The following is a 57671-nucleotide window of genomic DNA, read 5'->3' on the forward strand; positions in this document are numbered from 1 at the left end:
TTTAAACAGAATTTCTTGTTCTTCCATTTGCTTGCGCCATTACTTTCTAAAGAGCCAAGCTCGACGCGTCAGCGGCTCTCTAAAGATACGGAAAAACAAGAACCTCTACACTGATTGCGCAGGGTCAGACCCCTTAAAAAGTAGCACCGCGTTCAAACAACCACATCTCTTGATGTTTAAGGGTTCTGACCAGTTGCAACCGTGTCGCTCACCAACACTAAGGCAGTGCAGTAGGGGGGTAGGTGATTGAGATAGCAGCACGTAGCTCTATTTTATATTAGCAGCCAATTTCTTCTGTATTTAGCAAGGCGAGTATTGCGTTATACGCTAAGCTTTAGGTTCATTGAAGGCTAATTCATTCGCTCGAAAGCGTTGCTATAGGCACTGAAAGAGGTGGTGGGTTTGTGTTGTGAATATTTGTATCTTTCGAAAAATATTGCTTCCCTAGCATCAGCTTATTAACTATTCTCGCGCACGTGTTATAAGCCTATTTTTATAAGAAGACTTTCGTTCAAAGCTTCTTTTTTTGTTCAAGGAACACCCATGAAAATTGCTATTCTATCTCGTAATCCCAACCTTTATTCTACTCGACGTCTTGTTGAGGCGGGTGAAAAACTCGGTCACGAGGTGGATGTGATCGATACCATGCACTGTTATATGGATATCTCCAGTAACAATCCATCGGTTCGCTATGACGGTAAGCCTTTGCCTAAGTACGATGCCGTTATTCCTCGTATCGGCGCGTCGGTTACATTTTACGGTACCGCGGTCGTGCGCCAATTTGAGATGATGGGGACTTATAGTATCAATGAGTCTGTTGCCATTAGCCGTTCCCGCGACAAACTGCGCTCTTTGCAGCTAATGTCTCGTAAGGGCTTGGGTTTGCCGAAGACAGGCTTTGCTCATCACCCAGATAAAATAGGTGACTTGCTTAAGAACGTTGGGGGTGCGCCAGTTGTGATTAAGCTTCTAGAAGGGACGCAGGGTATTGGTGTGGTATTGGCAGAGTCGAATAAAACTGCGGAGTCGATTATTGAAGCTTTCATGGGGCTAAAGGCTAATATTTTGGTGCAAGAATACATCAAGGAAGCCGGTGGTGCCGATATTCGCTGTTTGGTTGTTGGTGGTAAGGTTATTGCCGCTATGAAGCGTCAGGGCGCTGAAGGCGAATTTCGATCAAACCTTCATCGTGGTGGCACTGCGTCTTTGGTAAAACTTTCCCCAGAAGAGCGTAGGACCGCTGTTGAGGCCGCTAAAGTGATGGGGTTGAATATGTGTGGCGTTGATATTCTTCGCTCTAATGACGGCCCATTGATTATGGAGGTGAACTCGTCTCCAGGTCTTGAGGGCATAGAGTCAGCGACCAACAAAGATGTGGCGGCTATGATCATCAATCACATTGAGAAGTCTGCAATTAGCGGCAATACTAAAACCAAAGGTAGAGGTTAATGAACGACGCTATTTTAACCATCGACGGCATTTCTATTGCACCGGGTGAAACCGCTAAAATTAAATTGCCGATCGTTAAACTATATACTGATACGAACATGTCGATGCCAGTGTTTGTAAAAAGAGGAAAGCGTTCTGGTCCAACGATCTTTATTAGCGCTGCGATTCATGGCGATGAATTAAATGGAATTGAAATCATTAGCCGATTAATTCAAAGTAAATATATGGATCGGATTAGAGGGACTTTTATTGCTGTTCCTGTGGTAAATGGTTATGGCGTATTAAATCAAAGTCGTTATTTGCCGGATAGACGAGATTTAAATCGCTCTTTTCCAGGATCAAAGCGAGGTTCTTTAGCCGGTAGAGTAGCCGATCGCTTTTTGAGTGAAATAGTATCAAAGGCGGATTACGGAATAGATTTACACACTGGAAGTTTGCATCGTAGTAATCTACCTCAAATACGCGCGAATTTAGATGACCAAGAGACGTTGGATATCGCTACTGCGTTTGGTGTTCCTGTGATTTTAAACTCAAACCTTAGGGATGGCTCATTAAGAGAATGCGCTAATGATGTTGGTGCTAAAGTCATTTTATATGAGGCAGGTGAAGCACTTAGGTTTGATGAGCTGTCGATACGAGCTGGCGTTAAAGGCACAGTTGGGGTCATGCGCCACCTGGGTATGTTGCCTAAAGCACGTAGTAAAAAATCTCTTTCTGAACCCAGAATTGCTCGTAGCAGCAGCTGGGTTAGAGCCACTGACAGTGGTTTTACGACTCATATCAAAGAGCTTGGTGATTTGGTTGAAAGCGGGGATCTTTTGGCTCAAATTAAAGACCCTTATGGGGAAGTATTGGATGATGTTGTTTGCAAAAATGGCGGTATTATTATTGGTAAGCAAAACATCCCATTAGTACAGGAAGGCGATGCCATGTACCACATCGCACACTTCTCTTCACCGGATGAGGTCGCAGAGCATGTGGAAACAATGCAAGATGAGCTAATGGAAAATTATCGAGATCCGAATTGAAATAATTCTTTTTATTATCTCAATTCAAGGGGTAGTGTTATTAAACTCTAATGAATAAGGGAATATTTTAGTAATTCATCTGGATGCATCGTCTTTATCGTTGTTTTTGGTTATTATCCTGCGAAATTAATGCAGCAGGCTTTTTTTATGTTTTTAGTGCGCGCTTTTATATATCTAATTTCCTTGGCTGGAGTGGGCTACCTCATTGGTCTAGAGGGATATAAGTTTAAAACATTGGCCGCTTATAGCGAGCATACCTTGACTGAGCATATGCAAGATGTGATGACGTTTTTAAGCTGTATGCTCTTTCTATACGCTTCTCGTATTGATCCTAAGCTAAAAATAGCAGGGACTTTATTGGCGGCCTTATTGGCGATGATGTTTGTTCGAGAGTCAGATGCTCTGTTAGATCGATATGTCTATGACGGTGCTTGGCAAACGATTGTTTGTTTTATTTTAGTGTCCGTGTTCATCTTTCTGTGGGGCAAATTCTCTACAATTTACGCTTCTTTAAAGGCCTACTCGGAGACGGCGTGTTACGGAACTTGTTTGTCCGGTGTTGTTATTGTATTGGCTTTTTCGAGAATGATGGGGCGCAATTCATTCTGGACATCCGTAATGGGTGATCACTACATGCGAGTCGTGAAAGACATCGTTGAAGAAGGCACAGAAACGCTTGGTTATACTTTGATTCTGATTTCTGCGATTGAACTTGTTTTAATTTGTAGAAGAAATCGAGCACGAGCCCTTGCTGCTAAATAAATGTCTGTGGGCTTGTGTTATAGACTGACAATTTAAACGTTATTAATAACGCCTGATGATATTCATCAGGCGTTTTTTTGTTTAAGCGACGGCTAATATACGATTCTGCATTCGAACTTCTTTTTGTGGGAGTGTCTCACACGGATTAATATGAGTAGTGCTTGGTTAGAGTATATAAAGAGGGGCAGTGTTGTCGTCTTATTAGGCCACGAAGGTTCTGTTATTTTATATAGGCAACAAAGTAACGGCCTAAGGTTCGCTTTTAGGTTAAAAAAAAGCCCTGCAAAGCAGGGCTATAAAACTAGAGAGTGACGTTACAATAACGTTACTTGCCGTGACTAAACGGCATTCTGACTCAATGCAGTATTCTCTAATACTTCATTAAGATGCAGCCAGGTTTCAATGACGGTATCAGGATTAAGGGAAACGCTCTCAATCCCTTGCTCAACAAGCCAGTCAGCAAAATCCGCATGGTCTGATGGGCCTTGGCCACAAATCCCTACGTATTTGCCTTTTTCTCGACAAGCGGATATCGCCATTTTTAGCAGTTTTTTCACTGCTGGATTTCGTTCATCAAATTTATCCGCGATGAGACCAGAATCTCGGTCTAGACCCAATGTCAGCTGGGTTAAATCGTTGGAGCCAATTGAGAAACCATCGAAGAATTCCAAGAACTCATCGGCCAATAAGGCATTAGAAGGTAGTTCACACATCATAATGACTTTAAGGCCATTCTTACCGCGCTCTAGGCCTTGTTCTGCGAGTAACTCTGTTACCTGCTGAGCTTCTTCTAGGGTACGAACAAAAGGAATCATAATTTGTACGTTGGTTAATCCCATATCGTTACGTACTCGACGGATTGCTTCACATTCCAAAGCAAAACAGTCGCGGAATGAGTCGTCAATGTAGCGCGCTGCGCCACGGAACCCAAGCATTGGATTTTCTTCATCTGGTTCGAATAAAGGGCCACCAACTAAATTGTGGTATTCGTTAGATTTAAAGTCCGACAGACGAACAATGACTGGTTTTTGAGAGAAAGAGCAGGCAAGAGTCGCCACCCCTTCAACCAGTTTATCAACGTAAAATTCAACTGGACCTTGGTAGCCTGCAATGCGGTGATCAATCTCTTCTTTTATCGATGCCGTCATGTCTGCGTAATTCAACAAGGCTTTCGGGTGAATACCAATCATGCGGTTAATGATGAACTCTAAGCGAGCTAAGCCAATGCCTGCATTAGGCAGCATCGCGAAGTCGAAGGCGCGGTTAGGGTTACCAACATTCATCATTACTTTTACAGGAAGGTCTGGCATGTTGCCGACTTCAGATGTGATAACTTCAAAGTTCAGTTCGTCTTGGTAGACAAATCCCATGTCACCTTGTGCACACGATACGGTGACTTTCTGGCCATCTTTAAGTACGTCTGTCGCATCACCACAGCCAACCACAGCAGGAATGCCTAATTCACGCGCAATGATAGCGGCGTGGCAAGTACGACCACCACGATTGGTGACAATCGCAGAGGCTCGTTTCATGATAGGCTCCCAATCTGGGTCAGTAATGTCCGTGACTAATATATCGCCAGGTTGGATACGATCCATTTCAGTAATAGAAGAGAGTACTTTGACTTCGCCACTGCCAATTTTATGGCCGATAGCACGTCCAGTGATCAGCACAGGAGAGGTTTCTTTCAGTGAGAAACGTTCCATACTTTGAGCATTTGCTTGACTGCGTACGGTTTCTGGTCGTGCTTGTACAATGTAGATTTTTCCATCGATGCCGTCTTTTGCCCACTCGATGTCCATTGGGCGCTCGTAATGTTGCTCAATGATGCATGCTTGACGAGCCAGGTCTTCGATTTCTTCGTTGCTTAATGCGAAGCGGTTTTGATCGTCTAGGGCAACAGGCACGATATTGACGAATTCATCACTGCCGGCTTCGGCGTATTCCATTTTTTGGGCTTTAGAGCCTAATGACTTACGTACCACGGCTGGTCGCTTAGCCGCCAGTGTGGATTTGTGAACATAGTATTCATCAGGGTTTACTGTGCCTTGGACCACCATTTCGCCCAGACCGTATGCCGCGGTAATAAAGACAACTTCATCGAAGCCAGATTCTGTGTCTAACGTGAATAACACCCCAGAGGCGCCTATATCACTGCGTACCATTTTTTGAATGCCGGCAGACAAGGCCACGCCTTTATGTTCAAACCCTTGGTGTACTCGGTAGGAGATGGCTCGGTCGTTATATAAAGAAGCAAACACGCGTTTAATAGAGGCTTTAATATCTGCTAAGCCTTTCACGTTCAGGTAAGTTTCTTGTTGTCCTGCAAAAGAGGCGTCAGGTAGGTCTTCAGCCGTTGCAGAAGAGCGCACTGCGAAAGAGGTATCGTCAGCATTGTCGTCACACAATACTTTAAATGCCTGTTCGATTTCAGCGTCAAACTCTGCTGAGAAAGGTGTTTCCTCTACCCATTGGCGGATTTTCACACCCGCTTCTGCTAGAGCATGAACGTCATCAATGTCTAGGCTGTCTAGTATTTGGTGAATCTTAGCGTCTAATCCACTTTCTTCTAGAAAGCTTTGGTAAGCATAAGATGTGGTGGCAAAGCCGTTTGGCACTTGAATGCCAAGGTCTGTCAAATTAGAGATCATTTCTCCTAATGAGGCGTTTTTACCGCCGACATCAGCGACGTCTTCCAAGCGAAGATCTTTGAACCACTTAATAAAATTGCTCACACGGGACTCCCAAATAGTTACCTGATGTTCTTCTTTGTTATAACGACTTCTGGACTTAAGTAAGTCTGCGAAGACTTGTCAAAGCAGTGTGTCTGGGGTCATTGTATGTAGCGCAGGGACATGGAATAAAATCGATTATTCGATGTAGTTTTATTTCAATTGAAAAATTAAATGTTGTTACATAACAACAAAATGAGAAAAAAATGATGAAAGTGTATTTTGTTTCAGATGGTACAGCGATCACGGCTGAGGTATTTGGTTCCGCTATGTTGTCATTTTTTGATGTGGCGGTTGAAACCCAAAGCGTGCCGTTTTTAACGACAATGGATCAGGCAAATGGGTTAAAACAACAGATTAATTTAGATGTGAAATCAGGTGAGCCTCCGTTGGTTTTCTACACCATCTCGGACATTGCGATTCGCGATGTGATTCAGTCATGCGATTGCCATTGCTATAACCTATTTGGAGATCTCTTGTTACCCATTGAAAAGGCTTTAGGTGTGCCAGCGCAACCAACGGCTCAAAAGGCACATGGTATGAAAGAGGGGGTCTATGATGGACGAATAGACGCCATTAACTATGCATTGGCGAATGATGATGGCGTATCTATCAAAAATTTCGATCAGGCAGATATCATTCTATTGGGGGTTTCACGGTCCGGTAAAACGCCGACCAGTTTGTATTTAGCCATGCAATACGGCATTAAGGCAGCAAATTACCCGATTACAGAAGATGACTTTGCTTCCCCAGGCTTACCTAAAGCGCTAAAAGCACATAAGAAAAAACTCTTCGGTTTGACCATTGATCCTGATAGGTTACACGAGATTCGCACGGGGAGAATGGCGGCCAGCAAGTACGCCTCGCCTCGACAATGCCGCTACGAGTTAGAGGAAGTGGAGTCATTATATCGCCAAGAGCGGATTCCTTTTTTGAATTCCACAAAACTCTCTGTGGAAGAAATTTCCACCAAAGTGATGGCTGAGATGCATTTGGTTCGTCATAGACAGTAGATTTTCAAAGAAAACCTATCGAATTATTTGATGTGTTTGCTGTTTCTGCTGGAAATATGATCAAAAAGTTATAAAAAAAACGAAAATCAGTCAAAAAAGTTTCATGTTCATTTGCTATAAGCGGTCTGTGGGAGCTTCTATCCTCTGTTTTGTTGTGGAATTACAAAAGACAGCAGCGTGGTGAAGGCTTGTTTGTATGACGGGTCGCTTTCAGCTAAAGAGTATTGAGTGATAATGCTCTATAATGACAACAAATTAGACCCGTCAGCGTTTTGCTTCATACAAATAGGGCGAGACGTCGAAAATGTTCTGAACAATAAGCTGTTAAAGCTCGACCATTTCTACAGAGTGCAGCTTATTGCATCATCCAAGGATAAATATACATTGAGTAATAAAAATATAAACGATCCCCATAAACAACGAGAAGCTTCTAAGTACGATAATCCCGTACCAAGCCGTGAATTCATATTGGAGTTCCTTGCGTCTAAGAATGTTAGCTTAGGCCATTTAGCGCTATGCAAAGAGTTCGCTTTGACTGGCGAAGATGAAATAGAAGCGTTACGACGCCGTTTGATCGCCATGTGCCGTGATCATCAACTAACGAGCAACCAAGAAGAACAATACACCCCTATTTTAGAAAGTGACCTGATTGAAGGTTTTGTCCAAGGCAATAAAGAAGGCCATGGCTTTTTGTTGCGCCAAAGTGACGACGATATCTTCCTCTCTGCGCGTCAAATGCAAAATGTTATGGATGGCGATAAAGTGAAAGCTCGCCTATCTGGACGCAGTGTGAAAGGCCGTTTAGACGGAGTAGTGGTAGAGGTTATTGAGCGTAAGCACAGCCAGTTAGTTGGTCGTTATTACGAAGAAAGCCGCACTTCTTTTGTGACACCTGAAAATCCACGTATTTCTCAAGACATCTTGATTAGCAAAGATTCCGCATTAACACCGACTCATGGTCAATACGTATTAACAGAAATTGTTTCGTATGCCGAGCGCGGCAAGCCAGCAAGAGGGGTTATTAAGAAAATTCTTGGTGACTTCATGGCGCCAGGTCTTGAGATTGATGTGGCTATTCATCGCTATGAAATCCCCAACGAATGGCCGAAAGCGGTTGAAAAACAAGTTCAAAACTTCACCTCCGAAGTCGCTGAAGAAGACAAGCAATATCGTGTGGATTTACGTGATACGCCGTTTGTAACTATTGATGGTGAAGACGCGCGCGACTTTGACGACGCTGTCTATTGTGAAAAAACCGCGGGCGGCTGGAAGTTATTTGTCGCCATTGCAGATGTGTCCCATTATGTGAAAAAAGACACGGCGCTTGATGAAGAAGCCATTGTTCGTGGTAACTCAGTGTATTTCCCAGGGCGCGTTGTGCCTATGCTGCCAGAAGTATTATCGAACGGATTGTGTTCATTAAACCCAGACGTTGACCGTTTGGCGATGGTGGCAGAAGTGTCTCTTACCAGCAAAGGTAAAATGAGAGGCTTTAAGTTTTATGAAGGCTTGATTCGATCTCACGCTCGCCTTACTTATACCAAGGTCGCGAAGATGATTGCGCCAGAGCCGGAAGAAGATGGCTTGGCATTGCGTGACCGTTATGCGCCGATCGTGTCGCATATTGATGCGCTAAATGGTCTTTACCATGTATTAAAAGACGCTCGTGATGAACGTGGTGCGATGGAATTTGATACCGTCGAAACGCGTATGGTATTTGATCAACATTCTAAGATCGATCAAATTGTTCCAGTAGAGCGCAACGATGCGCACAAATTGATTGAAGAATGCATGTTGTGCGCCAACGTGGCGGCAGCAGAATTATTGATTAAGGCGGATTTACCTGCCTTATTCCGTGTCCACGAAGGGCCAAAAGAAGATCGCTTATTAACGCTGCGTTCTTACCTTGGTTTGCTAGGTCTTGAACTGACCGGCGGATTGAAACCAACACCAAGTGATTACGCGGTGTTAGCAGAACAGATTAAAGACCGTGCCGACGCGCGTAGCATACAAGTGATGTTGTTGCGTTCTATGTCTCAAGCTGTGTACCAAGCGGATAATCTTGGTCACTTTGGCTTGAACTACGAAGCTTATACACACTTTACTTCGCCGATTCGTCGTTACCCAGATTTGTTAGTGCATCGTGCGATTCGTTATTTGATTCGAGGTGAAGGTCGTCCCGTGGTGCGTCAGGCGCACCGAGTGACCGGTAGCCCAACCTTGAAAGAGCGTAAAATTTACGGCTACGATCAAGCCGACATGGATGCTTTAGGGGATTCTTGTTCGATTACAGAACGTCGAGCAGATGAAGCGACTCGCGACGTAGAAGCTTGGTTGAAATGTCAGTACGTAGAGCAACATTTAGGCGAACCGTTCGATGGTGTTGTGACCGCAGTAACCTCGTTCGGCTTGTTTGTTGAGCTACAAGGGTTGTTCGTGGATGGTTTGATCCATATTTCTGGATTGGGACAAGATTATTTTGTTCATGATCTAGAGCATCAAGCGATTATTGGTGAAAGAAGTGGTCGAGTCTTCCGCTTGGGCGATCGCCTAAAAGTGAAAGTGGCCAATGTGAACTTGGAACAGCGCAAAATTGACTTGAGCTTGGATGAGACACAATCGCGTCCGCGTAAAAAAGTAGTGCGTAGTGAAACCAGTGAGCTTGAAATGCAATTGGCGCAACTGCCTCCTATTGAGTTGGGCGGCCGTGTGAAACCTAAAAAAGCAGCACCAAGTGCCACTCAAGGTGACAAAGTAGAAAAAGCCGGTAAAGACGCGAAAGAGGGAGAAAAACCTAAGGCAAAAAAACGCCGTGGGCCTTCTAAAGGCAAGATCATTCGTCAAAAGAAAAGCGCTCAAAGTGCGGCGAAAGCCAAACCGGCTTCTGCAGCTAAAAAAGCGAAGAAGCCCAAAAAAGCGAAAAAAAATAACGCTAAGCCTCGCGCTCGCGATTAATTGATTTATCCGATTAGAGTAAAAACGTCATAATGTCAGATTTAGAATGGATTTACGGTATTCACGCCGTAGAAAATGCCTTATCACAGCAACCTGAACGCGTTAAAGAAGTGCGCTTTCAGGAAGGTCGTGATGACAAAAAAACACAGCGTCTAGTGCAGCTTTGCAAAACGAATAAAGTGCGTTATAGCCTAGTCGCGCGTCGTGAATTGGACCAGCTCTTTACTAAGAATAAAGAGCGTGCTGTTCACCAAGGTGTGGTGGCTTATACCACCATGACCAAAGCCGGTAACGAAGGTGATTTACATACCTTAGTGGAAGGGTTGGATGAAACACCGCTGATTATTATTTTGGATGGGGTGACTGACCCACATAATTTAGGTGCGTGTTTGCGCAGCGCAGACGCCGCTGGTGCCCATGCGGTCGTGATGCCAAAAGATAACTCAGCGCCATTGAATGCGACAGTGAGTAAAGTGGCGTGTGGTGCGGCTGAAAGCATCCCTGTTTACGCGGTAACGAACTTAGCGCGTACTATGAAGAAGCTACAAGACCAAGGCGTTTGGATATTTGGTACGGCTGGTGAAGCGACGCAAACGGTTTATGAGCAAGATTTTACCATTCCGACGGCCATTGTAATGGGCGCTGAAGGTGAAGGTATGCGCCGTTTAACTCGTGAACAGTGCGACTATTTAGTGAAATTACCCATGTCAGGTGTGGTTTCAAGCTTAAATGTCTCGGTTGCGACCGGTGTTTGTTTGTATGAAGTAGTGCGTCAGCGCGCTCAAAAAGCACAGGGTTAAGGAGTATCGTGGTGTTTGAATGCTTTTCAATTCAAGCCCCGTCGGCGGCATTAGACGACGCACTGCAGCATAAAATTGACAATAAAACCAAACCGTTAGGTGCTTTAGGTACGCTAGAAACATTGGCGTACCAGCTTGGTCGTATTCAGGGAACACTTCATATAGATGTTTCTAAACCCAAGATGATTGTGTTTGCTGCAGACCATGGTGTTGTGGCTCAGGGTGTCAGTTTGTTTCCTCAGGAAGTTACACCACAAATGGTGATGAACTTTTTGCATGGAGGGGCTGCTGTGAGCGTCTTTTGCGCACAGCACAATGTGCCGCTGCAAGTGGTGGATGTGGGTGTTAATGCGACATTAGAAGATCATCCGCTATTGAGCAAACGCAAAGTAGCCTTGGGTTCAAATGACTTTAGCCAAGAACCCGCGATGACAACACAAGCCCTGTCACAAGCGATTCAAGCCGGTGTTAGTGAAGTAGATACAGCGATTAATGACGGCGTTAATCTACTGATGTTCGGCGAAATGGGCATTGGGAACACTTGTGTTTCCTCTTGCATGATGAGTGCGCTAATGGGCATTGACCCGCTAGAGAGTGCAGGTCGTGGTACAGGACTGGACGCCTCTGGAGTGTCCAGAAAAGCACGGGTGATCGCTGCCTCATTACAACGTGCAGAGGCGCACACGGGGCAACCTGTGGCACAGTGGAATGCGCAGACATTGGCAGAGCAGGTCGGTGGTTTTGAAATCCTTGCTTTGGCTGGCGCTATGTTGCAATCAGCACAGCGTAAAACGGCGTTTGTGGTCGATGGCTTTATTTGCTCGGTCGCCTTGTTGTTTGCCCAAAAAGTGGCTCCTAATGTGAGTGAATACGCGATTTTTGCTCATCAATCGAATGAAAAAGCGCACAAACTTTTATTAGCACACTTAAACGCGGACCCTATCTTGTCGTTGGATTTACGTTTAGGGGAAGGCTCAGGTGCGATTCTGTCTTATCCTTTAATTCAAAGCGCGGCGGTATTTTTAAATACTATGGCGAGTTTTGAAAGCGCAGGTGTGAGTGACGGTGACAATATTTAACCCTCATTGGCAAGGCTTCAAACGCAGCCTTGTTACTTATACTCGGATTCCGCTAACGGTGGATTGGGACGACACGATAAAGCACACCCCAGCGGTGTGCTTTTTACCTTGGGTCGGCATTGTTGTTGCGCTATTGAGTGCTTGGCCATTATGGTTTGAAGGCTTGCCTGCGACTATTCAAGCTATTTTTATGTTGCTAACCGCGGTATTGCTGACTGGCGGCTTCCATGAAGATGGTCTGATGGACGCTTGTGATGGTCTGGTCGGCGGTTGGGATAAAGAACAACGCTTGAAGATCATGAAAGACTCTAGGATTGGCAGTTATGCCGCCTTGTCGATTTGGTTTGCCCTGATGCTGAAATGGTTGTTGCTGACTCAGATACTACTAAGCTTTGCCTCTAATAGCGCTCATTATGGTTCTGCATTGATCGCGTGGATTGCGGTGCATAGCGTATCTCGTATTACGCCTTTGGTGGTTATGAATACGATGGAGTATGTGTCCGCTGGTGGCAGTAAAGCCTCTAGCATGATCGCAAGGTTAGACGCGCCACAATGGGGCGTGGCCTTACTGCCTTGTGTATTGCTCCTGTTATTAGACTTTTCCTACCTCATTAAAGCAGTGCTTGTATTGGCGTTGTTTACGTTTGGCGCACGACGCTACCTAAGAAAACGCATCGATGGCTATAATGGTGACGCATTGGGGGCGGTAGAGCAGATAAGCGAAGTGTTATTGCTGTTGTGCTTTATGGATGCCTTAGCATGAAGCTGTATTTGGTTCGACATCCTCAGCCGGATGTCGAAAAAGGGCTTTGTTATGGGCAAACGGATGTACCGCTTTGTAAAGGCTGGCCGGTTCATGCCGAAAAGCTAAAACAACACCTTGATCAGCGCATACAGCAAGATGACGCGACTTTTTTTCATAGCCCATTAGAGCGAGCTGCCAAACTTGGTGTGTTTATCAGTCAGGGTCAATCTCAAGCCAAAGACGCTCTTCAAGAGTTGGATTTTGGTTGTTGGGAAAATACCTTATGGCAAAGTATCCCCAGAGAGTCGATAGAATCGTGGTTTGAGGACATCCTTCATGCTACGCCTTATCAAGGAGAGTCACTTCAAGCATTAGCGGATCGAGTGTGGACGTGGTGGTTGTCGGTGAGAGAAGGCGCTGCCGAACACTTAATCCTTGTTACGCATGCCGGGGTGATTAAAGTGCTGGTTAGTTTGCTGTGTCAGTGGCCATTAGCGCAAGCGCATCGCATTGATGTGGGCTTTATGAGTGTGACAGAACTGTATATTCAAGATGATTATATTTCCTTGAAGCGTCTCGGCGCTGGTGATTGGGTCGTCTAATTTCATCCAATAGAACGTGATTTGAACAGAGAAAAATTACACTATGCTGTTATATATTTTAGGCATGATAGGCATTGCTGCGTTTGCGATTACTGGCGTGATCTCGTCTGGAAAGCGAGACATGGATCTTTTTAGCATTGTCCTTTTAGGCATGGTTACCTCATTGGGAGGAGGCACGATTCGAGACACCATATTAGGGGTAGAAAGCGTGTATTGGGTGAAAGACACCTCTTATCTTTGGGTGGCATTTTTATCTTCTTTGTTTGCTTTTTTTGCGGTGCGCATTATCGATGACAGACAAAGGGTGTTTCATTACGCTGATGCGTTTGGCTTAGCCTTGTTTACTGTTGTTGCCACAGAGCGAGTGCTGACATTAGGGTTTTCACCAACCATAGCGATTACCATGGGGGTCACTACTGGTGTGGCTGGCGGTATTATTCGTGATGTGCTGAGCAATCGACCGCCAATGGTATTGGGGCGTGAGTTTTATGCGACTCCAGCCTTTATCGGAGCCGTGCTGTTAGTGCTTCTTCAAAAAAACATACCTTCTCATGAATATAACTCGATTTACGCCGTCGCTCTGATCTTTATACTCAGGTTGTTTGCTATTCATAAAGGCCTGTATTACCCCAGTTGGCTACTATATAAGAAGAGATAATTCATGACAGAACTTGATGCAAAACAAGAAGCGCGCTTATTAAAGAAAAAGGCTGTGGTTGATCAGCGTATCGCCGCCGCGACAGAAGAGCGTGGCGTCACCATTTTGTTAACCGGTACAGGCAAAGGCAAAAGTTCTAGTGCCTTTGGCACCATGGCAAGAGCGTTAGGACATGGCCATAAATGTGCTGTCATCCAGTTTATAAAAGGCCGTAAGGCGACCGGGGAGCAACTTTTCTTTGGCGAGCATCCTGGTGTGGATTTTCACGTTATGGGGCATGGCTTTAGCTGGGAAACCCGTAACCCAGAATTAGAAAAGCACGCGGCTGAGCAAGCTTGGGAATTGGCAAAACAAGTATTGTCTAATCCAGATATTCATTTTGTACTGCTGGATGAAATTACCTATATGTATAAATACGGCCATCTCGATGAAGCAGACTTGCTGGCAGCATTGGCGGCGCGTCCAGCTCACCAAAATGTCATGATGACAGGTAGAACGGCCCCTAGAGCATTATTGGACAGTGTGGATACCCACAGCAAGGTGGCGAATGAGCGCCATGCGTTTGCGAATGGTGTAAAAGCACAAGCAGGCATTGAGTGGTAGTTCGCATTGCGAGCTACAATACCGCATTAAGTCGACCTAATAGAGGCGATTTATTGGCTGCTCTAGAGTCTGGTCGTGATAAACAAGTGTTAGCCACGGTGGCGCTGTTGCAGCATATCCGAGCAGATATCATTTTACTGAACGAGGTAGACTTTGACCCAAGTGGTCGAGTCGTTGCCTTATTACAGCAAGCTCTTCGTCAACCAGCAAATAATGCGGCTTTGGATTACCCTTACGCATATTGCCAACCTGTTAATAGCGGGGAGCCTTCAGGACGTGATTTTGACAAAGACGGAATGGCCTCTGATCAGGGGAGTGACGCCTTAGGTTTTGGCCTGTTTCCAGGCCAGTATGGCATGGTGTTATTGTCGCGTTTCCCGATTGATAGCGCTTCGTCACGGACCTTTCAATCCTTCCTTTGGAAGGACATGCCTAATCCTTGTTTGCCCAAAAATGCTCAAGGTGATGCTTGGTTTGATTCAGCGGACCTTGCGGTATTGCCTTTGTCTTCAAAGTCTCATTGGGATGTGGCCATTAATATTGGGGGCAGGCGTCTTAGATGCTTGTGTTCACATCCAACGCCACCAGTGTTTGACGGTCCAGAAAGGCGCAATGCCTGCCGTAATCACGATGAAATTCGTTTTTGGAGCGATTATTTATCCGCTGAGCCTTACTTTTACGATGATCAAGGAAGGCGAGGAGGGTTAGACCAAGAGGACTTTGTTTTACTGGGGGATTTGAACGCTTCACCAGTGGAAGGGGACGCTTACCAACAAGCGATCAAGAGCTTATTACAACACCCCAGAATGGCACAATGTGCTTTTCCTGACAGCATCGGAGCCATTGCTCATAGTGCTAAGCTCGATAAAAACATCGCTAAACACCATACCGCTGTTTGGCGAATGCAAGCGGATTACGTACGAGTCAGCCACACACTCTCTCCCTCCTACCAGGCTGTATTTTGGCCTGCAAAAAAGCATAAAGCAGCGTCCTTGCTCACGGATACTTCAGATCATCGTCTTGTGTTTATTGACCTTCCTTTTGTAAAAAACTAAATCAAATGAGATTTATTCTCAATATCGCTGGATTTATTATAGTTTTTTAATGATAATGATTCTCGTTACTTTGTTTTTCGACATTCATGACTATGAAAATCAACCGAAGTGGAGATGACTATGCAGTACTGGGAAAAGTTAACAAGAGAAGCCAATCAAGCCTATTTCAAACATGCTTTTTCTGATGCGGTAGATCTGAACCGAGAGGCGCTGACACAAGTTGAAAGTGACTTCGATCGTGGTTTTTATCAGGACCCAGAATCGTATGTATCCGCTGCTGTGGTTAGCCATTTAAATATCGCCGAAGCATTTGTTGCGTTGGGAGATTTTATTTCGGCTAATTTACAGTATGAAAACGCCGCTAATTTCTTACAAGCTATTTTGATTCGCCCTGATTTAGAGTGTGAACAGCGTGATTTGATTATGCGTACCGCGACTCACATACGTTTCGAATGGGATCTTTTTAGTCAAAGCCATAGTGCGAACTTGAAGGAACAAAGCAAGGTATTGATGCAGGCTATTACGCATGCGGTATCGTATTCAACAGCGGTTGTACATCACTAGGGTTGATAGAGGATGAAAAAAAAGACAGTCATAGCATGCTGGGTTCTGTTCGCAAGTGTTGTCAGTGGACGTTCTTTTGCTCAAGCAAACGAATGCGCTTCTTGGTTTACTGTTCATAATCTAGCGTTTGTCTTTGTGGGTCTTTTGCTCTTTGCCGGTGTGTATTACAAGCAATTTTTTATGCGACGAAAAAACAGACAGAAAGGACGTGTTCACCATGATGCATCAGATGATTAACCTGTTAGATAAAATGGTTCATTTTAAACAAGCTCAGGCGCATTGCGATATTCCTTGTAAAATTTACGACCCATCTGGTGCTTTGTTGGCGGCATTGAGTTGTGTTCGTATGATTGACCTGATTCATGAAGTCGGTGATGGCACCAGTTTGTCCGTCTCTGATGTGGCGAAAATTTCACGCTTAGTGCAGGAAAAAGAAAAAACCTGTAGCGATGTAAAAGAAGAAATTCGAACCATTTGGGGAGATTATTTTAAGGCAGCGCAGTTTGAACAAGTACCGGATGTGCACACCATGGTTCACGATATCATGATGCAAGCCTCTAAGTGCAAGCAAGGAATCGACCGCTCTGACAGTGAAGCCTTGGTAGAAAAAATAAATCGATTTGCTGAAGCTTTCTGGCTAACAAAAGGAGTGAGTACTTACCGAGCGCCTTGCCCTTATCCGCCAGCATTAGAAACGGTTTACCCTAATTTAAAACCTTAAATAGCTCGCAGGCACATGCCTTTGATAGTGATTGCGCAGGCCTGCGTTTATTTGATCAATGTTTACACGGGGACGCTTTATGTTTCGTTTAATTAAAGTGCTGGGCAACAGCATGGTGCCACGGCTTTATGATGGCGACTTTGTTTTTACAAGCCGCTTTTACACGACGTTAAAAGTAGGGCATCTTGTTGTTGTGGATCATGCCTTATACGGACTTATTCTTAAAAAAGTACTCCACATAGCCCCAGATGGACAACTTTGGCTAGGCGGAGAAAACAACCAAAGTATGCAGTCTGAACGCATTGGTTGGGTGTCATCAAGGCGAGTGGTCGGCAAAGTAGTCGCGTCTATTTGTGCTCATCGTCCTTCGGCTGCGGTTATTGAAGGGCAGAGTAGCGTCAAATAAGTGTACAGAAAAAAAGACACTTTTTAGAAAAGAGTAAAAACAGAGTATGGCTCAACAGTTGGTCTTCGGGCTGTGTTTCTCTAAAATTTGCTTATCCGTTATGCGAATTTTAATGTCTAATTTGAAGAGAAACTTATGTCTACTAGTGCAACAATACCTAAACGCCATACTCGAATAGAAGATATTCAGGCGCTTGTTATTGGTACCCTTATTATTGCCTTAGGGGTGAATTTTTTCACTCAAGCGGGGTTGTTGACCGGTGGTACCGCTGGCATGGCATTTCTACTGCAATACACAACCTCACTGACTTTTGGTGAAGCCTTCTTTTTAGTCAATATACCGTTTTATCTATTAGCGATGAAATACATGGGGTGGGAATTTACGCTTAAAACGTTTTCCGCTGTGTTTTGTGTTTCGCTTTTTTCCGATCTGACTCCCAGGTTTATTTCGTTAAACAGCATTGAGCCCATTTATGCGGCATTGGCTGGTGGTTTTCTGATGGGCGTGGGCTTTTTGATGTTATTCAGACACAACGCCAGTTTAGGTGGTATCAATATTTTGGCACGCTACATCGCGGAAAAGTATGGTATCTCGTTTGGTAAATTTCAGATGGCCGTGGATTGCACCATAGTGACCTTGTCTATTTTTGTGGTGGACATCTACTTGATTGCGATCTCAATTATCGGCGCCATTGCATTGAATATCATTCTGGCAGTCAACCATAAGCCTGGACGTTACATGGGCAATATCTAATCAAATTACAGTGTTAAAAAATACGGCGGCCTATGGTCGCCGTATTTTTTGGAAAGCAGTGCATTCGCTTGATGTAACGCCATTTCTAATGCCGACAGGCTCAGGTATCATAGCGACTTATAGATTAAAGAAGGATACACGGTTTGGAGCTACTCAAAGTAGATGACCTCAACCCTTACCTGAATGACCTAGTTGAATTGCTTTGTGATGCGGTTGACTCAGGTGCTCCTATTGGCTTCTTACCACCACTGAGTGAGCCGGAAGCGAAAGCTTATTGGCTGTCAATCAATGAAGAATTACAGGTCAATTCTCGGCAGGTGTTATTGGTTCGAGAAGAAGACAAAATTGTTGGCAGTGTACAGATAGCCATGTCTCCGAAGGCCAATGCATTGCACCGCTGTGATGTGGAAAAATTAATGGTACACACAGAGGCTCGAGAAAATGGCCTTGGTAGCATTTTAATGCAGGGCGTTGAGCGTGTTGCTGCCTCGATGCAAAGACAGCTGTTAATATTAGAAGTAAGAAGCGATGATATCGCCCATGACATGTATGTTAAATTAGGTTTTACACCGTTTGGTGAAGTGCCAAATTACACACGAAGTGCCAATGGTGCGTTACACAATTCCACTTTTTTCTTTAAAGAAATAGAGTTAACTCACGAAGTTTTCTCTTAAATTGATCGATTAGGCACAGGCGAATCCCCCTTTGAGACTAGATTTTTATTTATCCCATGTGACAGACCTTGCTCGCAAGGCATCAAAAATAGCGGCATCAAAAGGCCGTGTCACAGTGAATGGCGAGATCATTAAGAAAGCAAATTATACGGTACAAGAAACAGACGTTATCTGTTTAGATGATGAACGCCTAGCATGGCCATCTGAAGGCTACTATTTGCTTCATAAACCTGCAGGTTATGTTTGTGCAACCGAAGATGCCGAGCACCCAATCGTGGTGGACTTATTGCCTTCTCACCTTGGCCAAAGCTTAAAAGTGGTTGGACGCTTGGATAAAGACACCACAGGATTATTGCTATTAACCACCGATGGACAATGGCTACACCGAATTACTTCTCCTAAAAAAGCGTGCAGTAAACGTTATCAAATGACGCTAGTCGATAGCATTGATGATGCCGCTCTGGAGCAGCTTGAAAAAGGGGTATTGCTCAATGGCGAGTCCCAACTTACTTTGCCTGCGGTAGCGGAGCGTATTTCGGATAAAGAAATATACTTAACCATTCAAGAAGGTAAATATCATCAAGTGAAGCGCATGCTGGCGGCGGTTGGCAATAAAGTAGTCACGCTGCATCGAGACCAAATTGGTGATCTAGTATTAGATAGCGCGCTGGCTCCAGGTGAGTTTAGAGCGTTAACCGAAGACGAAGTTGGCTATTTCTAGATAACATGATCGTACTTTAGCGACGACAAACGAGAGAACATATATGACTACTGAATTGTCTATGGATGAGCGCGTCCAATTATTGATTGCACCAGATAGTGAGCGTTTAGCCTACTTTGTTGAAAAAGTAAAAGAAACTCAAACCGTATGGAGTTTGAGCAACGAAGAAGGCTTTGTGATGGTTGAAACCGACGAAGGCGATTGTGTCATGGTTTGGCCTGATGCAGAGTTTGCAAGCCAGTGGGCGGTTGATGACTGGGATGATTGCGAGCCTGTTGCGGTTGAAATGGCTTCTTTTATGACGGAATGGTTGCCAAGCTTAGCCATGGATAAAATTACTATTGCTGTCTTTCCAAATATTGAAGACGAAGGGAAATTGTCTTCAGCAGATGACTTGAAAGCGCTTTTGTCTGAAGCTTAAGTGTCTTTTTTCTAGGGATGGTATCGCTGAGCAACAAACCCAAATAGGGTTTGTGGCTTGTTATATCAGAGTTGGACGCGAGCAAGCTTTTTGGTGTCGTATTTTTTTATGCCGCTGAAAGACAAAACGCTTGTTCGGGCTCCCTAATAATCCGGCATAGATCTGGCTTGTTCAGGGTGTTTATTAAACAACTTAGCCTTGTTGTATTACTAAGCTGTATTACTGGATTTCTTTGATATAACCTCAGTGAATTTATTGCTTGAATATAAATTCGCTTCTCGCCTCAGCGTCTCCCATTGTGCATAATATTCGTTTCCCCTTTTAAGTAAGCGATAGTTTACAGATATTGATTGTATGATAAGGATGTAATCAAATAATGAGCAAGCGCCAAAGTAATCGAGAAGAAATCTTTACTCGGATTTTAGAGGCTGCCGAGGTTGAGTTTGGCCTTAAAGGATACAGTGGCGCCAGTTTGCAGCATATCGCCGACCGTGCAAATCTCCCAAAACCTAATATTGTTTACTATTTTCAATCGAAAGCGAATCTATACAAACAAGTGCTGAATCAAATCCTAATGGATTGGAATGATTTGTTTGATCAGGCAACCATTGATGATGATCCTGCCGTTGTATTAGATGCTTTCATTCGAGAAAAATTAGCATTGAGTTTCACCAATCCTCGCTCTTCGCGTATTTTTGCGATGGAAGTAATTGGTGGCGCCTTGCACATTGGCGACTATTTGAAAGAAGATTTGGTGCCCTGGCTGACGTCTCGTGTTGAGGTGATTCAAGGCTGGATTGATGCCGGCAAAATGCGCTCTATAGACCCAACCAGCCTCATTTTTATGATTTGGGCGACAACACAGCATTATGCCGATTTTGAGGCGCAAATATTGGCTTTGACCAACAAAGAAGCGTTAGTCGAAGAGGATTTAAAGCGCATAGGAGACACTGTCAGTAGTATTGTGTTGACTGGCGTTGGCTTAACCTTACCTAATTAACTACCTTATCTAATTAGAAACGGTGCACGAAGACAAACTACTGAGGAATAACACGGCGCCTTTGTTTCCTGATGCATTATGTTAAAGGGATGCTAAGGCGTAGATTTTAAGAGAGGGAGCATAATTTATTATGCTCCCTCTCTTTGTTTATGGATGTGTTGAATAAGGGCTCTTAATTTAGCGGGCTTGGCAGGTTTTGCCATATAAAGCACATTACTTTGTTTGCAGCGTTCGATAAGGTCTGCTTCTTGCAATGCTGTGATTAAAACTGCTGGAATGTCTTTGTTGGCTTTTTGGCGCAAGGCTGCGATCAGTGAAAGGCCGTCTTGGTCTTGATTTAATTGATAATCGACAAGCAATAACTCTGCTTCGCCTTCCGCTTGTTTTGCATCTTCGATACTTTCAAACGTACGGCATTCACATTGCCAATGGGTTAATAAGGTTCGCATGGCAGCGAGGTTATTTTTATCGTCATCAATACACCAGACAGAACAGGTGGCGGTATGGCTCTGTACTTTGGGAGCGCCTAATGGTTTTTTATTTTCATTGTCTTGCTGCTGTTTTGCCAATGGAATAAGAATGCCAAAGCAACTTCCTTTGCCTGGTACCGAGCGTGTCTGTGTTTCCAGCCCCAGCTGGTTTTGCAATCGTCTTACCAGGCCTAATCCAAGTCCCATACCTTGCTCTGCGGTGTTTTCCCAGCGATAAAAATCATCGAATATTTTTTGTTGTTCGGATTCTGGAATGCCGATTCCCGTGTCCCAAACTTGCAACAGCGCGTGGTCTTTTCGTCGACGAGTACTCAGTAATATATGTCCTTTTGTCGTATATTTAACGGCATTTGAGACAAAGTTTTGAATAATGCGGCGCAGATAAATGGGGTCGCTGTGTACTTGAAGCGGTAAAATATGGGTGGAAAGGGTGAGTGATTTGTCTTCTGCTATAACCCCAAACTCTGCCACAATCGGGGCGAGCAGGTCCGCTAAATGACAGTCGGATAATCTGGGTTTAATCGCCCCTTGGTCAAGACGGGCAATTTCGAGCAGAGTTGAAATCAGTGATTCAGTGGATTCTAACGCGTCTGATAATTTTCCCACGATTTCACCTGACTCAGGCGCTAAATGGCTCGACTGAAGCACGCCCATATAGAGTTTTGCTGCATTTAATGGTTGCAGTATGTCGTGGCTGGCGAGAGCGAGAAACTCTGTTTTTGAGGCGTTTGCATGCTCTGCTTCCGCTTTCGCTTTAATAAGCGCTTGCTCTGCGATATTACGCCGAGAAATTTCAGCCATCAGCTCTTGGTTAATACCTTGTACTTCCACCGTACGAGCTTCGACACGTTTTTCCAAATCGATGTTGGCTTCTTTAAGGGCTTGCTGGCTTTCGATGTGTTCTGTGACATCCGTGAAACTGGTGACAAAGCCGCCATCAGGTAGGGGATTCCCCACCATCTCAATCACGCGGCCACTGGCTCTGCGGCGTAAAAAACGATGGCCGGAGCCTTTACGAAGGTAATCTAAACGACGATTCACTAACTCTTCAATATCGCCGACACCACATTCACCGCGTTCCGCGTTGTAACGAATTAAAGCTTCAACCGGAAGGCCAATTTTCAACATGCCTTCGGGGTAGGGGTAAAGAGATAGATAGGTTTTATTCCAAGCCACCATGTGCAGATCTTTGTCTACCACGCTGATGCCTTGGTCTAAATTGTCCATGGAAACGAACAATAAGTTTTGGCTGAATTGAATGGCTTGGGTGGTTTCATCGAGATAAGTCACCATCTCTTCGACCTTGATCTGCTTATCGACCAAGATAGAGTTGATGATGGTACGTGCGGATGAGCCGCCTAGTACGCCACCAAGAATACGTTCGCAATAGTCGATAAACAATCGATTCGGCGCCGCATTAGGAGACAGGTTTTGGGTGTAATCGTGCTCGAATGTCTGTAAAACGCGCTGACTTTTTTGGGCTCCTAAAAAGGTTTCTAATAAAACAAATAAGTCGCTGTTTAAAGCTTTGCTTTTGGGTTTAAAAAAGCGCTTTTCCAATTCGGCTGTAGGGCTGACGAAAGCGGTTGCTTGTATGCGGTCTATGAGGCGTTCAGAGGACAAAACAGAACCTCCAATATAGCCTATGATATTGGCAATTAAACTGATAAAAGCGCCATAGCTCAGTAAATTAGAGCGTGACTCAGGATTGTCTAATGCCCAGTTCATATTGCCGGTAAGCGGCAGCATGAGTAATAAAATCCAGCATAAAAAGCCTAACGTTAAGCCGGTATAAACGCCATAGGCGTGGCCTCGCTTCCAATAGAGTCCGCCAAGTACCGCTGGCAACAGCTGGAGAACCAAAGAGAAGGCGACTAATCCGGTTCCGGCCAGTGATTCGCTGTTCGCCATTTTCTGATAATAAAGGAACGACAGCATCAAAATTCCGGCCATCGCAAAACGGCGAATAATCAAAATACGGCGGCGATAAATCGGCAGACCTTGCTGCTGTGCGTTAGCTCGTGCCAACATCAAAGGTAGGATGACATCGTTGCTAATCATGATGCTTAATGCAAACGTGGAAATGATAATCATGGCTGTAGTAGCGGACATGCCACCCAGAAAAATCAGCATTTGCAGTGCTAAGTTATCCGACGCGAGTGCGAACTGAATGACGTAGGTGTCGGCGTTGATATCACTGGAAAATAAACTTTGTCCAGCAATCGCCAAAGGCGGAATGATAAGGGCAAATATCAATAAATAGAGAGGAAACAGCAATCGTGCCATGCTTGATTGGCGGTTGTCTTGATGGTCTACCACAGTGACGTGAAATTGCCGTGGCAGGCAGATAACCGCGGCGGCCGACATAAGCGTTTGCATGATAAAAGAAAAAGACAGTAATTGGTCTGTATGCCAAGCGCTAAAGTCGATAGAAAGGGCTCTCCAGCTGGGTGCAGAATGCTTCATCATGATGATGGCAACAATGCCCACCGCGACAATAGCGATCAACTTAAACAGTGACTCAGCGCCAATGGCGAGCATCATTCCTGAACGGTACTCTGTTACTTCGACTTTGCGCGTGCCAAACAACATGGCAAAAACGCCAATAAGAATGGTGGCAATAAAAACCACCAAGTTGGCCGAGGACTCTTCTTGATTAACAAACAAAGCAAAGTTGGAACCAATGGCCTTTAGTTGCAGAGCGATATACGGAATAATGGCCAGCATGGCAATTAAAATGACCAAGGGGGCAGTCATTGGGCGCTTGCCATAACGAGATGAAATAAAGTCTGCGATGGAGGTGATGTTTTGCTTTCGACTGACCAAGATCATCTTACGAATAAAGGGAAAGGCGAACAGATACAGTAAGATAGGGCCTAATAAAACCGGTAAGTAGTTCCAGCCAGAGCGAGAGGCTTCGCCGATTGCGCCATAAAACGTCCAAGCGGTACAATAGATCGCCAATGAAAGGCTGTAGACGACAGGATGGCGAGTCAGTTTCTTAGCAATAGGGCTTTCTTTATCGCCCCATATCGCGATCCAAAACAAGCCTAAAATATAAAGAATGGCCAATAAAACCCAAAAAACCGTCATCGATTGAATTACCTTTCCTTCGACTTATCATTATTGTTAATAGCAAACCAATGTATCATAGCTAACCTAACAATCCTCTACGACTTAGGTCGCTATCCTGATGAAATTAGGGCGGCTACTGTGTTATATGAATCATTAGGAATGTAATTATGCCTACTCATTTGTCAGAAAAAAGTATTAAGGCGTTTCATGCACATCTTTATTTCAAAGATGAAGTTGGTACAGAAATCGCAAAGAAAGTTGCACAACAAGCGGCAGAATTGTTTGATATTAAAGTTGGCCGCTTCCATCAAAAGCCAGTTGGCCCTCATCCATTGTGGAGTTGCCAATTGTCCTTTGCCGTGGAAACCTTTTCAAAAATAGTCCCCTGGTTGATGTTTCATCGTCAGTCTTTGGATGTCTTTTTGCACCCACTAACGGGAGATGACTATGTGGACCACACACAAGGTATTAGTTGGTTAGGACATTCTCATCCCCTTAACCTTGCTCAATTTACCCCTAAATAAGGGACTTTCTAGAAAAGGTATTTTATGGAAGATTGGTTCAAACAGTTTATTATTTTATGGTCGGTTATCGATCCAATTGGTACCGTACCAGTATTTTTAGCGGTAACCGCAGGACTCGCTAGTCCTTCTTTAGCTCGTAAGCTCGCGCTAAAAGCCGTGCTTATTTCGGCGCTCGTATTGCTCTTTTTTGTGATTGCTGGTGAGTATCTTCTAAACGAAATGGGTATACCGCTTGAAGCCTTTCAAATCGCTGGTGGCTTGGTTCTCTTCCTGTTCGCCTTGACGATGATCTTTGGTGAAAGTAAGCCGGATGAAGAGATGGGCATAGTGGAAAAAGGAATGCACAGTGCGGTATTTCCGTTGGCCATACCTTCTATTGCTTCACCAGGGGCGATGATGGCTGCTGTGCTATTAACAGATAACAATCGTTTTTCTGTGATGCATCAGTTTGTCACCACCATGGTGATGTTAAGTGTCTTGTTTGTGACCTTTATTTTGATGTTGCTGGCTACTCGTATTCAAAAAATTATCGGTGTGGCTGGTGCCAGTGTGATTAGTCGAGTCATGGGCTTGATTCTAGCGGCGGTAGCGGTGAACTCTGTATTAACAGGGATTCAGCAGTATTTTGATTTGCATACGGCAATCAGTACTAAGGATTCGTTGGGGCTGTAAACGCCCATTGTGGACGCTGTATTTTATGATATTTTGCCTACGGGTAAAAAAAATGAAAGCGGGCCCTAGAAAAATCGTCGATCGTCCCAAACTTTATGGCTAACGGTAGTTATTAGCGCTATGGAAGGTTATCATAGTGCGACAAACTACAGTTTGGGTTCGTGTTGTGGCGGTGTATCGCAAAGTCTGTTTGCTTCTATCAAGCACTCGTTCCCCTATTCATATTTAAGCAGGAGAAGACAATGCAAATCGCAGAAAACGCCGTTGTAAGCATGCACTACACATTGACAGATGAACAAGGTCAAGAATTGGACTCTTCCATTGGCCAAGAGCCACTTGTATTTTTGAGTGGCGCACAAAATATCATTGATGGGCTAGACAAAGCGCTTCAAGGTAAAACGGCGGGTGAGAAGCTAACGGTTTCTGTTGCACCTGAAGAAGGTTACGGTGACGTTCATCAAGAATTGATTCAAAAAGTACCACACGATAACTTCCAAGGTGTTGATGATATCCAAGTGGGTATGCAATTCATGGCGCAAACGCCAGGTGGTCAACAGCCAGTAACCGTTATTGGTGTTGAAGAAGATGGCGTTATGCTAGACGGCAATCACCCATTAGCGGGTAAAACATTGAATTTTGATGTTGAGATTGTTGACGTTCGTGAAGCTGTTGCTGAAGAACTAGAACACGGTCATGTGCATGGCGAAGGCGGTCACCAGCACTAGGCTATTGAATAGCGATATTGATTCGCTATCATAGGGTTAATGAGAAACGGTATCCTTAATGGGTACCGTTTTTTTATGTCTGCTATTTATCGCTGGGCAGAGTGGATGAAAAAACGGATTGATAACGAGAGGATTAGGTCGTGGAAGAATGTACGTTTGCTGAGCTAGAGTCAAAAATATTGGCCTGTACTGCTTGTGCGCGTTTGCTACCTCATAAGCCTAAACCTATTTTACAAATTCACCCACAAGCGAAAATACTCATTGCCGGACAAGCGCCAGGGCAACGAGCGCATGATGCGAATTTACCGTTTGATGATCCCAGTGGCGACAGGCTAAGGGGTTGGCTTGGGGTCTCAAAAGACACCTTTTATAACCCTACAAAAATTGCTTTGGTGCCAATGGGGTTTTGTTTTCCAGGGGCGGGCAAGTCAGGGGATTTAGCCCCTAGAAAAGAATGCGCTGAGAAATGGCGTGACCCACTTCTTCGCCAGTTAACACACGTAAAACTGACGGTTATTCTGGGGACTTATGCGCAAGCTTACCATCTGGAAACGAATCGAAAAACGACACTGACAGAACAAGTTAAAGCCTCAAAAGCTTGGCTTGAGCAGGGCAAGATAGTCTTGCCCCACCCAAGCCCAAGAAACAATCGTTGGCTGGCTCAGAATCGCTGGTTTGAGGAGGAAATATTGCCTCTGTTAAAAGCGCGCATAGAGCAGATATTGTCTACTCACGAAGCATAGAAATATGCTCAATGCCGTCTTCTAAATAGGGCTTAGACACAGTGACAAAACCATGGGAAGCGTAGAAGTTTTCAAGATGTGATTGCGCCCCGATTTTGATGCCAATGTTAGGCCAGAGCGTGAGTGTTTGGTTAATGGCTTGCTCAATCAGGGCATGACCCAGTTTGTCTTTTCGGTTGTTTGGCGCTACCACGACACGTCCTATACTCGAATATAGCGGATAGCTTGCCTCAACAGGCAAGAGCCTTGCGTAGGCGATGAGATGGCCTTCTTGAACCGCATAGAGGTGCTGTGTATCTGGCAAACGATCTAGGTCATCGAGGTCAGGGTAGGGACAGTTTTGCTCAACGACAAAGACGTTGCTGCGCAGTTTGAGTAAGTCATAAAGCGTGTCTACAGAGAGCTCATGGAATTTTCTGCAATACCAATTCATTCTTTCCCTTATTCTTAAATAGTCTTGCTTGATTAGCACGATGTGATCAATTGATTATCGGCCAAAAAGAAACTGGCATAAAGTCGTTTGATAAGATCACAATGAGAGTTAAGTATGCCAGAGTACATAGTATATGGTCAGGACACCTGCTTATTTTGTCGGCGTGCACGGAAAGTATTAGAAGAGCATGGTATCGCTTTTCAATTTATTGATGTGCTCAAAGAGTCAATATCACGGTCAGCGCTCACAAAGGTGATAGGACACGACGTGTATACTTTGCCACAAATTTTTAAAGGGTCCCATTATTTGGGCGGATTTCATGAACTGCAAAAATATTTTGGCATCATCTAATAGAAAATTAGGTAAACAGAGAGAGAGAAAAAAGAGAACTGAACAGAAGAGGGCGCTTTATTGCTTGAAGAAGAGAGCTGTGATGCAGAGAAGTGAGCAAGTGCATGTATTGTTATTTTTCATGCTACTCATATGTCACTAGGATTGCTTAAGCGAGAGTGACTTACTTACTTTATTGTAAGCCAGTATTACGCTTGGTGTTTACGTGGCTGAATGCTTGGTACTAGAGCATTTTTAACTTTTACTAAGCCTTTTTTAACGCTCTTGTAGGCGTAAAATGCAACTTCAATCATAGTTTCACTTCTTTCAGCGCTAACGATAGCGTTGTTTTTTTCTGCTTCAGTTAAGTAGCTACCGTCAATTCCTTTGATCAGTTCAGCAAGACGTTGTGAGTTATTCATGGTGGTCTCCTATCAGGTTTTATTTCGATAATGAGATGATAGGAAGTTGCGTCATATAAGACAAACGATAAAAAATATCCTCAAAGGTGAGAAAAACTCATCAATAGGAAAAACGTTATTTTATCATGGGCTTATAGCGGATTATCGTCAGGCCAGGTCTCAAAGTGAATGGCATTTTTAGCGTCTCGTCTTGGCAACCAGCCAAGGCGTTCTAAGTCCGGTGTCGTTTGAAATTGCTCTACGTAACCAACGCATAAATAGGCGATGATATCTATGTTGTCAGGGATGTTTAACGTGTCTCTAACGACATTATCATGAACAATGCTGACCCAACCGACACCGACATTTTCAGCTCTTGCTGCGAGCCATAAATTTTGTACGGCACACACAGCACTAAAAAGGTCCATTTCAGGTTTTACTGTTCGTCCTAACACCACAGACCCTGTTCGGCTGCGGTCACAAGTGACGCAAATACCAAGAGGTGCTTCTTCGATGCCTTCTAGCTTTAAAGCTTGGTATTGGGCTTTACGTTCGCCTTCAAAAAGTTCGGATGATTGGGCATGGGCGTCTAGAAACCCCTGCTTTATTTTCTTCTTGGAGGTCGCGCTCTTTACCACAATAAAGTCCCAAGGCTGCATAAAACCAACACTTGGAGCATGGTGTGCTGCGAGTAAGATACGCTCTAATACGTCATCAGGTATGGCGGTGTCGGTGAATTCACGGCGTACGTCTCGGCGCGAGAAAATGGTTTTGTATACCGCGTCACGTTCTTCTGGAGAAATGGTCATAACTGCCTAAGGTTCAATCTTAAAAGACAGGCATTATGACGCCGAATGAATAGGGATGCCAACGAAGGGATAGCACTAAGAGATGAATAGACTTCATCTCTTAGTTATAAATTGGGTACTAGCCTGCTTTTTCACATACGGCGTTGATTAAGGGGTCGTTGGCCTTTAGAGCATGCCAGTGGCTATCCTCAAGATTAGAAGGACTAAATGCAGTGGTGAAATCCGTGCGCGCCGCTTTTACGCAATCAACAATTTGTGGCACTCGTTTCGCTAAGTGACGGCGCTCGAAGAAATAGAGGTCGACGAGCACAAGATCAGAGTCGACTTTATTTTTAGCTGAGTTACTTACATCTGCGGCAATGAAACGCATGGTTTGAGGGTAAACATAACTCCAAGGGCGCCATGGTGCTTCTTCTTGAACGGCCTTAATAACGACGAGGCCATTAGGCAATAAACTTTTCTGGTGATCGTACCAATTGTATTCACCGTGTACTTGGAAACCTAACATCGCAAGGCCTGCAAATGTTGGGACTAACCACTTAGGGGCTTTTTTCTTAGACAATGTTCGAATAAAAAGGGCAATACCAGCGCCTCCTATTCCTGCAAATACCGTTGCTATTAATTCCCAAAACATAGTCTTCTCTCTGTGTGTGCGATCTTTGTTTAAACAAACATAAACGAAATAAAAAGATCGAGCACCATCATGGATGCTCGATCTTTCTCATTGATCAATATTAGTGATCAACCGCCTTACCCGCACCTTGTGGGTAACGCACGCTTTCGACTAGATCTTGGATTTCTTTTGGTGGCTCTTCGGTCATAGAAGACACCAAGAAAGCGACCGAGAAGTTAATCACAGCGCCGATTGCACCGAAGGACAATGGTGATATACCGAACAACCAGTTATCTGGTGTGTTGGCATAAGACGCTGTACCTGGGATAAAGAACCAACCTAGGAATAAGAAGATATAAACCAAGGTAGAAATTAACCCAGCTAGCATACCCGCGACGGCGCCTTTGCTGTTCACACGTTTCGAGAAGATCCCCATCATAAGAGCAGGGAAGATCGAAGCGGCGGCAATACCAAATGCGAGAGCCACTACCTGCGCGGCGAACCCTGGAGGGTTCATACCCAAGTAGGTGGCAACAACAATGGCGACAAACATCGACACCCTAGCGGCAAATAACTCACCTTTATCGGTTATGTCGGGATTGATCGTGCCTTTGATTAAGTCATGACTGATTGCCGACGAAATGGCGAGCAATAAGCCTGCCGCGGTAGATAAGGCTGCAGCAAGACCACCGGCCGCAATCAAACCAATTACCCAGCTAGGAAGGTTCGCGATTTCAGGGTTAGCCAAGACAAGAATGTCTCGGTTAACCACCAACTCATTACCGTTCCAGCCACGGGCTGTGGCTTCGGCTTCAAATGCTGGTGTGTCGTTATACAGTTCAATACGACCATCGCCGTTTTTGTCTTCGAATTTGATTAAGCCTGTTGTTTCCCAGTTTTTAATCCAATCAGGACGTTCGGCATATTCAATAGATTGTGCCGTAGGGCCGTCTGGGTAAATGGTACTTAATAGGTTTAAACGAGCCATAGACGCAACGGCTGGCGCGGTTAAGTAAAGCAGAGCGATAAACACCAATGCCCAGCCAGCAGACCAGCGAGCATCCGCTACTTTAGGAACGGTGAAGAAGCGAATAATAACGTGTGGTAAGCCTGCAGTACCTATCATCAATGATAGGGTAAACAGCACCATGTTTAACTTATTATCCACATCCGCGGTGTAGTCTCTAAAGCCTAGTTCACGAACCACTTCGTCTAGCTTTTGCAATAATGGCATACCAGATTCAGTGTGATTAGAGAACAGACCAATAGCAGGGATGAAGGTGTCAGTCAGTTGTAAAGAGATAAATACCGCAGGAATGGTATACGCAATGATTAACACCACATATTGAGCAACCTGAGTATAGGTAATCCCTTTCATACCACCAAGTACGGCATAAAAGAATACGACAATAGCCGCAATAATTAAGCCGGTATCGTTGTCGACTTCTAAGAAGCGAGAGAAGGCAACGCCAGCCCCCGTCATTTGACCGATTACATAAGTGACCGAGGCAATAATCAAACAAGCCACCGCCACGAGTCGAGCGGTACGACTGTAGAAACGGTCGCCAATGAAGTCCGGCACGGTGAACTTACCAAATTTGCGTAAGTAAGGTGCGAGCAACATAGCCAGTAGTACGTAACCGCCAGTCCAACCCATAAGGAAGGTTGAGTTAGCGTAACCACCGGCGGCAATAAGACCCGCCATTGAAATGAACGACGCCGCTGACATCCAGTCAGCCGCTGTGGCCATACCGTTTAGAACGGGGTGAACACCACCGCCGGCCACGTAAAACTCTTTTGTAGAGCCTGCACGTGCCCAGAAAGCAATCCCAAAGTAGAGTGCGAAAGAGGCACCAACGAAAATCAGGTTGATGGTAAATTGACTCATACTGACTTACTCCTCTAGGCCAAATTTTTCATCAAGCTTGTTCATTCTCCATGCATAGAAGAAGGTCAAGATGATAAAGACAAGAATGGAGCCTTGTTGAGCGAACCAAAATCCTAGGTCGGTTCCGCCAATATGAATTCCGCTGAGTAAAGGTCGAAAGAGAATGGCACACCCATAGGACGCCAATGCCCATACGACCAAACAACCTAGGATAAGCCTTAGGTTGGCCTGCCAGTATTGTTGCGCATTAAGATTGTGATCTGACACGGTAGATCTCCTTATTTATAATTATTTTTTCTACACCTGATCAATTTAGCAGCACTTTACAAATTAATAAGTCCGACTTTAGTCGAATAAGGACATATTGGGCAAAAATAGCGCAAGCTCTGTTAATTAATTAGCGGCTGAAAGAGGCGTTTAAAGGAATATAGGATCGTTGTAAAAATAACGGGAGGCCGTTAAATAATGGAAGCATTACGCCAGAATAAGGCTTTTAGTGACAATGACGGCAAAAGGGGAGATATAAACGGCGAAGAGTCTTTATACTTTATTTATCCAAACGGACAAATTTTGATTGAGTCGTTTGCAGTAGCATTATGTTGCTGTTTACTCATTTTGGACGTGAGTTTACCCGCATCACGACTGTGGTGATGTTTGGTTGTGCTCGAGATGATAACCATAAGGAGGTTGTTCATGAAAGGAAGTAGATTTAAATGGCAGCTCGCTCGATTTCACGAAGCCGCTGAGATTAGTGATTTGTTGAACTTAGCTTACCGAGGTGTTGATAACTGGACAGAAGAAACACAGTTATTAAGTGGTAAAAGGTCGACGCAATCTTTAGTTGAACGCAGTATGAATGAGACTGGGACGTATTTTTTTGTTTGTCGAAATGACGCCGCATTACTGGCTTGTGCTCGATTAACGCTGGTGGGAAATGAGGCTTACATTGGTTCGTTTGCGGTATTGCCTAGGTATCAAAGAAACGGTATTGGCAGCTACCTTTTGAGCGAAATCGAGCAGATTGTCATGAAAGAATATGGTGTGACTTTTTTTTCTGTGCCTGTTTTGTCCGAGCAACACACCTTGAAAGCATTTTATGAAAAGTGTGGTTACCAAAAAAATGGGCAGGCCGAACCTTATCCAGCTCACTTAAATATAGGTACGCCTAAACGCAGTGATATTATGATTGAGTTTTATTTGAAAAAAGCGAGCTTACATTAATACCCGAGTTTATAAGCTAAGCGATACCAAGGTTAAATGCTTGTGTGTAGGCTGATAACGGCTTAGTCCAAAATAGGATTGAACTCAGACACTTGATCTCGACCATTGTGTTTTGCTTCATAAAGCGTTTGGTCCGCTAGGTGAATTAATTTATCTAAATCATCACCAGGCTTAGGTTGATGAGTTGCCACACCAATGCTTAATGTGACCTTGCCCTTGTCGGACCCTTGATGAAGAATGTTCGCTTCTTTGACTTTCGTTGTCAGATGTTTCGCGAAAACCATTGCGCTCATTTTATCGGTATTTGGTAATAAAATAATGAATTCTTCACCGCCATAACGAGCGACCAAACCGCCCACACTTTCCGCTTCCGTTTTGAACATTTGCGCGAGTTGGAAAAGACACTGATCTCCTGCTTGATGGCCATAATGATCGTTAAATTGTTTAAACCAATCTAAGTCAATCATAATGACACTAACGTCATGCTTTTCTGTGCTGGCTTTGTCCCAGTATGCGATGAAATGCTGGAAGAAGTAGCGGCGGTTCGCTATTTGCGTTAAATCGTCTGTGTGGCTGAGCTGCTGCAATGATTGATTTAATTCGATCAATTTCAGATTGGCGTCTTCCACTTCTTTCCTGGCGTACATGGAGTCTTTTTGAGCTTGTTCTGTGGCTGCTACGAAAACAGAAAAAACTTTTCCCATTAGCGCTATTTCATCTTCTCCTTCTTGTGGTATCGGGGTTTTTAAGCCTTTGGCGTGTTGTAGCATGACTTGATTCAAGCGGTTAAGTCGGAAGATGAGGTAGTGACGAATGAACCAATAAGCGAATGCCGTTAAGACTAAAAAAACGCAACTGAATAGAATGATATTTGTGATGACATTACGAATTAATACATCGTGTTTTTGTGTCGAATCTAATGTGGCTTTTTTTAGTAATAGATAGAAATCAAAGGAAGCTGCGCTTAACTGTTGTGCTTTTTGTCGAGTTTGTCTGATTGCCGACAGGGTTGCTAAGTGTTGGTTTTGAAATTTTAATCTGGTAGAAAATGCGTGTTGCGAGGTGTGATAAAGCTGATCCAATAATGCCAACTGAGCGTCAGAAAGGGTATCCGTATAATACATTTTGGCCAATAACGCGCTGATGGCATTTTTTTGAGCTTGCAGTTCACCTCGGCTAACGGCGTTTTGGCTTAGCATTGTGATATTAATGGCGTTTAGAAAGAGGTTTGTAAAATGCTGCTGGTGGGGGGTTAGGTCCACGTTGGAGGAAATGGCTTTTTGCAGGTGACGCAATGAATTAGAAATACTGCTGTGCTGCTTAGCAAGCTCTTTTTCTGTTAATAAGTAATTATCCAAGATTTTTAAGGTGTTGAAGTAAGGCTTCGTTATGCTGTCTATTTCATCAAGGATGGCTTGTTCTTTGGGGGTGTTAGCGTAAAGCTTTTCTCGGATTGAATAGAATACTTTCTTGGGAGAGTTGCTCAGTGATTGATAGTAGGAGCTGCTGTAACCTTGAACAATCATCTTCTCTAAGGCTTGTGAGGTGATTTGCTCTGCGTCTCTTGATAATTCCGCGGCATGAATAGCGCGTTCGAACTGGGTATTGGTAAGGTGCTTAAACTCTTCGGATTGCTGCCATAAGATGAAAATACTGTAAGCTGTGATAATAAGGTAAAAACACAGAACGCTAAGAAGAACTAAATTCAAACGAAAGCCAATCTTCTTCCTTGATTTGAGCTTTACCGTGGCAAAATCTGCCATGTAACCTCTCCTTACACACTGTGTACTACAACAACTTTCATCTTACTGAATTTTTTTATTTAAAGGGAGGAGCGAATAAGGTTCCACCGTGTTTCCATAATGCGCTCAATCCTCGCTCTGCCTGAACAGGAGAGTGCTTTCCTAAGTGTCGGTCAAAAATCTGTGCGTAATTCCCCACGGACTTAATAATACGGTACGCCCAATCTTTGTCTAATCCCAACATGTCGCCAATTTCACCTGTTGTTCCAAGCAAGTTCGTGACTTCAATGTCATCACTATGAGCTCGGAGTGCATCAACATTGTCTGCAGTAATGCCTTTGTCCTCTGCAAGAATGACGGCATGGATGACGGAGCGAATAATACGCTGCCATTGAGCGTCATCGTTGCGAACCGTTGGGCCAATGGGCTCTCTGGACAAGGTAACGGGTAGGATGACGTATTCTTGTTTGCGCGCGGTATTGTTGGCTAAAGAGATGCGTAAATTCATTTTGTCGCCAGTATAAGCGTCACAAGCACTGCCGCGGAAAAACTGGCTGCCCTTTGAGTAGATAACCTTGGTTTTGAGTTTTTTAATGGTAACTATGTTTTCAATATTGCGCTGTGATGTCGTGTTGTTGGTAACACAAATAGACTTGTTATCTAAGTCTTCAAGGGTACCAATACCGGAGCTTTTACGAACCAAAATACCTTGGCCATCAAAAAGATATATCGCTGGGAAGCTAATAGCGTAGGCGTCTTCTCGGCCCAATGTCCAGGTAGAGCTGTACATAACCACATCGGTCGTTTTATCGACAAGACTGGTAAAGCGTGTTTTGGCTCGCACCTCAACATAGTTAACATACTCTGGGTTTTTAAGCACAGCCGCGGCAACGGCTCGACAAAAATCCACGTAGAAACCTTCCCAATGGCCATTTATCGAAATGGCGCTTCTGCTTGGATCATCCGGGTAAACGCCACAATTTAAATCCCCACGGTCGATAACATTCTGCAATGTTGATGCATGGGCATTTGTCTCAAAAACGAATACGAAAAAACTAAAAAGACAAAAACCTAGGCGTTGCGGTAACGACATAAAAACTTCCACATTATAAAGTCGCCATCTATTTTCATTACTCTTGATGGGCAACTGGCTGCTATCAGTGCTAAAAGAAAAACCATTAGTTTATGTTTTGATAGTACGCTTTTATCACGGATAAACAGTTTTTAGTAATAAAATATTAAAATGACGAGGAAGTGAATAGCTTGTTCCTTTGAGTTTATTACGTCATTGCCATGCAGAAAAACACATGGCAATGACCGTTTTCTAAAACAAAGGGGGTTCTATTAGTGGATATCTTGGACTAATACAAAATCTCTAATGTCGTTGTATGCTGGGTTAAAGGTGTGTTTTTGAATGTCGTACACATGGTTTTGGCAATCTTGGATGACCTTTTTCGCCTCATCAAAATACCTCGTTTTATTCATCTCTTTGGCTGCCTTTGGCGTGTTTGTATTATGGGGGAGATCGAAGAGGCTATTTAAAGACAGACAGTCGGCCACTTTTCCTTGAAAGCGCCATAAATCACCGTCTTGGTCATAAGCGTAATAAGGCAGAATCGCAAGACCATAAGAGGCAATGAAATCAATGGCATCAAGAATAAAGTCGACATCAGACTGAGTTAAAAAATAGTTGAGGTTAAAGCGTACCCAGCCTGGTTTAACCAGCTTCTCTCCATGAGACAGGGCCTCTTGAATACGTGCCGAGCGCTGATTATCTATGCCTAATAGCTGGTGGCCATAAGGCCCTGCGCAGGAGCAACCTCCGCGCACTTGAATACCAAACAGATCATTTAGCAGCGCTGTGACCAGTCCATGATGTAGGTAGCCATGTTCTGTACGAATACGAAACGCCGTAATAGAAAGCCTTGCCGCGGTGGGGTGGCCTAATCTTTCAATCGCTGGATTGTTAGCCCAGCGCTGATGGGTTTGCTCAACCCAAGCGTGTTCGCGCTCCTCGATGGTTTTGATCCCAACGGCTTGTTTAAGCTGAAACACCAAACCTGCTCGAATGGATTCGGTAATGGCCGGTGTGCCACCTTCTTCACGACGCTCTCCTAGTGGCAAGAATGTATGATCATCAGGGGTAACAAATGACACAGTTCCACCACCAATTGAACTGGGTTTTTGATTTTTAATAATGGATTTTTTAACAATCAATACGCCAGGCGTACCAGGCCCGCCCACTAGTTTATGGGTTGAAAAAAAGAGCGCATCTTTGTTTGCCGCTTTATTATTAGCCGGGTTCATGTCTATGTTTACATAGGGTGCGGCCGCGGCAAAATCCCAAAAAGAGAGGGCATTATATTGATGTAATAGCGACGTGATAGCATCTTGATCACAAAGAATACCCGTCACGTTAGAAGCGGCACTAAAGCTACCGATTAGACATTTATGTTGATTTTGTTGAAGCGCTTTTTCTAAGTCTTCTAAACAGACGCCACCTTCTTGCGCTTCTTTTATCCGGATAACGTTAATGCCCAGTTCTCGCCATGGTAATTCATTCGAGTGATGTTCATATGGGCCGATCAAAATACAATGTTTGTCTTTTTCGGCCTCTGTTAACGTACGCAATTCCAACTGTGTAATTAACGTATTGATTGCGCTTGTAGCGCCACTTCCACAAAATAGAACAAGGTCGTCATCATTCGCATTGGTTGCGCGACGAATCTGTTGCCTTGCTTGCTCGCGAAATGCGGTGGTTTGTTGACCTGTCGCATTTGCTTCCGTATGAGTATTTGCATATAAAGGCAAGACATAATTCATCATGGCATCTTCGATAAACTGAAGGCTACGTCCAGAAGCGGTATAATCGGCGTAAGTTAAATATCGTAAACCAAATGGCGTTTTTATTTCAGTGTCTTTGCCAATAATGTTTTCACGAATCGTATTAATCAGAGCATCATCTTTATCTGCCATTTTATCTCTCTCTATCATTGTTGGCGTTGGTTTTTCTGCTTTTAGATAATTAATAGAGAAAGGCTTTTTATTATTGAGCCATTACTTATTTTTACTTAAAGGCAGAGGCAATTCTGTGGTGTATTTAATTTGCTCCATAGCAAAGTTTGATGTGACATCTGTTAATGCGGTGGCACTGATTAGTTTTTTATAAAAACGGTCATAAGCTGGAATATCCTTGACGAGTACTCGCATTAAATAATCGTAATCTCCTGCCATTCGGTAAAACTCAACAATTTCTGGAAACTCAGTCACAGCTTCAGCAAACTTCATTGCCCAATTGGCATCGTGTTGATTGGTTTTTACCTGCACAAAAACCGAGACCCCTAACGCCAGTTTGTCTGCGTCTAATAAAGCCACATGACGCTTCACATAACCTGCTTTTTCAAGCTTCTGGATGCGTCGCCAGCAAGGGGTTTTGGAGAGGCCAACTTGCTGTGCCATCAGGTCTAAAGAGATACTATCATCATGTTGCATTAAGGCAAGTAGTTGCATATCTGTGTTATCTAGGTTCATTTTGTTCTCTTTTTGGATGATTTATTGGAATTTAATTTTTAATAATGAAGTTTTCTTTTGCCTCGTGCAACCTGGTTTTATATTTGCTCTATTTTTAGCAATGAAAGCTCTCAAAAGTAGGTAAAAAAGATCACAAAAATTCGAAAATTACCTTAAAAGTAGGCTTTTTACCTTAGTGGGATAGGATGAAAAAGAGATTGAAACTAAGGAGGGAGCTTCTCTGGTAGGGGCAAAACGTTCATAGGAGGGGTTAAACGTTGTGTGCAAGGGGAAAGGTTAGGTGATTATAGAAGTGAGAGAGGCATTAGAGTCAATTAGGAAATTGACGAAGCATCAAGGCGATAGCGATAATCCTAATAAGAATAATGTCGCCTATATGGATGGCTTTACTCTTTAAAGATAAAAGTATTGTTTCTGCAAGATGACACTTATATGAATCTTTAATGACATCGATGAAAGTGGGTACCATGAATCGGAGAAAAGACTTACAGTAGTGGCTCATTCAAACATACTTATCGATGGTGGAGACACTTATGTCTAATAAAGAAATCAAATCTATTAAAAAAGAAATAAAAGCTAGAAAAGAGAAAGTAGCGAAACAAAAAAGTAAAATTGATAAACTAAAAAAATCTCTAAAGAAAAAAGCTTAATATAGCGTTATTATTCATTGTTAACAATGCGATGAACAAGTGGAACGACAGCTTCCTCTTGTTCGCACGCATTATATTAATCCCTAGAGAGTTATGATAAATAACCTTGTCTAACTCGCTTTTACTTATTCTGGTTATTAACCATTAAGGCCTAAATCTTAGGTTTTCTCTAGAAAGTTGCTTTATTGACGTTTTCCCCATTAATTTCATGTCCCGTTCTAGCTCTGCTTTCATCAGCCCTAATGCTCTCTCGACACCGGGTTGTCCTGCCGCAGCGAGAGGATAAAGGTACATTCTGCCAATACCAACGGCTTTGGCGCCCAATGATAATGCTTTTAAAACATGAGTACCGCGCTGTACACCACTGTCAAAAATGACGTCTATTTCATCGCCTACTTCATCGACTATCTCGGCGAGCTGATCGAAAGAACTTCGTGAGCCATCAAGCTGGCGACCACCATGATTAGAAATAATAATCCCAGTACAGCCAATATCTACCGCCTTACGGGCATCCTTTCGACTCATAATGCCTTTTAAGCAAAACTCCCCATCCCAAAATTTCACCATCTCGGCCACGTCATCCCAATTCATTGAAGGGTCGAGCATGTTGGTAAAATAGTCACCTATTGAGGTGGCGCCAGAACCCATGTCTATGTGCTCATCCAACTGAGGTAAGCGAAATTTTTCATGGGTGACGTAATTGATCCCCCACATGGGTTTGAGTGCAAATTGCAACATTCCCGCGAGCGTCAAACGGAAGGGGATGGAAAAGCCGGTGCGCAAGTCGCGTTCGCGATTACCGCCGGTGATCGAATCAACGGTCAACATCATAACTTGTACGCCAGCCGCTTTTGCTCGCTCCATCATGGCGCGGTTTAAGCCGCGATCCTTATGGAAGTAAAACTGATAAACCTGAGGCGTGTTCACTTGTTTCGCGATCTCTTCCATGCTGACGGTACCAAGGGAGGAGACGCCAAACATGGTGCCATATTTCTCAGCGGCACCTGCAACTGCGCGCTCTCCTTGATGATGAAATAAACGTTGCAGTGCGGTAGGGGAGCAATAAACAGGCATGTCGAGCTTTTGTCCCATGACGGTGACAGACAGGTCAATGTCTTTTACGCCTGTTAGGACACTAGGGACGAGGTCACAGGTTTCAAAGGCTGCGGTGTTACGTCGATAAGTCGACTCATCATCAGAGCCGCCATCTATATAATTGAAAATTGGACTCGGCAGGCGTTTTTTAGCCAGAGTACGAAAATCCTGAAAGTTATGGCAGTCATTGAGTCGCATTAAGTTGCTCCTAAAAATGGATTAATGAGGACATTGGTGCGTAGAGGCAAAGTATAGTGGTAGTTTTATTTGTGATAAATACGACATAAACTAATTAACTATTTCCTAAAACGGTGTAATGACAGTGAATGCTGCAGATTTGACGCTATTTGTAAGTGTTGCCGATCAAGGGTCGTTTCATAAAGCGGCTGAGCAAGTGGGCTTATCCACGCCTGCTTTGAGTAAAAGAGTCAGTAAATTGGAGGCCTCTCTGGGGGTTCAATTAATTCACCGAACCACACGACGACTCAGCTTAACGGAAGCAGGAGAGAGCCTGTATGTCCATGCTAAAAACATTGAGGGACAAGTGAGTGATGCGATCGCATCCGTATCAACGTTTAGCCAAGGCTTGACTGGAACAATAAAAATGTCGGTGCCAACGATTTCTGGTGAACTGCTACTGGCCGAGGCGGTGGCGGATTTTTGCCAACAATACCCGAATATCACCGTGGATATTCGCCTCGAAAACGACTTCGTGAATTTGGTTGAAGAAGGTCTAGATCTTGCGATACGTACGGGGAAATTGGAAGATTCAAGCCTGATCGCCAAACCATTAATTCAATCAAATTGGGTTGTTTGTTGTTCGCCTACGTATTTGGAAAAGCACGGTGAAGCCAAGACACTAGACGCTTTAAAAGAACACAATTGCCTTGCTTATACTTACCAGACTCATGGCTCATTTGATTGGCGATTCTTTCAAGCAGGGGAAGAAAAAAGTGTTCGAATCAGCGGCAGTTTTGCGACAAATAATGCTCAAGCACTGCGTAAAGCGGCATTGGCAGGCTTTGGTATAGTGTATGTTCCTCGCTGCAGTGTTTATGAAGATTTGCAGCAAGGGAAGCTGGTTGCTATTTTGACGCAATTTGAACCTAGGCGCTTGGGGGTCTATGCTATTTACCCTTTTACGAAATATTTGCCAGAAAAGCTTAGGTTACTCATTGAACACATTAAGCAGGCTTATCAGGATAAAAAAGAGTACTTTTGAGCCTCCCACAGAACGAGTCTTATGAGTTTTCATATAAGGCAAATCCTATGGTGAATCTTCTGCGCTTTTCTGTGGCGATTTAGAGTAAAGATCTTCGCGCTAGATTGGCATATTCATGGCTAGCGCTTTGATATTCCGTTATCATGCGCATCATTAGCAGGCGGCATTTTATCGCAGCCTCACTCTTAACCTGTAGGATTCTAATGAAAAAGACATTTCAGCTAACTCACCCAAAAATTGCTTACCCTCGTTTAATTGAAGCAGCAAAAGCAGACGTTAAAAAATATCTAAAGCGAGAGCGTAATAAGACGTTACCTGACTATGCTGATTTTTGGGGTTTTGACTGCAAATTCGGTAACACAGCCGAGCAAGCTGATGTGATTCATGTTGCTGAAATTAATGACAAAATCAGCTTTGCAGAAAGCCAAGCTTGGGAAACATTTTACCTAGAAATCTTGGCGACACCTGCTAATCGCATGAAACGCCCAGAAGGTGAAGTAGACGGCGAATAAGTCGTTCTGTTGATTTTAAAAAGCCAGACTCGTGTCCATGAGTCTGGCTTTTGTGTTTTTAACGCCTCTTATTCTCACTAGTGAGCTTGCTAAAGTCATCTCATCATTGCGTCATAATGATCGATACGTTTTTCCTTTTTCCTGACTCTCTACCTGCTTGTTCGTTTCTCTGTCGCCCTTATTCTAATAAAGAGTGAGGATGCAACGATTCCCCGCGATTGAATGACCGTTTATTGTTTCAGGAGTATGGCTATGAGTGATGATGCAAGTCGATTGATTGATCAATTGTTTGAACGCGTAAAAGAGGCTGAAAAGCAAACCGGGGAACGTGATTCTCATGCGGAGTCGCAAATTAATAAGCGCTTAGTCGAGCAGCCGTCAGCACCTTATTATATGGCGCAAACGATTATTATGCAGGAAGCGGCTCTAAAGCGATTAAACGCAAGAGTAGAGCAGTTGGAGCGTAAGTTAACAGAAAAGCCAAGCTCTGGCGGCTTTCTCTCAGGGTTATTTGGCGGCGATTCGTCACAAGGGACACAATCGAGAAACGCGCAGAATAAAGCGCAAGCCGGTTGGGGTGATGGTCGTGCCCAATACAAAGGGCAAGGCGCCTCTCAACAACAAGCGTCTGGACCTAGGGCGGCGAATCAAACTCAGCCGAATCAAAATTATGGCACTGGTGGCAATCGCAGCTTTTTAGGCGGGGCTCTGCAAACGGCCGCAGGCGTAGCTGGCGGTGTGGTGGTCGGTAGTATGTTGATGAACATGTTTGGTCACCATACTCCAACCGAAATGGTCGACGTTATTCAAGAAGAACCTACTGGGCAAGATTTTAGTTCAGATAACATGGGAGACAGCGGCGCAGGGGCAGATGACTTTGCCAGCAATGGATTTGATACAAGTGGCGCGGATCAAGGCGGTTTTGGTCAGGCAGGCTTTGATCAAAGTAATGGTTTTGACCAATCCAACTTTGAGCAATCCAACTTTGAACAAGGTGGCTTCGCTGATACAGGTTCAGATTCAGGTGGTTTTGGGCAAGGCGGTTTTGATGATTTCGGTGGTGGTTTTGATGATTTTGGCGATGACTTTGATATCTAAATTGCCGCTTTAGCTTGAAGACATATGGCGATGCTTAATGCTTTAGTAAATGGCCATTTGCGCAATTTTTAGAGACATCGCCTGCTAAGGCTTGAATTAAATTATCGACGGCACAAGACACCATTTTTAAGCGGGTTTCTGTGGTGGCTGAGCCGATATGAGGGAATAACACCGCATTATCGAGAGTGCACAAAGGGGAGTTTGCAGGTAGGGGTTCTACTTCGTATACATCCAATCCGGCCGCTCGAATCACGCGCTTAGAAAGCGCGTTAATGAGCGCTTTTTCATTGATAACCTTGCCCCGTGATCCATTGATAAAAATAGCGCTTTTTTTCATCATCGAAAATTCTTTTTCACCAATTAAATGCTCGGTTTGCGGGGTTAATGGTGTCATTACACAGATGAAATCTGAGCTCTCAAGCAGGGCTTCCATGCTTAGGTAGGTGGCGTTGAGGTCTCGCTCTGCGTTTATATTTCGGCTGCGATTAGTGTATTGAATGGGCATGTTAAAACCAAAGTGTCCCCGTTTTGCAAGCGCATAACCGATGCGCCCCATACCAATAATACCTAACGTTTTACCATGAACATCTGTGCCGTATTCTGCTGCTCCAATGCTCTTAGTCCAGCGTCCTTCACGGACCATATTAGACAGTTCTACCGCACGCCGAGCGGTGCACATAAGCAGGGTAAAGAGGGTGTCTGCAGTGGTTTCATTGAGTACATCGGGAGTGTGCATCAGAGGAATACGACGTTCGGCAAGATAGGCTAGATCAAACTGATCCGTTCCAACGGAAATGGTTGATGCCGCTTTGAGTTTAAGGGCTTTATCCAGCACATTAGGGCCCATAGGGAGGCTACTGCCAATAAGGCCTTCAGCCTCCTTTAACGCGGCAAAAAAGTCGCTCCGATTCGAATCATTGACTGTGTCAAAAAAAGCGATGTCGAACCGAGCTTTGAGTCTCTCATACTCTTGTTCAGGGATGGCTTTGTATAAGAGAACTTTTTTTTTCATCGTTAACGCCTACGCAAGTTCGTTGAGTTGAGCGCGAGTTGGTAAGCCTTCACTGTCGCCGCGAACCTGTACTGCAAGAGAGCCAAATAAATTACCTCTGCGAGTCGCTTGCTCTGTCGATTCTCCATCCAGTAAGGCTGAGATAACACCAACAGCAAAGCTGTCGCCTGCTCCAACAGTATCAATAACCTCTTTGACTGGATAGCCAGCAACCGTAGCGGATTCGCCTGTTGCGGTTTTGTAATACGCTCCTTGGCCACCCAGTTTTACAATCACGGTGTTAACGCCTTGGCTTAGATAAAAATCAGCAATGGTTTCTGGGTCTTCACTGCCAACCAAAATTTTCCCTTCTTCAACTCCTGGTAAGACAATGTCACTGGCAAAGGCAAGCTGGTTGATTGTGTTAACCATGGTGTCAATATCAGGCCAAAGAGAAGGGCGTAAGTTAGTGTCAAAACTAATACTGCTGCCTTGTTCTTTTGCGAAAGTCAGTGCTTGCTGAACGGCTTCTCTCATGGAGCTTGAAACCGCGGCGGCTACACCAGTCAAATGTAGGTGGCTGCTAGAATGGAATAGACTACGATCAATGTCTGTTGCATTTAATGTGGAGGCGGCTGAGTTACGACGAAAATACTCAACAGCAGGATCGCTGCCATCAGTTTGTTTTGTTTTCATCATGAAGCCGGTGGCGTGTTCCGCGCTTTCCGCGATACCATCGGTTCCAATGCGCTCTTTTGCTATGGCTTTTTTAATGAATTGTCCTAAGCAATCTTGGCCAATTTTGCTGATGTAAGTGGTGGGGAAATCTAGGCGAGCCATACCGATCGCCACATTGACTTCTGCCCCAGCAAGAGAGCGGCTAAATTCTTCGACTTCTGCAAGTGGTTCAGGTGTTTTAGCAATAAATAGGGCCATAGCTTCGCCCAGCGTAACAAAAGATGGTGCCGCATTTGTTTGCATTGTGGTCTCTCTTCTAACATTCATGGTGACTATATAGAGTAATTTTTATTGTATTTTGATACTAAATAAGTTGCCTTAGAAAAATGCATCGTAGCAAAATAATAAGAATTCATACGAGAATGATGACCTAAATAACAGACTACTGTGAGTACTTTATTGTATTTATATTGATCACATCAAGCGCCATGACAATATCATGGGATCGGTTCCATGAACAGAGTCTGCCTTTTCTTAGAGGCGTTTTTTCTAGGTAGATTGACGAATAATAAGCTCTGCTGGCAACTGAATGTGTTGTGCTGGCTCTGTATTTCCTTGGATGCGAGTAAGTAATCTACTGCAAGCTTGCTGCCCTATTTCACGGGTGGGTTGTCGCATGACGGTAATCCCCCCTTCAAAAAGTTGCACCCATTCTGGGTCATCGATGCTGATCATGCCGATCTGATGCCCAAGCTTAAGCTGTCGGCTTTTTATGGCTTTGGCTGCCAATAAAGTGGCCACGCCATTTGTGGTGAAAATGGCTTGTTTACAGCCTTTGTGTCGATTCATGAAATCACCGATGGCGGCATTTAGGTGGGCGTCGTTGCTTTTGCTGACTTCAACGAGCTCGTAGGCGATGTCGGAATGCTGCTGACAAAAGGTTTCAATGGCATTGATCCGAGCTTTACGAGGGGCGACGTCTAAAGATTCGGTTACCACCAGAATGGATTGATAGTGCCGAGCTTTTAAATGCTGGCATGCATCCTCGATGGCGGCCTCATTGTCCAGCCCAACAGAATCGAACCCCAAAGACGTGTCAATTCTGTCCACAAGGACCAGCGGGCAATTTATTTGCTTAAGATGGTTAAGTTGAGTTTGTGCCATGTCTGCGGTGTTCACAATAAGGCCATCGACACGATGGGCTTCAAGTAAGGCCAAATAGCCTTCCTGTAAAGCCGTTTCATTGTCTGTATTGCAAACCATCAACATATAGCCTTGTTGACGACAGATATGTTCTACCCCTTGGAGAATATCAATGGAATAGGGGTTGGTGACGTCGGCGAGTAATAGTCCAATCAGCTTAGAATGCCCCGCTTTTAGCATTCGAGCAGAATGGTTGGGGCGAAAATCGAGATGCTCTATTGCGTCTGCAATTTTATCTCGTAACGCATCAGAGAGCTTATCTTGCTCACCATTTAGGTATCGGGAGACACTGGTTTTTCCGACTTTTGCGTAGTTAGCAACATCTGAAATAGTGGCGAAACTTTTGTGGTTCTTCAATGTGTTATCTCACAGTAGAGTCCTGAGTGGGCGATTTCATATTTCAGCCTTCGCCGCTGGGATGACTGTAAACGATCTATTTACTCAGGCGCAATGGTCTTATTGCGCCAAAATGCGAATGAAAATCGCTTAGTATGTTGTTATATAGGGTACTTTTTTTGTTGAGTATATGCTGACGTTATTTCTTGGCGTCAGCGGATGGACGGTGTTTTTTCCATTTTCATGCCTTATTCACAGAGTCTCCATTATCTTGTTAGAAAACCTGCAGAAGGCTTGGTTTCCTTGTGATTTGACAGGGCGACGACAGTGACGAGCGACATGATTTATCGTGTTGTTGTTTTCTTTATGAGATGGAAAGCAATTATTTACTGAGCTGAAATTCAGTTTTATGACAGAGTTATTTTCATAACTCTATGTTTCATATCTATTTTTTAATTTTCTATCTGGTCATTCTTATTAAATATGTAACGACTTTGTATGCGTTGATGCAAATAACGACGTCCTGCGCAGTGAATAGGGTGTTCTCAAAGATCAATGGTGAGGATTTTGTCAGGATTTAGGATTATGTAATGACGCTATGTCAGCAACGGTGAGCGGCTTGCTTGAGGTGTCATAAATATTGCTGTAATTATTCGTCGCGATATTGTTACGACTAAGCAGATCTGTCTCGCAACATGGTCAGCAAGACCTTTACCTTGTTCGCTTTTATATCTTTTGTATCAACGACATAGAAAGTGCAATGTTACTAATGTGAGACACCGTCGTATCAATAAGTTCACCTTTTTATAAAAAAAATGAGTTCGAGTAATGGGGAAGTTGACCATGGGTAGTAACACGACAAGTGAACAGTTAGGGGCAGGCCTAACGAATCGACAGGTTTCGATGATCTCAATCGCAGGAATAATTGGTGCTGGGCTGTTTGTCGGCTCTGCTAATGCCATTGCGACAACCGGTCCTGCTATTATTATTTCTTATGCATTAACCGGCTTGTTGGTGCTACTGGTAATGCGAATGCTGGGTGAGATGGCGGTTTCTAATCCTGACTCTGGCTCTTTTTCTACTTATGCGGCTCGTGCTATCGGGCCATGGGCTGGTTTTACTATTGGTTGGCTTTATTGGTGGTTTTGGGTGCTCGTGATTCCAGTTGAAGCCATTGCCGGGGCGAATATTCTTCACGCTTGGTTTCAAGGTATTGCCTCATGGGAATTTGCCATTGGCATTATGGTGGTGTTGACGTTATCTAATTTGTGGGACGTGAAAAGCTTTGGTGAATTCGAATTCTGGTTTGCACTGATTAAAGTGGTGGCCATTATTGCGTTTATTATTGCTGGCGGATTGGCCATCTTTGGCTTTTGGCCTTTGGCGAATGTGAGCGGCGTCGCCAGCTTGTATTCCCATGGCGGTTTCATGCCAAATGGTTTTGGCGCCGTATTAGCTGGTGTGTTGGTGACTATCTTTTCTTTCTTTGGGGCTGAAATTGTTACGATCGCCGCCGCCGAATCAGAAAACCCACAAGCTAAAATTCGTCAGGCAACAAAACTTGTTATTTACCGTATAGCTTTGTTTTATCTGCTGTCTATTTTTATCGTAGTGTCTTTGGTCGCATGGAATGACCCGGCTCTTAAGCAAGGCTCTTTTCAGTTTGTATTAACCGCACTAAATGTCCCTCACGCAAAATTACTGGTAGACATTGTTGTCTTGACCGCCGTATGCAGTTGCATGAACTCCGGTTTATACACGGCTTCTCGTATGTTTTATTCACTGGCGCGTCGTGGCGATGCGCCGGCTATCGCTAAAAAACTGTCACCTAGAGGTGTGCCGCGTTTGGCGGTTATTGCTTCGACCATCGCGGGTTTCGTTGGGTGTTTTGCAAGCTATGTGTTTCCGGGGGAAGTGTTTGGTTTCTTATTGTCGACAACCGGCGCGATTGCGCTTGTGGTGTATCTCGTTATTGCTGTCTCACAATTAAGAATGCGCACGGCAATGGAAAAGCAAGGAGACTCTCCAGACTTCAAAATGTGGCTGTTTCCAGGCTTAACATGGGCAACAATTGCGGTGATTTTGGTGGTTCTAGGTTACATGTGCTTCTCACCAGAGTATCGACCTGAAACCTTTGCCACCATTGGGGTCACAGGCATTATGTTGATCTGCAGTTTTATTGTTATTAAGAAACGCTCGACCACACTCGACGGTTTAGTAACAAACTAGCCATTATGCTAACAGTGGGGGGATTTTCCGCTGTTTAGACAATGTCTTATTCCTGTCTATTCATACACAGAACAAGTTCTATTGTGATTGTGTATGAATAGATATCAGCCATCATTTTCTGCTTAAGACACTCATCTTTTTCGTTGATCTATCTCTTGTTCTTAGCTTTCTAGATTGTTAGATATCCGTTCTATAACGGGTTAAACTAGAAGATTAGTTCGAGCTGTCTTTAGTGTTTACTACTGAATAGGGAGCTTTATTCATTTAATTTAGTTTTATGCTTATCCATCAGGGTGGCTGGCTATGTCTTAGGGTACGAGATGAGAATTGCGGTTGTAGTGAATTCATTAAAAATGGGAGGCATGGAAAGAGTTGCCTGTAGTCTATCTGATGCGTTTACTAAGCAAGGGCATGACACCCACCTTATTTATTTGAAAAACCGTCAAGTTGAGATTAAACCAAGTAACCCAGAAGTGCAGTTGCACTTATTTAATTTACAGAAATGGGTTTTACTGAGCGGCATAGGCTTTTTGTGGATGATTCTTTGCCGATTATCCAATGTCGCCTTTCGCAAGTCTTTCGCCGTGCTTTTTGCTTATGCAGAGGCATTGGTTTTTGCTTATAAATTAAAAAAAGTAGAAAAAAAATCTGGTCGTTTTGATCTTATCGTATTTCGCGGCCATGGTACCTTTAGCCACGTTTGGCCATTGAAAGATAAGCGTTTTGTGTTTGTTTGCGAGAGCACTCAAAACAAGAAGCACTTTGGAAAACACTCCAAACGTATTTACTCTTTATTGTTTTCAAATCGACGCATGGTCTGTGTATCTGAAGGTGCTAAGCTGTCTTTTATGGACTTGATTGAATCCTTTAATATTTCTTGTGAAAGTGTTTTGACGATTAGTAACCCAAATGATTATGAACATATTTTCCGTGAGTCCGTGAACTTAATGCCCGATGTCGCCTACCATGCAAAACCTTATATTTTGGGGTTAGGACGGTTAGTCCCAGGTAAGAATTTTCCTTTGCTGATCGATGCTTATTGTTTTGCTCGTCAACATTATGGGCTCAAGCAGGACCTAGTGATTGTTGGAGAAGGAAGAGAAAAAGATACGATAAAAAACAAGATAAAAGCCTTGGGTTTGGAGGACTGCGTGTTTTTGAAAGGGCAACAAAACAACCCTTTTCCTTGGTATAAACAGGCAGATCTTTTTGTTTTAAGTTCAAAAAGTGAAGGGCTAGGAATGGTGCTGATTGAAGCGCTTGCTTGTGGTACTAGTGTCGTGGCGACCAATTGTCCAGGTGGCGTTGGAGATATCATGGTCGGTAAACTAAGAGATTTTTTAGCAGAGCAAACGCCAGAGTCATTAGCCCAGAAAATGATATTAGCCTTAGAGCAAGCAAAGGTTCCTGAGCTAAAAGCCGATGTTGCTAAAGCACTAGAACAATTTGATGAAGAGTATATTGTTAGAAAATATCGTGATGCTTATTTAACCTAACCTCTGTCCTTAATACACGTTTAATGGATTGACTCAACAGATAGAATTTTTATGAATAAACGAGATTATCAGTATGCTTTGCAACCAGATTGGCAAAGTAATGTTCTCTTAACTAAAAGTAATGCGTCAGAGAAAGGTGATATAAGGGCGTTAAACTTAGTGGATAAAAGTGGTTTTTTGGCTTTAGATCCAAATGAATTTACCTGGTTACTGTCCTTCTCATACCAATCCACGAATAAGAAAAAGCAAGGATGCATTAAGATGCATTTTGGGGACTGTGCGAGCCAGTCAATGGACCATTTACAGTTTTTTGAAGCTGGCGAGAAAGGTACAAGGTATCTTAATCTAAGTGGTTTTTTGGAAGAGACACCGCGTTCTGGCCCGTTAATCTTATCCAGTGAAAACTGCCAATTACCGACAGAAGCTAAAATATTAGGGTTTAAAAAACCAGATTTTTCAGATGGCCCTATTTTAATTGTCGCGCCTCACGCTGATGATGCAGAGCTTGCTGCCTACGGTTTTTATCACCAGCATTCCGAACAAGTGTGGATTACGACAATCAATGCAGGGCAAAATGTACAAAAGCTAGAGCGACAATATATCTCGAATCTAGATGATAGTATGCAGGATGCGGTGTCGCGCAAGGCTAACATCCGCGCTTGGAACAGTATGACAACGCCCTTGTTAGCTGGAGTGAAACTGGAAAGGCTATCCTCTTTAGGGTATTTTGGGTTAACCAAAGATGGGCTATATAACTCGCCAAATGAAGAGCAAAAAGATTCGCATTTTCCCGCTTTGACGCCTGCGATTAGTCGAAAATGGAACCCTCTTTCTCTCCCTAGTGATGCGACCGACATAAGCTCAGGGCAATCGCTAATTGATGATTTGGTCTATTTATTAGAGCATATTAAGCCAACAACCGTTCTGATTACTGAGCCTGAAGTCGACCCTCATCCGGAGCATGTTATGTCGGCTCATGCCTTAGCACTTGCTATTGAGCAAGGGGAGCATGTCCCTGAGAGAGTGTTAATGTATGTGAATCATCTGCGTAAAATTAAGAAATTCCCTTATGGACCTGAACATGCCAGAACAGCTTTACCGCCTTGGTTTAGTGCCACCTCATTATTTGGTCAGTTCTCTTGCTACAGTTATCAGTTGGAATTAGACATGCAGAAAGAGAAAGTTGTGTCGTTTGATTCTATGCACGATTTACGCAGCAAATCTCGCGTTGGAAAGACCATCAAGCAGTGGTGGAACAAAAAAGTTTTGAAAAATGGTTATCAGTATTATGCTGATCACGGCTATTTTCAAACGCATATAAAAGCAAATGAGGTTTTTACATTTGTAGATGGCCGGACATTCAGTCAATCGATCATTCAGTCAATCGATCATTCAATCTAACGGCAAATGAATCTCAACCAGTAACCCGCCAAGAGGGCTGCGAGACGCTTGGATACTGCCATTATGTTGTCGGATAGCGCTTTCTGTAATGGAAAGTCCTAATCCTGTGCCACCAGAATGGCGGTCTCTGGCTGTCGATACTCGATAAAAAGGCCTAAAAATAGCGCTCAGTTCTTCTTCTGGAACGCCTTCTCCATTGTCTTCTACTCGAATAATCAATTGATCTGATTTCGCTTCCATGGATACCTGGATGGTATCTTTTCCATAGTAGATGGCATTTCGAATAATGTTTTCCAAAGCACTCACAATAAGTTGTGGGTGGGCGTGAATATTTCGTTGAGGGATATCAGTGAACGTCAGGCGTTTCCCCATCTGTTCGGCTTCAAATTGGGTGTCTTCTAGTAACCCTTCCCAAAGAAGTGGTAGCGCTAAGCTCTCTCGATTTATATGGCTGTCTACTTGCATGTGAGACAGTTCCAGCAGTTTACCAATCATCTGTTCAAGCCGCTGTGCTTCGGTATCAATGCGAGTCAATTCTTGGCTTTCTCCCTGCTTTCTAACCGCTAGGGCTTGAGCCATTCTGAGACGAGTTAGGGGCGACCTTAACTCATGAGAAATGTCAGATAAGAGACGCTGTTGTCGTGAAATCATTTGGTTTATGGCTTCAACCATTTGATTAAAGCTGGCCCCAGCCTGACGAAATTCAGACGAGCCTTTCTCCAGAGTCGGGTCTGTTTTAAATTCCCCTCTGGCAACACATTGAGCGGCTTTTTCCAATCGACGAGCCGGTTGACTTAGGGCCCAAGAAAGCCAAAGTAATAAAGGGGTGCTCACCAGCATTACCGCAAGCAACAGCTGAAATGGATGGTCAAACAATTGAAATAAGAAGCTAGGAGGGCGGTTCCACCTTTCGCCTACGTACAACTGATACTGAGAACCTGCAAGTGTGATTGGAAGAGGCCCGGACACCATAAAACGGCCATATAAGCGTTGTTTTGGTGTGTCTGGCGTATCCACTGAGGTGATAAAGTTACGAATCGCTCGATAAGTAAAATGCGGGGCTCGATATCGAGTCAGAATATCCCCTTTGTCATTGACGATGAAAAACATAGGTGGGGACGATTCTTTGAAATCCCATGCTCCTTTTTTCTTAGGGCGATCTTCGAACTCTGCTTTTACGTCTTCGTCAGGTTGACGCGGTGCGAAGTCATCCTTTTGAAAGGTGTTGTATCTGCTGACTAAATCCTTGGTAATCACTGATATTTTTGTATCGAGCGAAAATTGTTGCTCTATTCGAATGCTTGTATCGAGCAATTCTTTGTATTTGTCTCTAGGGATATCTTTTGCTTTACGAGGATCTAAGTGTTGCAGAGCGAGTACTGCCACTAAGACTAGAAACATAGTGAACCAAAAAATTGCGAAGATTCTACCGTATAAGCTGGTTATATTTGGCAGGCGCATCATTCTTCTTCCACTAGTAAATAGCCCCGGCCGCGCAGCGTTTTGATGCGTGGTTTTTTGTTCGAGCTATCAGGAAGCTTTTTACGTAGATTAGAAACATGCATGTCTATGGCTCGATCGAAAGCGGCTAAGCGTTTACCTAGAACATCTAAGCTAAGTACTTCTTTGGTGATGATTTCGCCTGGGTGAAGTAAAAAGTGGTGAAGAAGTGCAAATTCTGTACTGGTTAAATCCAGTAGTTGCTGATTGCAATAAGCCTCAAGCTTCCCTGGGTAGAGTTGAATATCTTGGTAGGAGATATGTTCTTGTCGTTTGTCCACTTTACTGTCTTTTTTCTCTTTGATGTGTTGAGCGCGTCGGAGGATGGCGCGAATTCTAGCCAAGAGTTCACGTTCGCTAAATGGTTTAGGAAGATAATCATCCGCGCCCAGTTCAAGGCCAATTACTCGATCGATCTCATCCCCTTTGGCGGTAAGCATCAGTACTGGAACTTCCCACGTTTCGCGTAGCTGTTTTAGCGTTTCAATGCCGTTTAGTTTTGGCATCATAACGTCTAATAAAATTAAGTCGACGCTGTCATTCATTGCTTCAAGTCCTGCTTCACCATCTTGAGCCGTGGATACGGTGAAGTTTTCGAGTATTAATACTTCTTTCAGCAAGTCGGTTAGTTCAGTATCGTCATCGATTAAGAGAATATGTGCCATTCAATGTCCTTAACAAAAAAGTACTTAGTAAAGCGCGTCCTAACAATCCGCAAGAACAGAACGTTATTTTACTGTGAAATCACAATAGGCGCTGTGCCTTTACGATAATTTACCTTCGATAGACGTCAGTTTACCTAGCAGGTTTTATTCTATACCTCATCGCCACTTCGTTATGAATAGTCATGGCGACCCTATATTTTGAGAGAGGAATAAAATGATGAAAATGATTAAAAAATTAATGCTTGCTACTGTCGTGTTACCGATTGCTTTAGGTTCTGCTGGCGCCTTCGCTGGTGGTGGGAAAGACAATCAGCGTCCATCTATGGAACGTTGCCAAGCTGGGCCAATATTAAACCCTAAAGTGATAAAACGTTTGGATTTAACCGATGCTCAGAAACAGCAAATGAAAGCACTTCGACAAGCGGATCGTGCCGATAGAAAAGCGAAAAGGGATGAGCACGAAAAACGCATTAATGGGCTATTAATGGCCGATAAATTTGATCAGTCTAAAGCTGAAGCCATGGTCAAAGAAGGTCAAAATAACCGTGTTGAGCGTCAAGTACACATGCTAGAGCAGCAGTTCAAGATGCTGAGCATTTTAACCCCAGCACAAAAAGAAAAACTGATGACTCTTAATGAAAAGCATCAGCAAAAATGCGATGAGAAAATGCACCACGGTAAAGGCGACAGAGAACAAGGTGAATAAGCATTTCTTATATTAAAAAAGGTGGCCTCAGGGCCACTTTTTTTATGTCTGATTTTTATGTTTTTATCCGTGCTACCGTCCGTCGGATAGCTTTTTTGTTGCTAAGAGTCATCGATTTAAGAAGGTTCCCAAGTGGGGAGATCTAGTGCACAAAGCGATGCGGTTGAGTGGCGTTTATGCAGATTGTTGAGCAAGTCGATGCCAGTAAAGTCGAGCGATTTTGTTATTTTTTTCTTACCTTTGCCCCAGTAGGATTTTGAGCATGGATGATCAACAGGAAGACAATCATGATAAATAAGGTTCAGATAAAAGTAAGAGGCTACCACCTAGATATTTTTCAACATGTGAATAATGCGCGTTACCTTGAATTCCTTGAAGAAGGGCGTTGGGCATTTTTTGAGGACTTTGGTGTCGGCACAGACATGATGGCGCAAGGCATTGCTTGGGTCGTGGTGAATATCAATATTAACTTTAAAAAAGAAGCGAGTTTTGGGGATGTGTTAGAAGTTCAAACGGCCTTTTCAAAGTTGGGCAATCGAAGCATTAGCATGCAGCAAAATATTGTGAACAGGAAGACCCAGGCGCTTGTCGCCGAAGCCCAAGTTACCTATGTTTGCTTTTCTCAGGCGCGAAAAGAAGCCGTAGCACTGCCAGAAGAATATCGTCTTAAAATTGAAGAAGCGATCATCGGGCTAAATGAGCCCGCATAAGAGCGGTTAAAAAAGGTGCCCTTTGCTATAAAGTAAAGCGCACCCTTAGGTGTTGTTGAACGCTTACTCGCTTAAGCTTAGTAGGCGCCAGCGCCGTAAGTTAGCTCGTAACTGTGGCTGTAGATTTCAAGAATGTTTCCGAAAGGGTCTTCCATATAGATCATGCGGTATGGCTTTTCCCCTGGGTAGTAATAGCGCGGCTCTTTCATGCGTTTTTTCCCACCTGCGGCAACAATTTTCTCTGCTAGCTCTTCAAGGTTTGGATCTTGTACACAAAAATGGAAAATACCAGTCTTCCAGTATTCGAAATTATTTTCAGGGTTTTCCTGATGTTTGAATTGGAATAACTCGACACCAATACGATCGCCAGTGGAAAGGTGAGCGATGCGGAAACTTCCCCACTTAGCCCCAAAGACATCTGTACACATTTCACCAATAGGGCTGTCGTCTTCGACGATTTCTGTTGGTTTCATGATTTCATACCAGCCTAATACGTCTGTATAAAATGCGACGGCTTTCTCTAAATCTGGGACCGAGATACCAATATGTGAAAAGCTTCTAGGGTACGCATTCGCCATTCTTTTTCTCCTGTTAGTGAATTTAATAGCAGGTTACAGGCTTCTTTAAATCATATAAAATTATTAAAAATTATAAATATGAGAAAATTTTGTAATGATCAATCCCACTTGGTTAAGAACCTTCTGCACTCTCGTGGAACGAGGGCATTTCACTCGCACTGCAGAGAAGCTGCATATGACTCAATCTGGGGTGAGTCAACATATACGAAAATTAGAAGAGCACTTCGACACGCTTTTGCTAATGCGAGAAGGAAAGCAGTTTTCTTTGACCGATGCTGGAGAAAGGCTTTATGACGAAGCGCACCAGATCATTGCAAACCTGTCTGATCTTGATTCTAAAATCAGAGAAGACGCAACATTTGCAGGCGTCGTTCGGATCATGTCGCCAGGCAGCATTGGTCTTAAGCTGTACCCTCATTTATTGACGCTGCAACAGGCGTTTCCTCGTTTGATAATAGATTATCGGTTTGCTCCTAATTCTGATGTTGAGCAAGCGTTGGCCGAGCGAAAAATTGACTTTGGGATAATGTCTCGTCGCTCGACGTTGAAAGAGGTGGACTGTCAATTGATATCCAGTGAAGCCTTGCTATTAGTGACTCCCGCCTCTTTGCCTGATCCACATTGGCAGGGGTTACTTGAGCTTGGCTTTATTGATCATCCAGATGGCACACATCATGCTAGCTTACTTTTAAGTCAGAACTTTACTGAATTTCAAAACATGAATATGTTCGAGAAAAAAGGCTTCTCTAATCAAATTGGCTTAATTCTTGAACCCGTTAGTCGAGGGCTGGGGTTTACTGTATTGCCTTCCCATGCGGTGAGTGCGTTTGCTAAACAATCGTTGATTTGTACAAGTGAGCTTGAAAAACCGGTGAAAGAATCTCTTTATTTGAGCTTGAATCACAAAAAGTACGTGCGAAATCGAACTCAAACTGTCATCAATGAGGTGAATAATTGGCTAGAAAACGAGAATAAATAGTTGTGCTATTCGTTGTGATTGTGGGAAATTAAGTGACTTAGTATATTGGCAGTTTATTGAGTTATAACAATAACTAATGGAGATGGCTTAAAAAGCACCCGTATGAGCTGCGCATTTGGTGTTATCTTTTTGTGAATTAAATTGTAAGTTTATAGCAGTGGTTTTATATAGACTATTTCGAAGTAGGTTAGCGGCTAAAGGACAGGGATGATGTTTGGACGGAAGAAGGCTCAACGAGAGAACGACCTTTTACAACAAGAAGTGTTATCACTTCGCCAAGTGCGAGACCGCTTGGATCGAGAAATGCTAAGCCTGACGTTATCCGCCTCAGGTGAAGTGATCAAGGTTAATTCGCTGTTTTTGGATGAACTTGGTTTGAAAGAAGAGACTGTTTTGGGAAAGAAAATGGTCGACCTTGTCCCAGAAGATTTAAGAGATACGACTCACTTTGCATTAATGAAAGACTCGATAGCGGCGGGAAAGCATTGGTCTGGGGCGCTTCAAGTCGCTAGAGAAAATAGTAGCAATGCGTGGCTTAGAGCCATCATACAGCCTGTCAAAATGCTGGATGGGAGTATCGATTACATTTCCGTTCACGCCAACAACCTGACGCGTACAATAGAATCATCGATTGAGCATGAGAACCTGATTAAAGCATTGCAACGCTCTACCGCCGTGGTTGAATTTGATTTAGAGGGGCTCTTTATTACCGCTAATGATAAATTTCTTAAATCGATGGGGTATACGAAAGAGCAGCTTAAGGGGAAACACCACCGTATTTTCTGCTTACAAGAAGATGCGGACTCAGAAGACTATCAAGCCTTTTGGGAAAAACTGAAGCGTGGCGAGTTTGTTGCAGGGCGTTTTCAGCGTCTTGATAGTCGCGGTGAAACTGTGTGGTTAGAAGCGTCCTATAATCCGATTTCAAATGCACATGGTCAGTTTTATAAAGTGGTAAAATTTGCCTCAGTTGTAACCGATCAAGTAAATCAAGAGTTGTCGATTGGTCATGCCGCCAAATTGGCTTATGAAACCTCAAAAGTGACGGATGAAACAGCCATTAACGGTAGTCGTATTATCAAAGAGACGGTTTCTGTTATGCAGGAGTTAGCTGATCAAATGACCTCGGTCTCACAAGGCATTTCAGATCTTGATGAGCAGTCTGAAAAAGTAGGTAATATTATTAAAAGTATCGGTGATATTGCTGATCAAACAAACTTGCTGGCACTCAATGCCGCTATTGAAGCCGCGAGGGCCGGTGAATACGGGCGAGGTTTTGCCGTCGTTGCAGATGAAGTTAGGTTGCTTGCTTCAAGAACAACAAAAGCAACGGAAGAAATTGTAGACGTTGTGCTGCGCAATCAAGAATTAGCAAAAAATGCCGTGGGCATGGTGGAAAGTGGCCGTCAGCAAGCTGAGCGAGGGTTGGCGTTAGCAGGCGAGGCGGGCGAGGTTATCATAGACATTCAAAAAGGGGCTAAAGAAGTGGTTGGTGCCGTGAGTAAATTTGCCAACTACATAAAACCTTAATAAAACGACGGGGGAATTGTGGACAAGACAAATTGGAAGTTGCTCAAAGCGTTAGAAAGCAATGCCCGTCTCACCTACGCCGAGTTGGGGAAGCTGGTTCATCTTTCTGCCCCTGCTGTTGCCGAACGGGTTCGTAAGCTTGAAGAGTCTGGG

At 43.8% G+C, this 57671-nt stretch carries 55 protein-coding genes (1 of these 55 running past the window's edge); 36 read left to right on the top strand and 19 right to left on the bottom strand.

All coding sequences use genetic code 11. The features are described from left to right. The first annotated feature begins 543 nt into the window (after nt 1–543). The 3 genes from rimK to E0D71_RS16410 all read left to right on the top strand — a co-directional run bounded on the left by rimK (nt 544) and on the right by E0D71_RS16410 (nt 3239). Nucleotides 544–1449: a 30S ribosomal protein S6--L-glutamate ligase gene (gene rimK, locus E0D71_RS16400; RefSeq protein ID WP_133004401.1), complete on the top strand. Its 906-nt coding sequence runs from the start codon at nt 544–546 to the stop codon at nt 1447–1449. Beyond that, nucleotides 1449–2477 (top strand): succinylglutamate desuccinylase/aspartoacylase family protein, encoded by a 1029-nt coding sequence (locus E0D71_RS16405; protein WP_133004402.1) that lies wholly within the window; start codon nt 1449–1451, stop codon nt 2475–2477. Before rimK ends, E0D71_RS16405 begins: the two co-directional genes overlap by 1 nt. 147 nt (nt 2478–2624) lie before the next feature. Then, nucleotides 2625–3239 (top strand): hypothetical protein, encoded by a 615-nt coding sequence (locus E0D71_RS16410; protein ID WP_133004403.1) that lies wholly within the window; start codon nt 2625–2627, stop codon nt 3237–3239. Nucleotides 3240–3577: 338 nt separating this feature from the next. Here E0D71_RS16410 and ppsA read toward each other — a convergent pair whose 3' ends face one another. Further along, nucleotides 3578–5974, bottom strand: a complete 2397-nt coding sequence (ppsA, locus tag E0D71_RS16415) for a phosphoenolpyruvate synthase (protein WP_133004404.1) — start codon at nt 5972–5974, stop codon at nt 3578–3580. Between the two features lie 203 nt (nt 5975–6177). Here ppsA and E0D71_RS16420 point away from each other — a divergent pair, with 203 nt between their 5' ends. From E0D71_RS16420 to E0D71_RS16500, 17 genes are all read left to right on the top strand, one after another. Continuing rightward, on the top strand, nt 6178–6984 hold the full coding sequence (locus E0D71_RS16420; RefSeq protein ID WP_279433451.1) for a kinase/pyrophosphorylase: 807 nt from the start codon (nt 6178–6180) through the stop codon (nt 6982–6984). Nucleotides 6985–7368: 384 nt separating this feature from the next. Further along, nucleotides 7369–9939, top strand: coding sequence for a ribonuclease R (gene rnr, locus E0D71_RS16425; protein WP_243712067.1), 2571 nt, complete (start codon nt 7369–7371; stop codon nt 9937–9939). A gap of 32 nt (nt 9940–9971) precedes the next feature. Then, nucleotides 9972–10739, top strand: a complete 768-nt coding sequence (gene rlmB, locus E0D71_RS16430; protein ID WP_133004405.1) for a 23S rRNA (guanosine(2251)-2'-O)-methyltransferase RlmB — start codon at nt 9972–9974, stop codon at nt 10737–10739. Between the two features lie 11 nt (nt 10740–10750). Continuing rightward, nucleotides 10751–11818, top strand: coding sequence for a nicotinate-nucleotide--dimethylbenzimidazole phosphoribosyltransferase (cobT, locus tag E0D71_RS16435; RefSeq protein WP_133004406.1), 1068 nt, complete (start codon nt 10751–10753; stop codon nt 11816–11818). Next, nucleotides 11805–12581 carry an adenosylcobinamide-GDP ribazoletransferase gene (locus E0D71_RS16440; protein WP_243712068.1) on the top strand — a complete coding sequence of 259 codons (777 nt, stop codon included), beginning with the start codon at nt 11805–11807 and terminating at the stop codon, nt 12579–12581. The genes cobT and E0D71_RS16440 overlap by 14 nt, the downstream gene beginning before the upstream one ends. Continuing rightward, nucleotides 12578–13165 carry a histidine phosphatase family protein gene (locus tag E0D71_RS16445; RefSeq protein ID WP_133004408.1) on the top strand — a complete coding sequence of 196 codons (588 nt, stop codon included), beginning with the start codon at nt 12578–12580 and terminating at the stop codon, nt 13163–13165. Before E0D71_RS16440 ends, E0D71_RS16445 begins: the two co-directional genes overlap by 4 nt. A 43-nt stretch (nt 13166–13208) precedes the next feature. After that, nucleotides 13209–13823 carry a trimeric intracellular cation channel family protein gene (locus E0D71_RS16450; protein ID WP_133004409.1) on the top strand — a complete coding sequence of 205 codons (615 nt, stop codon included), beginning with the start codon at nt 13209–13211 and terminating at the stop codon, nt 13821–13823. 3 nt (nt 13824–13826) lie between these two features. Further along, nucleotides 13827–14426, top strand: a complete 600-nt coding sequence (cobO, locus tag E0D71_RS16455) for a cob(I)yrinic acid a,c-diamide adenosyltransferase (protein WP_133004410.1) — start codon at nt 13827–13829, stop codon at nt 14424–14426. After that, entirely contained in the window at nt 14420–15481 is a 1062-nt protein-coding gene (locus E0D71_RS16460) for an endonuclease/exonuclease/phosphatase family protein (RefSeq protein ID WP_133004411.1), read from the top strand. The genes cobO and E0D71_RS16460 overlap by 7 nt, the downstream gene beginning before the upstream one ends. Nucleotides 15482–15601: 120 nt before the next feature. Next, nucleotides 15602–16045: a tetratricopeptide repeat protein gene (locus E0D71_RS16465; RefSeq protein ID WP_133004412.1), complete on the top strand. Its 444-nt coding sequence runs from the start codon at nt 15602–15604 to the stop codon at nt 16043–16045. A 217-nt stretch (nt 16046–16262) separates the two neighbouring features. After that, nucleotides 16263–16766, top strand: coding sequence for a superoxide dismutase, Ni (sodN, locus tag E0D71_RS16470; RefSeq protein ID WP_133004413.1), 504 nt, complete (start codon nt 16263–16265; stop codon nt 16764–16766). A gap of 79 nt (nt 16767–16845) precedes the next feature. After that, nucleotides 16846–17172, top strand: a complete 327-nt coding sequence (locus E0D71_RS16475) for a S24/S26 family peptidase (protein WP_133004414.1) — start codon at nt 16846–16848, stop codon at nt 17170–17172. A 135-nt stretch (nt 17173–17307) separates the two neighbouring features. Next, nucleotides 17308–17925, top strand: a complete 618-nt coding sequence (locus E0D71_RS16480) for a YitT family protein (protein WP_133004415.1) — start codon at nt 17308–17310, stop codon at nt 17923–17925. A 143-nt stretch (nt 17926–18068) separates the two neighbouring features. Beyond that, on the top strand, nt 18069–18599 hold the full coding sequence (locus E0D71_RS16485; RefSeq protein WP_133004416.1) for a GNAT family N-acetyltransferase: 531 nt from the start codon (nt 18069–18071) through the stop codon (nt 18597–18599). A gap of 31 nt (nt 18600–18630) precedes the next feature. After that, on the top strand, nt 18631–19320 hold the full coding sequence (locus tag E0D71_RS16490; protein WP_133004417.1) for a 16S rRNA pseudouridine(516) synthase: 690 nt from the start codon (nt 18631–18633) through the stop codon (nt 19318–19320). Between the two features lie 43 nt (nt 19321–19363). Next, on the top strand, nt 19364–19741 hold the full coding sequence (locus tag E0D71_RS16495; RefSeq protein WP_133004418.1) for a DUF2750 domain-containing protein: 378 nt from the start codon (nt 19364–19366) through the stop codon (nt 19739–19741). A 376-nt stretch (nt 19742–20117) separates the two neighbouring features. Then, nucleotides 20118–20741: a TetR/AcrR family transcriptional regulator gene (locus E0D71_RS16500; protein ID WP_133004419.1), complete on the top strand. Its 624-nt coding sequence runs from the start codon at nt 20118–20120 to the stop codon at nt 20739–20741. Between the two features lie 128 nt (nt 20742–20869). On the opposite strand, the gene E0D71_RS16505 is transcribed toward E0D71_RS16500, so the two are convergent. Continuing rightward, nucleotides 20870–24325 (bottom strand): PAS domain-containing hybrid sensor histidine kinase/response regulator, encoded by a 3456-nt coding sequence (locus E0D71_RS16505; RefSeq protein WP_133004420.1) that lies wholly within the window; start codon nt 24323–24325, stop codon nt 20870–20872. Between the two features lie 149 nt (nt 24326–24474). Here E0D71_RS16505 and E0D71_RS16510 point away from each other — a divergent pair, with 149 nt between their 5' ends. The 4 genes from E0D71_RS16510 (at nt 24475) to E0D71_RS16525 (ending at nt 26971) form a co-directional block, all read left to right on the top strand. Next, on the top strand, nt 24475–24831 hold the full coding sequence (locus tag E0D71_RS16510; protein WP_133004421.1) for a DOPA 4,5-dioxygenase family protein: 357 nt from the start codon (nt 24475–24477) through the stop codon (nt 24829–24831). A 24-nt stretch (nt 24832–24855) separates the two neighbouring features. Next, nucleotides 24856–25503, top strand: a complete 648-nt coding sequence (locus E0D71_RS16515) for a MarC family protein (RefSeq protein WP_133004422.1) — start codon at nt 24856–24858, stop codon at nt 25501–25503. A 242-nt stretch (nt 25504–25745) separates the two neighbouring features. Then, nucleotides 25746–26228 carry a peptidylprolyl isomerase gene (locus E0D71_RS16520; protein WP_133004423.1) on the top strand — a complete coding sequence of 161 codons (483 nt, stop codon included), beginning with the start codon at nt 25746–25748 and terminating at the stop codon, nt 26226–26228. Nucleotides 26229–26368: 140 nt separating this feature from the next. After that, complete coding sequence (locus tag E0D71_RS16525; RefSeq protein ID WP_133004424.1) at nt 26369–26971, top strand: uracil-DNA glycosylase family protein; 603 nt, start codon at nt 26369–26371, stop codon at nt 26969–26971. Here the strand turns inward: E0D71_RS16525 and E0D71_RS16530 are convergent. The 6 genes from E0D71_RS16530 to E0D71_RS16560 all read right to left on the bottom strand — a co-directional run bounded on the left by E0D71_RS16530 (nt 26955) and on the right by E0D71_RS16560 (nt 31712). Next, complete coding sequence (locus tag E0D71_RS16530; RefSeq protein ID WP_133004425.1) at nt 26955–27404, bottom strand: GNAT family N-acetyltransferase; 450 nt, start codon at nt 27402–27404, stop codon at nt 26955–26957. The two genes, E0D71_RS16525 and E0D71_RS16530, sit on opposite strands and share 17 nt — an antisense overlap. 539 nt (nt 27405–27943) lie before the next feature. Then, nucleotides 27944–28156 (bottom strand): hypothetical protein, encoded by a 213-nt coding sequence (locus tag E0D71_RS16540; protein ID WP_133004427.1) that lies wholly within the window; start codon nt 28154–28156, stop codon nt 27944–27946. Between the two features lie 131 nt (nt 28157–28287). Then, nucleotides 28288–28944: a 5,6-dimethylbenzimidazole synthase gene (bluB, locus tag E0D71_RS16545; protein ID WP_133004428.1), complete on the bottom strand. Its 657-nt coding sequence runs from the start codon at nt 28942–28944 to the stop codon at nt 28288–28290. A 118-nt stretch (nt 28945–29062) separates the two neighbouring features. Next, nucleotides 29063–29578: a hypothetical protein gene (locus E0D71_RS16550; protein WP_133004429.1), complete on the bottom strand. Its 516-nt coding sequence runs from the start codon at nt 29576–29578 to the stop codon at nt 29063–29065. 100 nt (nt 29579–29678) lie between these two features. Beyond that, nucleotides 29679–31445 (bottom strand): sodium:solute symporter family protein, encoded by a 1767-nt coding sequence (locus E0D71_RS16555; protein ID WP_133004430.1) that lies wholly within the window; start codon nt 31443–31445, stop codon nt 29679–29681. Nucleotides 31446–31451: 6 nt separating this feature from the next. Then, on the bottom strand, nt 31452–31712 hold the full coding sequence (locus E0D71_RS16560; protein ID WP_115898895.1) for a DUF4212 domain-containing protein: 261 nt from the start codon (nt 31710–31712) through the stop codon (nt 31452–31454). A gap of 426 nt (nt 31713–32138) precedes the next feature. On the opposite strand from E0D71_RS16560, the gene E0D71_RS16565 reads away from it, so the two are divergent. Further along, complete coding sequence (locus tag E0D71_RS16565) at nt 32139–32666, top strand: GNAT family N-acetyltransferase (RefSeq protein WP_165943023.1); 528 nt, start codon at nt 32139–32141, stop codon at nt 32664–32666. A gap of 62 nt (nt 32667–32728) precedes the next feature. On the opposite strand, the gene E0D71_RS16570 is transcribed toward E0D71_RS16565, so the two are convergent. From E0D71_RS16570 to E0D71_RS16590, 5 genes are all read right to left on the bottom strand, one after another. Next, the gene (locus tag E0D71_RS16570; protein ID WP_133004432.1) at nt 32729–34429 is read right to left on the bottom strand and encodes a diguanylate cyclase; all 1701 of its coding nucleotides are present in this window, start codon (nt 34427–34429) and stop codon (nt 32729–32731) included. Nucleotides 34430–34484: 55 nt separating this feature from the next. After that, nucleotides 34485–35501 carry an amino acid ABC transporter substrate-binding protein gene (locus tag E0D71_RS16575; RefSeq protein WP_133004433.1) on the bottom strand — a complete coding sequence of 339 codons (1017 nt, stop codon included), beginning with the start codon at nt 35499–35501 and terminating at the stop codon, nt 34485–34487. Between the two features lie 251 nt (nt 35502–35752). Further along, nucleotides 35753–37384, bottom strand: coding sequence for an aminotransferase class V-fold PLP-dependent enzyme (locus E0D71_RS16580; protein ID WP_243712069.1), 1632 nt, complete (start codon nt 37382–37384; stop codon nt 35753–35755). 81 nt (nt 37385–37465) lie between these two features. After that, nucleotides 37466–37939 carry an Lrp/AsnC family transcriptional regulator gene (locus tag E0D71_RS16585; protein ID WP_133004435.1) on the bottom strand — a complete coding sequence of 158 codons (474 nt, stop codon included), beginning with the start codon at nt 37937–37939 and terminating at the stop codon, nt 37466–37468. Nucleotides 37940–38733: 794 nt separating this feature from the next. Next, nucleotides 38734–39882: an alpha-hydroxy acid oxidase gene (locus E0D71_RS16590; protein WP_133004436.1), complete on the bottom strand. Its 1149-nt coding sequence runs from the start codon at nt 39880–39882 to the stop codon at nt 38734–38736. A 118-nt stretch (nt 39883–40000) separates the two neighbouring features. Between E0D71_RS16590 and E0D71_RS16595 the strand changes: the two genes are divergently transcribed. The 3 genes from E0D71_RS16595 (at nt 40001) to E0D71_RS16605 (ending at nt 42516) form a co-directional block, all read left to right on the top strand. Beyond that, on the top strand, nt 40001–40906 hold the full coding sequence (locus E0D71_RS16595) for a LysR family transcriptional regulator (RefSeq protein WP_243712070.1): 906 nt from the start codon (nt 40001–40003) through the stop codon (nt 40904–40906). Nucleotides 40907–41109: 203 nt separating this feature from the next. Then, nucleotides 41110–41418 (top strand): DUF6172 family protein, encoded by a 309-nt coding sequence (locus E0D71_RS16600; RefSeq protein WP_133004438.1) that lies wholly within the window; start codon nt 41110–41112, stop codon nt 41416–41418. A 252-nt stretch (nt 41419–41670) separates the two neighbouring features. Next, a complete protein-coding gene (locus E0D71_RS16605) occupies nt 41671–42516 on the top strand; it encodes a DUF2076 domain-containing protein (protein ID WP_133004439.1) in 846 nt (281 codons plus the stop codon). Between the two features lie 34 nt (nt 42517–42550). Here E0D71_RS16605 and E0D71_RS16610 read toward each other — a convergent pair whose 3' ends face one another. The 3 genes from E0D71_RS16610 to E0D71_RS16620 form a co-directional block, all read right to left on the bottom strand. Next, a complete protein-coding gene (locus E0D71_RS16610; protein WP_133004440.1) occupies nt 42551–43528 on the bottom strand; it encodes a D-glycerate dehydrogenase in 978 nt (325 codons plus the stop codon). Nucleotides 43529–43537: 9 nt separating this feature from the next. Next, nucleotides 43538–44488 (bottom strand): sugar kinase, encoded by a 951-nt coding sequence (locus tag E0D71_RS16615; protein ID WP_133004441.1) that lies wholly within the window; start codon nt 44486–44488, stop codon nt 43538–43540. A 246-nt stretch (nt 44489–44734) separates the two neighbouring features. Further along, nucleotides 44735–45745: a LacI family DNA-binding transcriptional regulator gene (locus E0D71_RS16620; RefSeq protein WP_133004442.1), complete on the bottom strand. Its 1011-nt coding sequence runs from the start codon at nt 45743–45745 to the stop codon at nt 44735–44737. An 822-nt stretch (nt 45746–46567) separates the two neighbouring features. On the opposite strand from E0D71_RS16620, the gene E0D71_RS16625 reads away from it, so the two are divergent. The 3 genes from E0D71_RS16625 (at nt 46568) to E0D71_RS16635 (ending at nt 50850) form a co-directional block, all read left to right on the top strand. Then, on the top strand, nt 46568–47953 hold the full coding sequence (locus E0D71_RS16625; RefSeq protein ID WP_133004462.1) for an amino acid permease: 1386 nt from the start codon (nt 46568–46570) through the stop codon (nt 47951–47953). 320 nt (nt 47954–48273) lie between these two features. Then, complete coding sequence (locus E0D71_RS16630) at nt 48274–49449, top strand: glycosyltransferase (protein ID WP_133004443.1); 1176 nt, start codon at nt 48274–48276, stop codon at nt 49447–49449. Nucleotides 49450–49500: 51 nt separating this feature from the next. Further along, entirely contained in the window at nt 49501–50850 is a 1350-nt protein-coding gene (locus E0D71_RS16635) for a PIG-L family deacetylase (RefSeq protein ID WP_133004444.1), read from the top strand. Here the strand turns inward: E0D71_RS16635 and cpxA are convergent. Both cpxA and E0D71_RS16645 read right to left on the bottom strand, forming a co-directional pair. Continuing rightward, nucleotides 50842–52314, bottom strand: coding sequence for an envelope stress sensor histidine kinase CpxA (gene cpxA, locus E0D71_RS16640; protein ID WP_347876371.1), 1473 nt, complete (start codon nt 52312–52314; stop codon nt 50842–50844). The two genes, E0D71_RS16635 and cpxA, sit on opposite strands and share 9 nt — an antisense overlap. Next, the gene (locus E0D71_RS16645; protein WP_133004445.1) at nt 52311–53015 is read right to left on the bottom strand and encodes a response regulator; all 705 of its coding nucleotides are present in this window, start codon (nt 53013–53015) and stop codon (nt 52311–52313) included. Before E0D71_RS16645 ends, cpxA begins: the two co-directional genes overlap by 4 nt. 217 nt (nt 53016–53232) lie before the next feature. Between E0D71_RS16645 and E0D71_RS16650 the strand changes: the two genes are divergently transcribed. Continuing rightward, nucleotides 53233–53721, top strand: a complete 489-nt coding sequence (locus tag E0D71_RS16650) for a Spy/CpxP family protein refolding chaperone (protein WP_133004464.1) — start codon at nt 53233–53235, stop codon at nt 53719–53721. Nucleotides 53722–54008: 287 nt separating this feature from the next. After that, entirely contained in the window at nt 54009–54431 is a 423-nt protein-coding gene (locus tag E0D71_RS16655; RefSeq protein ID WP_133004446.1) for a thioesterase family protein, read from the top strand. Between the two features lie 77 nt (nt 54432–54508). Here the strand turns inward: E0D71_RS16655 and E0D71_RS16660 are convergent, their stop codons facing one another. Further along, nucleotides 54509–55009, bottom strand: a complete 501-nt coding sequence (locus E0D71_RS16660; RefSeq protein ID WP_133004447.1) for a lactoylglutathione lyase family protein — start codon at nt 55007–55009, stop codon at nt 54509–54511. Nucleotides 55010–55103: 94 nt separating this feature from the next. On the opposite strand from E0D71_RS16660, the gene E0D71_RS16665 reads away from it, so the two are divergent. The 3 genes from E0D71_RS16665 to E0D71_RS16675 all read left to right on the top strand — a co-directional run. Then, on the top strand, nt 55104–55988 hold the full coding sequence (locus tag E0D71_RS16665) for a LysR family transcriptional regulator (RefSeq protein WP_133004448.1): 885 nt from the start codon (nt 55104–55106) through the stop codon (nt 55986–55988). A gap of 207 nt (nt 55989–56195) precedes the next feature. After that, nucleotides 56196–57518: a PAS domain-containing methyl-accepting chemotaxis protein gene (locus E0D71_RS16670; protein WP_133004449.1), complete on the top strand. Its 1323-nt coding sequence runs from the start codon at nt 56196–56198 to the stop codon at nt 57516–57518. Nucleotides 57519–57536: 18 nt separating this feature from the next. Next, a protein-coding gene (locus E0D71_RS16675; protein WP_133004450.1) for an Lrp/AsnC family transcriptional regulator crosses the window boundary here: on the top strand, nt 57537–57671 show its start. It continues 327 nt past the right edge of the window; the window shows 135 of its 462 coding nt (coding positions 1–135); the start codon lies at nt 57537–57539; its stop codon lies beyond the right edge, outside the window.

The organism is Marinomonas sp. KMM3893 (assembly GCF_004352855.1).
Lineage (GTDB): Bacteria > Pseudomonadota > Gammaproteobacteria > Pseudomonadales > Marinomonadaceae > Marinomonas > Marinomonas arenicola.

Excerpts from the sequence above, each read along its gene's own strand:
- rimK (WP_133004401.1), top strand. The coding sequence starts at position 544 with ATGAAAATTGCTATTCTATCTCGTAATCCCAACCTTTATTCTACTCGA.
- E0D71_RS16405 (WP_133004402.1), top strand. The coding sequence starts at position 1,449 with ATGAACGACGCTATTTTAACCATCGACGGCATTTCTATTGCACCGGGT.
- E0D71_RS16410 (WP_133004403.1), top strand. The coding sequence starts at position 2,625 with ATGTTTTTAGTGCGCGCTTTTATATATCTAATTTCCTTGGCTGGAGTG.
- E0D71_RS16420 (WP_279433451.1), top strand. The coding sequence starts at position 6,178 with ATGATGAAAGTGTATTTTGTTTCAGATGGTACAGCGATCACGGCTGAG.
- rlmB (WP_133004405.1), top strand. The coding sequence starts at position 9,972 with ATGTCAGATTTAGAATGGATTTACGGTATTCACGCCGTAGAAAATGCC.
- E0D71_RS16445 (WP_133004408.1), top strand. The coding sequence starts at position 12,578 with ATGAAGCTGTATTTGGTTCGACATCCTCAGCCGGATGTCGAAAAAGGG.
- E0D71_RS16450 (WP_133004409.1), top strand. The coding sequence starts at position 13,209 with ATGCTGTTATATATTTTAGGCATGATAGGCATTGCTGCGTTTGCGATT.
- cobO (WP_133004410.1), top strand. The coding sequence starts at position 13,827 with ATGACAGAACTTGATGCAAAACAAGAAGCGCGCTTATTAAAGAAAAAG.
- E0D71_RS16465 (WP_133004412.1), top strand. The coding sequence starts at position 15,602 with ATGCAGTACTGGGAAAAGTTAACAAGAGAAGCCAATCAAGCCTATTTC.
- sodN (WP_133004413.1), top strand. The coding sequence starts at position 16,263 with ATGATGCATCAGATGATTAACCTGTTAGATAAAATGGTTCATTTTAAA.
- E0D71_RS16475 (WP_133004414.1), top strand. The coding sequence starts at position 16,846 with ATGTTTCGTTTAATTAAAGTGCTGGGCAACAGCATGGTGCCACGGCTT.
- E0D71_RS16480 (WP_133004415.1), top strand. The coding sequence starts at position 17,308 with ATGTCTACTAGTGCAACAATACCTAAACGCCATACTCGAATAGAAGAT.
- E0D71_RS16495 (WP_133004418.1), top strand. The coding sequence starts at position 19,364 with ATGACTACTGAATTGTCTATGGATGAGCGCGTCCAATTATTGATTGCA.
- E0D71_RS16500 (WP_133004419.1), top strand. The coding sequence starts at position 20,118 with ATGAGCAAGCGCCAAAGTAATCGAGAAGAAATCTTTACTCGGATTTTA.
- E0D71_RS16505 (WP_133004420.1), bottom strand. The coding sequence starts at position 24,325 with ATGACGGTTTTTTGGGTTTTATTGGCCATTCTTTATATTTTAGGCTTG.
- E0D71_RS16510 (WP_133004421.1), top strand. The coding sequence starts at position 24,475 with ATGCCTACTCATTTGTCAGAAAAAAGTATTAAGGCGTTTCATGCACAT.
- E0D71_RS16515 (WP_133004422.1), top strand. The coding sequence starts at position 24,856 with ATGGAAGATTGGTTCAAACAGTTTATTATTTTATGGTCGGTTATCGAT.
- E0D71_RS16520 (WP_133004423.1), top strand. The coding sequence starts at position 25,746 with ATGCAAATCGCAGAAAACGCCGTTGTAAGCATGCACTACACATTGACA.
- E0D71_RS16530 (WP_133004425.1), bottom strand. The coding sequence starts at position 27,404 with ATGAATTGGTATTGCAGAAAATTCCATGAGCTCTCTGTAGACACGCTT.
- E0D71_RS16540 (WP_133004427.1), bottom strand. The coding sequence starts at position 28,156 with ATGAATAACTCACAACGTCTTGCTGAACTGATCAAAGGAATTGACGGT.
- bluB (WP_133004428.1), bottom strand. The coding sequence starts at position 28,944 with ATGACCATTTCTCCAGAAGAACGTGACGCGGTATACAAAACCATTTTC.
- E0D71_RS16550 (WP_133004429.1), bottom strand. The coding sequence starts at position 29,578 with ATGTTTTGGGAATTAATAGCAACGGTATTTGCAGGAATAGGAGGCGCT.
- E0D71_RS16555 (WP_133004430.1), bottom strand. The coding sequence starts at position 31,445 with ATGAGTCAATTTACCATCAACCTGATTTTCGTTGGTGCCTCTTTCGCA.
- E0D71_RS16565 (WP_165943023.1), top strand. The coding sequence starts at position 32,139 with ATGAAAGGAAGTAGATTTAAATGGCAGCTCGCTCGATTTCACGAAGCC.
- E0D71_RS16570 (WP_133004432.1), bottom strand. The coding sequence starts at position 34,429 with ATGGCAGATTTTGCCACGGTAAAGCTCAAATCAAGGAAGAAGATTGGC.
- E0D71_RS16575 (WP_133004433.1), bottom strand. The coding sequence starts at position 35,501 with ATGTCGTTACCGCAACGCCTAGGTTTTTGTCTTTTTAGTTTTTTCGTA.
- E0D71_RS16580 (WP_243712069.1), bottom strand. The coding sequence starts at position 37,384 with ATGGCAGATAAAGATGATGCTCTGATTAATACGATTCGTGAAAACATT.
- E0D71_RS16585 (WP_133004435.1), bottom strand. The coding sequence starts at position 37,939 with ATGAACCTAGATAACACAGATATGCAACTACTTGCCTTAATGCAACAT.
- E0D71_RS16590 (WP_133004436.1), bottom strand. The coding sequence starts at position 39,882 with ATGCGACTCAATGACTGCCATAACTTTCAGGATTTTCGTACTCTGGCT.
- E0D71_RS16595 (WP_243712070.1), top strand. The coding sequence starts at position 40,001 with ATGACAGTGAATGCTGCAGATTTGACGCTATTTGTAAGTGTTGCCGAT.
- E0D71_RS16600 (WP_133004438.1), top strand. The coding sequence starts at position 41,110 with ATGAAAAAGACATTTCAGCTAACTCACCCAAAAATTGCTTACCCTCGT.
- E0D71_RS16605 (WP_133004439.1), top strand. The coding sequence starts at position 41,671 with ATGAGTGATGATGCAAGTCGATTGATTGATCAATTGTTTGAACGCGTA.
- E0D71_RS16610 (WP_133004440.1), bottom strand. The coding sequence starts at position 43,528 with ATGAAAAAAAAAGTTCTCTTATACAAAGCCATCCCTGAACAAGAGTAT.
- E0D71_RS16615 (WP_133004441.1), bottom strand. The coding sequence starts at position 44,488 with ATGCAAACAAATGCGGCACCATCTTTTGTTACGCTGGGCGAAGCTATG.
- E0D71_RS16625 (WP_133004462.1), top strand. The coding sequence starts at position 46,568 with ATGGGTAGTAACACGACAAGTGAACAGTTAGGGGCAGGCCTAACGAAT.
- E0D71_RS16630 (WP_133004443.1), top strand. The coding sequence starts at position 48,274 with ATGAGAATTGCGGTTGTAGTGAATTCATTAAAAATGGGAGGCATGGAA.
- E0D71_RS16635 (WP_133004444.1), top strand. The coding sequence starts at position 49,501 with ATGAATAAACGAGATTATCAGTATGCTTTGCAACCAGATTGGCAAAGT.
- cpxA (WP_347876371.1), bottom strand. The coding sequence starts at position 52,314 with ATGATGCGCCTGCCAAATATAACCAGCTTATACGGTAGAATCTTCGCA.
- E0D71_RS16645 (WP_133004445.1), bottom strand. The coding sequence starts at position 53,015 with ATGGCACATATTCTCTTAATCGATGACGATACTGAACTAACCGACTTG.
- E0D71_RS16650 (WP_133004464.1), top strand. The coding sequence starts at position 53,233 with ATGAAAATGATTAAAAAATTAATGCTTGCTACTGTCGTGTTACCGATT.
- E0D71_RS16655 (WP_133004446.1), top strand. The coding sequence starts at position 54,009 with ATGATAAATAAGGTTCAGATAAAAGTAAGAGGCTACCACCTAGATATT.
- E0D71_RS16660 (WP_133004447.1), bottom strand. The coding sequence starts at position 55,009 with ATGGCGAATGCGTACCCTAGAAGCTTTTCACATATTGGTATCTCGGTC.
- E0D71_RS16665 (WP_133004448.1), top strand. The coding sequence starts at position 55,104 with ATGATCAATCCCACTTGGTTAAGAACCTTCTGCACTCTCGTGGAACGA.
- E0D71_RS16670 (WP_133004449.1), top strand. The coding sequence starts at position 56,196 with ATGATGTTTGGACGGAAGAAGGCTCAACGAGAGAACGACCTTTTACAA.